Annotated in this window: 54 protein-coding genes and 1 other RNA gene (2 of these 55 cut by a window edge); 29 read left to right on the top strand and 26 right to left on the bottom strand. The window is 64.7% G+C overall.

The features are described 5' to 3' along the window. A protein-coding gene (locus tag ACJJV2_RS16690) for an alpha/beta hydrolase (RefSeq protein WP_404325657.1) crosses the window boundary here: on the bottom strand, window positions 1-886 show its 5' portion. Its footprint begins 107 nt before the window's first position; only the first 886 of its 993 coding nucleotides appear in the window; it begins with the start codon at window positions 884-886; its stop codon lies off the left edge, out of view. A 408-nt stretch (window positions 887-1,294) separates the two neighbouring features. On the opposite strand from ACJJV2_RS16690, the gene ACJJV2_RS16685 reads away from it, so the two are divergent. Continuing rightward, complete coding sequence (locus tag ACJJV2_RS16685) at window positions 1,295-3,475, top strand: malate synthase G (RefSeq protein ID WP_405282313.1); 2,181 nt, start codon at window positions 1,295-1,297, stop codon at window positions 3,473-3,475. Window positions 3,476-3,672: 197 nt separating this feature from the next. Continuing rightward, on the top strand, window positions 3,673-4,089 hold the full coding sequence (locus ACJJV2_RS16680) for a PaaI family thioesterase (RefSeq protein ID WP_043336979.1): 417 nt from the start codon (window positions 3,673-3,675) through the stop codon (window positions 4,087-4,089). A gap of 38 nt (window positions 4,090-4,127) precedes the next feature. On the opposite strand, the gene ACJJV2_RS16675 is transcribed toward ACJJV2_RS16680, so the two are convergent. Continuing rightward, the gene (locus ACJJV2_RS16675) at window positions 4,128-4,547 is read right to left on the bottom strand and encodes a DUF423 domain-containing protein (protein WP_043336980.1); all 420 of its coding nucleotides are present in this window, start codon (window positions 4,545-4,547) and stop codon (window positions 4,128-4,130) included. 99 nt (window positions 4,548-4,646) lie between these two features. Here ACJJV2_RS16675 and thiS point away from each other — a divergent pair, with 99 nt between their 5' ends. From thiS to ACJJV2_RS16655, 4 genes are all read left to right on the top strand, one after another. After that, window positions 4,647-4,847, top strand: a complete 201-nt coding sequence (gene thiS / locus ACJJV2_RS16670; protein ID WP_043336981.1) for a sulfur carrier protein ThiS — start codon at window positions 4,647-4,649, stop codon at window positions 4,845-4,847. A 79-nt stretch (window positions 4,848-4,926) separates the two neighbouring features. After that, window positions 4,927-5,760: a thiazole synthase gene (locus ACJJV2_RS16665; RefSeq protein ID WP_052384900.1), complete on the top strand. Its 834-nt coding sequence runs from the start codon at window positions 4,927-4,929 to the stop codon at window positions 5,758-5,760. Between the two features lie 60 nt (window positions 5,761-5,820). Further along, on the top strand, window positions 5,821-6,660 hold the full coding sequence (gene trmB / locus ACJJV2_RS16660; protein WP_405282312.1) for a tRNA (guanosine(46)-N7)-methyltransferase TrmB: 840 nt from the start codon (window positions 5,821-5,823) through the stop codon (window positions 6,658-6,660). A gap of 189 nt (window positions 6,661-6,849) precedes the next feature. Beyond that, window positions 6,850-7,767: a putative RNA methyltransferase gene (locus ACJJV2_RS16655; protein WP_405282311.1), complete on the top strand. Its 918-nt coding sequence runs from the start codon at window positions 6,850-6,852 to the stop codon at window positions 7,765-7,767. A 286-nt stretch (window positions 7,768-8,053) separates the two neighbouring features. On the opposite strand, the gene ACJJV2_RS16650 is transcribed toward ACJJV2_RS16655, so the two are convergent. Then, the gene (locus tag ACJJV2_RS16650; RefSeq protein WP_405282310.1) at window positions 8,054-8,983 is read right to left on the bottom strand and encodes an AEC family transporter; all 930 of its coding nucleotides are present in this window, start codon (window positions 8,981-8,983) and stop codon (window positions 8,054-8,056) included. A 267-nt stretch (window positions 8,984-9,250) separates the two neighbouring features. Between ACJJV2_RS16650 and ACJJV2_RS16645 the strand changes: the two genes are divergently transcribed. Together ACJJV2_RS16645 and ACJJV2_RS16640 are read left to right on the top strand one after the other, a co-directional pair. Further along, window positions 9,251-9,844 carry a hypothetical protein gene (locus ACJJV2_RS16645; RefSeq protein WP_317292477.1) on the top strand — a complete coding sequence of 198 codons (594 nt, stop codon included), beginning with the start codon at window positions 9,251-9,253 and terminating at the stop codon, window positions 9,842-9,844. A 64-nt stretch (window positions 9,845-9,908) separates the two neighbouring features. Then, window positions 9,909-10,655 (top strand): SCO family protein, encoded by a 747-nt coding sequence (locus ACJJV2_RS16640; protein WP_405282309.1) that lies wholly within the window; start codon window positions 9,909-9,911, stop codon window positions 10,653-10,655. A gap of 538 nt (window positions 10,656-11,193) precedes the next feature. Here ACJJV2_RS16640 and ACJJV2_RS16635 read toward each other — a convergent pair. Both ACJJV2_RS16635 and ACJJV2_RS16630 read right to left on the bottom strand, forming a co-directional pair. Further along, window positions 11,194-11,901: an FKBP-type peptidyl-prolyl cis-trans isomerase gene (locus ACJJV2_RS16635; protein ID WP_043333314.1), complete on the bottom strand. Its 708-nt coding sequence runs from the start codon at window positions 11,899-11,901 to the stop codon at window positions 11,194-11,196. A gap of 139 nt (window positions 11,902-12,040) precedes the next feature. Beyond that, window positions 12,041-12,646, bottom strand: a complete 606-nt coding sequence (locus ACJJV2_RS16630; RefSeq protein WP_405282308.1) for a TIGR02444 family protein — start codon at window positions 12,644-12,646, stop codon at window positions 12,041-12,043. Window positions 12,647-12,805: 159 nt separating this feature from the next. Between ACJJV2_RS16630 and ACJJV2_RS16625 the strand changes: the two genes are divergently transcribed. Further along, window positions 12,806-14,740 (top strand): ATP-binding cassette domain-containing protein, encoded by a 1,935-nt coding sequence (locus ACJJV2_RS16625; RefSeq protein WP_107335718.1) that lies wholly within the window; start codon window positions 12,806-12,808, stop codon window positions 14,738-14,740. A gap of 3 nt (window positions 14,741-14,743) precedes the next feature. Continuing rightward, window positions 14,744-15,508 carry a pseudouridine synthase gene (locus ACJJV2_RS16620; RefSeq protein WP_405282307.1) on the top strand — a complete coding sequence of 255 codons (765 nt, stop codon included), beginning with the start codon at window positions 14,744-14,746 and terminating at the stop codon, window positions 15,506-15,508. A gap of 121 nt (window positions 15,509-15,629) precedes the next feature. Here ACJJV2_RS16620 and ACJJV2_RS16615 read toward each other — a convergent pair whose 3' ends face one another. Further along, complete coding sequence (locus ACJJV2_RS16615) at window positions 15,630-16,862, bottom strand: patatin-like phospholipase family protein (protein ID WP_131431122.1); 1,233 nt, start codon at window positions 16,860-16,862, stop codon at window positions 15,630-15,632. A 128-nt stretch (window positions 16,863-16,990) separates the two neighbouring features. On the opposite strand from ACJJV2_RS16615, the gene ACJJV2_RS16610 reads away from it, so the two are divergent. Next, on the top strand, window positions 16,991-17,146 hold the full coding sequence (locus ACJJV2_RS16610) for a hypothetical protein (RefSeq protein ID WP_405282306.1): 156 nt from the start codon (window positions 16,991-16,993) through the stop codon (window positions 17,144-17,146). Window positions 17,147-17,204: 58 nt separating this feature from the next. On the opposite strand, the gene ACJJV2_RS16605 is transcribed toward ACJJV2_RS16610, so the two are convergent. After that, window positions 17,205-17,669: a YqaA family protein gene (locus ACJJV2_RS16605; RefSeq protein ID WP_405282305.1), complete on the bottom strand. Its 465-nt coding sequence runs from the start codon at window positions 17,667-17,669 to the stop codon at window positions 17,205-17,207. A gap of 110 nt (window positions 17,670-17,779) precedes the next feature. On the opposite strand from ACJJV2_RS16605, the gene thiD reads away from it, so the two are divergent. Both thiD and ACJJV2_RS16595 read left to right on the top strand, forming a co-directional pair. Further along, window positions 17,780-18,580: a bifunctional hydroxymethylpyrimidine kinase/phosphomethylpyrimidine kinase gene (thiD, locus tag ACJJV2_RS16600; RefSeq protein WP_192839067.1), complete on the top strand. Its 801-nt coding sequence runs from the start codon at window positions 17,780-17,782 to the stop codon at window positions 18,578-18,580. A 91-nt stretch (window positions 18,581-18,671) separates the two neighbouring features. Further along, entirely contained in the window at window positions 18,672-19,349 is a 678-nt protein-coding gene (locus tag ACJJV2_RS16595; RefSeq protein WP_405282304.1) for a chalcone isomerase family protein, read from the top strand. Between the two features lie 242 nt (window positions 19,350-19,591). Here ACJJV2_RS16595 and dctP read toward each other — a convergent pair whose 3' ends face one another. Continuing rightward, window positions 19,592-20,683: a TRAP transporter substrate-binding protein DctP gene (gene dctP, locus ACJJV2_RS16590; RefSeq protein ID WP_405282303.1), complete on the bottom strand. Its 1,092-nt coding sequence runs from the start codon at window positions 20,681-20,683 to the stop codon at window positions 19,592-19,594. 428 nt (window positions 20,684-21,111) lie between these two features. Here dctP and ACJJV2_RS16585 point away from each other — a divergent pair, with 428 nt between their 5' ends. The 3 genes from ACJJV2_RS16585 (at window position 21,112) to dtd (ending at window position 23,733) form a co-directional block, all read left to right on the top strand. Next, complete coding sequence (locus ACJJV2_RS16585; protein WP_159055814.1) at window positions 21,112-21,774, top strand: TRAP transporter small permease; 663 nt, start codon at window positions 21,112-21,114, stop codon at window positions 21,772-21,774. 78 nt (window positions 21,775-21,852) lie between these two features. Next, complete coding sequence (locus tag ACJJV2_RS16580; protein WP_054556427.1) at window positions 21,853-23,127, top strand: TRAP transporter large permease; 1,275 nt, start codon at window positions 21,853-21,855, stop codon at window positions 23,125-23,127. A 156-nt stretch (window positions 23,128-23,283) separates the two neighbouring features. Beyond that, window positions 23,284-23,733 (top strand): D-aminoacyl-tRNA deacylase, encoded by a 450-nt coding sequence (gene dtd, locus ACJJV2_RS16575; protein ID WP_131431125.1) that lies wholly within the window; start codon window positions 23,284-23,286, stop codon window positions 23,731-23,733. A 99-nt stretch (window positions 23,734-23,832) separates the two neighbouring features. On the opposite strand, the gene ACJJV2_RS16570 is transcribed toward dtd, so the two are convergent. From ACJJV2_RS16570 to ACJJV2_RS16545, 6 genes are all read right to left on the bottom strand, one after another. Further along, on the bottom strand, window positions 23,833-24,879 hold the full coding sequence (locus ACJJV2_RS16570; RefSeq protein WP_405282450.1) for a TRAP transporter substrate-binding protein: 1,047 nt from the start codon (window positions 24,877-24,879) through the stop codon (window positions 23,833-23,835). A gap of 251 nt (window positions 24,880-25,130) precedes the next feature. Then, window positions 25,131-26,537, bottom strand: coding sequence for a TRAP transporter large permease subunit (locus tag ACJJV2_RS16565; protein ID WP_054556429.1), 1,407 nt, complete (start codon window positions 26,535-26,537; stop codon window positions 25,131-25,133). Next, window positions 26,537-27,106, bottom strand: a complete 570-nt coding sequence (locus tag ACJJV2_RS16560; protein ID WP_405282302.1) for a TRAP transporter small permease subunit — start codon at window positions 27,104-27,106, stop codon at window positions 26,537-26,539. Before ACJJV2_RS16560 ends, ACJJV2_RS16565 begins: the two co-directional genes overlap by 1 nt. A 681-nt stretch (window positions 27,107-27,787) precedes the next feature. After that, window positions 27,788-28,618, bottom strand: a complete 831-nt coding sequence (locus ACJJV2_RS16555; protein ID WP_405282301.1) for an endonuclease/exonuclease/phosphatase family protein — start codon at window positions 28,616-28,618, stop codon at window positions 27,788-27,790. Continuing rightward, window positions 28,618-29,262 (bottom strand): thiol:disulfide interchange protein DsbA/DsbL, encoded by a 645-nt coding sequence (locus ACJJV2_RS16550; RefSeq protein WP_043333328.1) that lies wholly within the window; start codon window positions 29,260-29,262, stop codon window positions 28,618-28,620. The genes ACJJV2_RS16555 and ACJJV2_RS16550 overlap by 1 nt, the downstream gene beginning before the upstream one ends. A 277-nt stretch (window positions 29,263-29,539) precedes the next feature. After that, the gene (locus ACJJV2_RS16545; protein WP_405282300.1) at window positions 29,540-30,187 is read right to left on the bottom strand and encodes a c-type cytochrome; all 648 of its coding nucleotides are present in this window, start codon (window positions 30,185-30,187) and stop codon (window positions 29,540-29,542) included. A 409-nt stretch (window positions 30,188-30,596) separates the two neighbouring features. Between ACJJV2_RS16545 and yihA the strand changes: the two genes are divergently transcribed. Beyond that, complete coding sequence (yihA, locus tag ACJJV2_RS16540; protein ID WP_054556430.1) at window positions 30,597-31,286, top strand: ribosome biogenesis GTP-binding protein YihA/YsxC; 690 nt, start codon at window positions 30,597-30,599, stop codon at window positions 31,284-31,286. A 143-nt stretch (window positions 31,287-31,429) separates the two neighbouring features. On the opposite strand, the gene ACJJV2_RS16535 is transcribed toward yihA, so the two are convergent. The 8 genes from ACJJV2_RS16535 to argH form a co-directional block, all read right to left on the bottom strand. Further along, on the bottom strand, window positions 31,430-31,840 hold the full coding sequence (locus ACJJV2_RS16535) for a hypothetical protein (RefSeq protein WP_405282299.1): 411 nt from the start codon (window positions 31,838-31,840) through the stop codon (window positions 31,430-31,432). Window positions 31,841-32,108: 268 nt separating this feature from the next. After that, window positions 32,109-32,828: an HAD family hydrolase gene (locus tag ACJJV2_RS16530; RefSeq protein WP_192839074.1), complete on the bottom strand. Its 720-nt coding sequence runs from the start codon at window positions 32,826-32,828 to the stop codon at window positions 32,109-32,111. Then, a complete protein-coding gene (locus ACJJV2_RS16525; protein ID WP_405282298.1) occupies window positions 32,825-33,889 on the bottom strand; it encodes a tyrosine recombinase XerC in 1,065 nt (354 codons plus the stop codon). Before ACJJV2_RS16525 ends, ACJJV2_RS16530 begins: the two co-directional genes overlap by 4 nt. After that, on the bottom strand, window positions 33,886-34,677 hold the full coding sequence (locus ACJJV2_RS16520; protein WP_131431130.1) for a DUF484 family protein: 792 nt from the start codon (window positions 34,675-34,677) through the stop codon (window positions 33,886-33,888). Before ACJJV2_RS16520 ends, ACJJV2_RS16525 begins: the two co-directional genes overlap by 4 nt. Window positions 34,678-34,757: 80 nt before the next feature. Next, on the bottom strand, window positions 34,758-35,588 hold the full coding sequence (gene dapF / locus ACJJV2_RS16515) for a diaminopimelate epimerase (RefSeq protein ID WP_107335708.1): 831 nt from the start codon (window positions 35,586-35,588) through the stop codon (window positions 34,758-34,760). Next, entirely contained in the window at window positions 35,588-36,859 is a 1,272-nt protein-coding gene (gene lysA, locus ACJJV2_RS16510) for a diaminopimelate decarboxylase (RefSeq protein WP_405282297.1), read from the bottom strand. Before lysA ends, dapF begins: the two co-directional genes overlap by 1 nt. 60 nt (window positions 36,860-36,919) lie before the next feature. Next, entirely contained in the window at window positions 36,920-37,141 is a 222-nt protein-coding gene (locus tag ACJJV2_RS16505; protein WP_240548660.1) for a lipoprotein, read from the bottom strand. An 80-nt stretch (window positions 37,142-37,221) separates the two neighbouring features. After that, window positions 37,222-38,616 carry an argininosuccinate lyase gene (argH, locus tag ACJJV2_RS16500; RefSeq protein ID WP_043333338.1) on the bottom strand — a complete coding sequence of 465 codons (1,395 nt, stop codon included), beginning with the start codon at window positions 38,614-38,616 and terminating at the stop codon, window positions 37,222-37,224. A gap of 275 nt (window positions 38,617-38,891) precedes the next feature. Here argH and hemC point away from each other — a divergent pair, with 275 nt between their 5' ends. The 5 genes from hemC to ACJJV2_RS16475 all read left to right on the top strand — a co-directional run bounded on the left by hemC (window position 38,892) and on the right by ACJJV2_RS16475 (window position 44,630). Next, a complete protein-coding gene (hemC, locus tag ACJJV2_RS16495) occupies window positions 38,892-39,839 on the top strand; it encodes a hydroxymethylbilane synthase (RefSeq protein ID WP_043333340.1) in 948 nt (315 codons plus the stop codon). Window positions 39,840-39,849: 10 nt separating this feature from the next. Continuing rightward, a complete protein-coding gene (locus ACJJV2_RS16490; RefSeq protein ID WP_213114169.1) occupies window positions 39,850-40,734 on the top strand; it encodes a uroporphyrinogen-III synthase in 885 nt (294 codons plus the stop codon). Next, window positions 40,735-42,306, top strand: a complete 1,572-nt coding sequence (locus ACJJV2_RS16485) for a uroporphyrinogen-III C-methyltransferase (RefSeq protein ID WP_405282296.1) — start codon at window positions 40,735-40,737, stop codon at window positions 42,304-42,306. Beyond that, window positions 42,303-43,526, top strand: a complete 1,224-nt coding sequence (locus ACJJV2_RS16480) for a heme biosynthesis HemY N-terminal domain-containing protein (protein ID WP_043333341.1) — start codon at window positions 42,303-42,305, stop codon at window positions 43,524-43,526. The genes ACJJV2_RS16485 and ACJJV2_RS16480 overlap by 4 nt, the downstream gene beginning before the upstream one ends. Window positions 43,527-44,045: 519 nt before the next feature. Next, a complete protein-coding gene (locus ACJJV2_RS16475; protein WP_159055812.1) occupies window positions 44,046-44,630 on the top strand; it encodes a DUF2780 domain-containing protein in 585 nt (194 codons plus the stop codon). A 139-nt stretch (window positions 44,631-44,769) separates the two neighbouring features. Here the strand turns inward: ACJJV2_RS16475 and ACJJV2_RS16470 are convergent, their stop codons facing one another. Further along, window positions 44,770-47,154 (bottom strand): mechanosensitive ion channel domain-containing protein, encoded by a 2,385-nt coding sequence (locus ACJJV2_RS16470; protein ID WP_405282295.1) that lies wholly within the window; start codon window positions 47,152-47,154, stop codon window positions 44,770-44,772. A 595-nt stretch (window positions 47,155-47,749) separates the two neighbouring features. On the opposite strand from ACJJV2_RS16470, the gene ACJJV2_RS16465 reads away from it, so the two are divergent. The 4 genes from ACJJV2_RS16465 to ACJJV2_RS16450 all read left to right on the top strand — a co-directional run bounded on the left by ACJJV2_RS16465 (window position 47,750) and on the right by ACJJV2_RS16450 (window position 52,068). Further along, entirely contained in the window at window positions 47,750-48,715 is a 966-nt protein-coding gene (locus ACJJV2_RS16465) for an ABC transporter substrate-binding protein (RefSeq protein WP_234368067.1), read from the top strand. 134 nt (window positions 48,716-48,849) lie between these two features. Further along, on the top strand, window positions 48,850-49,860 hold the full coding sequence (locus tag ACJJV2_RS16460; protein ID WP_131432857.1) for an iron ABC transporter permease: 1,011 nt from the start codon (window positions 48,850-48,852) through the stop codon (window positions 49,858-49,860). A gap of 138 nt (window positions 49,861-49,998) precedes the next feature. Further along, window positions 49,999-51,057, top strand: coding sequence for a FecCD family ABC transporter permease (locus tag ACJJV2_RS16455; RefSeq protein ID WP_405282294.1), 1,059 nt, complete (start codon window positions 49,999-50,001; stop codon window positions 51,055-51,057). A 153-nt stretch (window positions 51,058-51,210) separates the two neighbouring features. Then, a complete protein-coding gene (locus ACJJV2_RS16450; RefSeq protein ID WP_405282448.1) occupies window positions 51,211-52,068 on the top strand; it encodes an ABC transporter ATP-binding protein in 858 nt (285 codons plus the stop codon). Between the two features lie 204 nt (window positions 52,069-52,272). Here ACJJV2_RS16450 and ssrA read toward each other — a convergent pair. Further along, window positions 52,273-52,627, bottom strand: a transfer-messenger RNA (tmRNA) gene (gene ssrA, locus ACJJV2_RS16445). 135 nt (window positions 52,628-52,762) lie between these two features. Further along, the gene (gene smpB, locus ACJJV2_RS16440; protein WP_043333345.1) at window positions 52,763-53,239 is read right to left on the bottom strand and encodes an SsrA-binding protein SmpB; all 477 of its coding nucleotides are present in this window, start codon (window positions 53,237-53,239) and stop codon (window positions 52,763-52,765) included. A 162-nt stretch (window positions 53,240-53,401) separates the two neighbouring features. On the opposite strand from smpB, the gene ACJJV2_RS16435 reads away from it, so the two are divergent. Further along, on the top strand, window positions 53,402-53,839 hold the full coding sequence (locus ACJJV2_RS16435) for a type II toxin-antitoxin system RatA family toxin (protein WP_043333347.1): 438 nt from the start codon (window positions 53,402-53,404) through the stop codon (window positions 53,837-53,839). A gap of 87 nt (window positions 53,840-53,926) precedes the next feature. Beyond that, window positions 53,927-54,238, top strand: a complete 312-nt coding sequence (locus ACJJV2_RS16430) for an RnfH family protein (RefSeq protein WP_043333350.1) — start codon at window positions 53,927-53,929, stop codon at window positions 54,236-54,238. A gap of 92 nt (window positions 54,239-54,330) precedes the next feature. Here the strand turns inward: ACJJV2_RS16430 and ACJJV2_RS16425 are convergent, their stop codons facing one another. Continuing rightward, the gene (locus ACJJV2_RS16425) at window positions 54,331-54,759 is read right to left on the bottom strand and encodes an outer membrane protein assembly factor BamE (protein ID WP_052384519.1); all 429 of its coding nucleotides are present in this window, start codon (window positions 54,757-54,759) and stop codon (window positions 54,331-54,333) included. A 78-nt stretch (window positions 54,760-54,837) separates the two neighbouring features. Between ACJJV2_RS16425 and fur the strand changes: the two genes are divergently transcribed. Continuing rightward, a protein-coding gene (gene fur / locus ACJJV2_RS16420) for a ferric iron uptake transcriptional regulator (protein WP_043333352.1) crosses the window boundary here: on the top strand, window positions 54,838-55,156 show its 5' portion. Its footprint extends 104 nt past the window's final position; only the first 319 of its 423 coding nucleotides appear in the window; it begins with the start codon at window positions 54,838-54,840; its stop codon lies off the right edge, out of view.

The raw sequence follows: 55,156 nt of genomic DNA, 5'->3' as shown, positions 1-55,156 counted from the left end.
TGACCAGGTGGTGCTGGGCCTCGGGATGGCGGTAGATGCGCGCATTGGGGAACTTGCTCGCCAACACGCCGAGATTCCACTGCCAATCGACGGTGGTGTCCTGCTCGCCCTGCAGGATCAGGGTCGGCAGTGAGCAGGGGGGGAGGGCGCGCAGACGGGGAATCCACTCCCGCATCGCCGTCACCCACTTCACCGCAAGGCGATCGGCCTGCAGCGGATCATTGGTGCTGAGAAACTCGTAGAAGGCCACATCATTGGTATTCGCGCGGTACTTGCGCGGAATGGAATCGATGAAGGGGCGCGCCATGCTGTGCAGCCAGCGTGACTGCGACCAGCCCCACGGCCGCACCAGCGGTGCGAGCAGGGCGATTCCCTGCCAGCGCGATTCATCGCCGCGCATCAGGGCATCGGTGGCCAGCACCGAGCCGCCGGTGCTCTGGCCGATGCCGAACCACGGGTGCGGCGCCAGGCTGTGCTCTTCCAGGTAATCCTGGAAGGCCTGCAGGCAGCCGACATAGTCGCCGAAGTCATCGATGGAGGCGGGCTCGCCGGATGACAGGCCATGGCCCGGCAGGTCCCACAAGGCAACCTGCCAGCCGTTGCGCAGCAGGTGCGCCAGCAGATGGCGATAGAGGGCGAGGTGATCGAAGTAGCCGTGGACCACGAAGACGGTGCCGCGCGGCTTGCGCGGTGTCCACAGCTGGGCCCACAGGCGAAAGCCCCCGGCCTCCAGGTGGCCGGCATGCACGGCGATGTCCTCGCTGCGCAGCGCATCGAGACCATAATGGCCCAGGTAACGCTCCAGTGGACTGGACGTCTGGCCCGGCAGCATGTCAGGCAGGCGGATAAAGGGGCCGTGGTCGAGCAGTTCACTGAAATCGGGCATGGTCATCTCCATAATGCTGCCATGCTAGCGGCTGGCGCGGCTGCGAGCTACACAAAGAACAGTGTTTCTTCACTGTTTTGCCCGCCTGTCGCCGAGCAACAACAGCGACGCGGAATCAACGCTGGGCGGGTAATCGGGCTCCATGAGCTTGTTCATTGGTCATAGCAGTCCTTTCGCCGGCCTCGCCATCGGGTATGGTGATGGGATTCGTCCCCGCCCGGCAGGTGACAGCGTTTTCCTGCCCGGCGTCTCGATGGCTCACGCTTGTCTGGCAGTCGCGCATCAGCAGTCGCGTCAGCAGTCGCGCCAGTGAGTGCCGTCTGGCGAAAATCCTTTTGAACACCACTGCTTGCAGTGTTGTCAGCCGTTGAGGGTTTCCAGCGATTCGTTTTCAGGGAGAGCAAACGCATGACCGACCGTATTCAACTTCAGCGCCTGGCCATCGACGCCAGTCTGCACCGCTTCATCGAGCAGGAAGCGCTGCCGGGCACAGGGATCGCGCCGGAGACCTTCTGGGCGGGTGTCGATTCACTGCTGCACGAACTGGCACCGCGCAACCGCGAACTGCTGGCGACCCGCGAGCAGCTGCAGAGCGAGATCGACGCCTGGCACCGCGAGCATCCGGGCAAGGTAGACCTCGAGGCCTACAAGGCGTTTCTGCACAGGATCGGCTATCTGCTGCCGGAGCCGAATACGGTCGAAGCCAGCACCGCCTTCGTGGATAGCGAGATCTGCCAGCAGGCCGGCCCGCAGCTGGTGGTGCCGGTGATGAATGCCCGCTACGCCCTGAATGCCGCCAACGCGCGCTGGGGCTCCCTCTATGATGCGCTCTACGGCACCGACGCGATCAGCGAGGAAGATGGCGCCGAGCGTGGCAAGGACTACAACCCGGCGCGCGGCGCCAAGGTCGTCGCCTATGCGCGCCAGGTGCTGGATACCATCGCGCCGCTGGCCGGTGGCAGTCACCACGACAGCGAAGGCTACACGATTCGTGATGGTCATCTGCTGGTGCGTGCCGGAGGACGTGACCTCAGCCTCAAGTCGCCGGAACGCTTCCTCGGTTATCGCGGCGATGAAAGCGCGCCGAGCGCGATCATCTTCGCCCACAACGGCCTGCACGCCGAGCTTGTGATCGATGCCGAGCACCCCATCGGCAAGACCGATCCCGCCAATGTCAGTGACCTGATCATGGAGGCCGCGCTCTCCACCATCATGGACTGCGAGGACTCGGTGGCCGCCGTCGATGCCGAAGACAAGGTGACGGTCTATCGCAACTGGCTGGGCCTGATGAAGGGCGACCTGACCGAGACGCTGGAGAAGAATGGCCGCAGCATGACGCGCAAGCTGAATGCTGACCGCGAATACACCGGTGCCGATGGCACCACGCGCGTGCTGCATGGTCGCTCGCTGATGCTGATTCGCAACGTCGGTCATCTGATGACCAACCCTGCCATCCTGCTCGAGGATGGCAGCGAAGCGCCGGAAGGCATCATGGATGCCATCTTCACCAGCCTGATCGCGCTGCACGACCTCAAGGGCGACAAGCAGGACCGCAGCGGCATCTGCAACTCGCGCACCGGCTCCGTCTACATCGTCAAGCCCAAGATGCATGGCCCCGAGGAAGTCGCCTTCGCCGATGAGCTGTTCGCGCGGGTCGAGCAGCTGCTGGGGCTGCCGGACTCCACGCTCAAGATGGGCATCATGGATGAGGAGCGCCGCACCACCGTCAACCTCAAGGCCTGCATCGCGGCCGCCAGCTCACGCGTGGCCTTCATCAACACCGGCTTCCTGGACCGCACCGGTGACGAGATGCACACCTCGATGGAAGCCGGCCCGATGCTGCGCAAGGGCGACATGAAGGGCGCCGCCTGGATTCAGGCCTACGAGAAATGGAACGTGGATGTCGGCCTGGAATGTGGCCTGCGGGGCCGCGCCCAGATCGGCAAGGGCATGTGGGCCATGCCCGACCTGATGGCCGCGATGCTCGAGCAGAAGATCGGCCACCCGCGCGCCGGTGCCAACACCGCCTGGGTGCCGTCACCGACCGCCGCGGTGCTGCATGCGCTGCACTATCACCAGGTCTCGGTGAAGGACGTGCAGCATGATCTGCTCAGCCGTCCGCGTGCCAGCCTCGATGACCTGCTGACCATTCCGCTGGAGCTCGACCCCCAGTGGAGTGCCGAGGAGATCCAGGCCGAGCTGGACAACAATGCCCAGGGGATTCTCGGCTATGTGGTGCGCTGGATCGATCACGGCACCGGCTGCTCCAAGGTACCGGACATCCACGATGTCGGCCTGATGGAAGACCGCGCCACGCTGCGTATCTCCAGCCAGCACATCGCCAACTGGCTGCATCACGGCATCGTCGACAGCGCCCAGGTGCAGGACACGCTGGAGCGCATGGCCGGCGTGGTGGACCGTCAGAATGCCGCGGACCCCAGCTATCAGGCGATGACGGATGACCTCGAGGGCTCCATCGCCTTCCAGGCCGCCTGCGAGCTGGTCTTCCAGGGGCGTGTGCAGCCGAGCGGCTACACCGAGCCGGTCCTGCATCGCCGTCGTCTCGAGAAAAAGCAGCAGGCGCGCTGATCGCAGGGCGGCTGACGGCAGGAAACACTGAACACGACAACGGCGACCCTGGGTCGCCGTTGTCGTCTGTCGCCGAGCAGGAATTGCCCGGCCACTATTTTGCCAGGCGCATGTTTCCCGAGACCGCATTTGCCGCTAGCCTTGCCCCAGAAACCGCGTAACCGCGCGATCGGACCCAGTGTGTCGAGGAGAATGTCATGCCCGTGATGAGCGCCGCCGCCATCGAGGATTTCCTCGATGAAGTCTTCCCCCAGCGTCTGGGTACCATCGAGGCCGTCGGCGATCGCTGGGCGACCATGGGGTTGGCCATCGAGGATGAGCACCTGCGTCCCGGCAGCTGTGTGTCCGGGCCGACGATGATGGCGCTGGCGGATGTCTGCCTGTATGTCGCGATTCTCGGCGAGATCGGCCCGGAGCCGATGGCCGTCACCAGTGACCTCAGCATCCACTTCCTGCGTCGCGCGCGCGGCGACCGCGACCTGATGGCCACCGCGCGTATCCGCAAGCTGGGTCGGCGGCTGGCCGTCGGCGAGATCGAGCTTTTCAGCCACGGTGACACCGACCCGGTCGCCATCGTGACCGCGACCTATACCTTGCCGGACAGCGATGACTGACCCCGGGGCGGTCGTGGGCAACGCCTTGGGCCAGTCCGCTACAGCTTGTTGATGTCCTTCTCTTCGCTGCCGCGCTGACGCCAGCCGGTGACGGCCAGGCTCAGCCAGCCGGCGATCAGCAGCAGGCCGCCGATGGGTGTGATGATGCCCAGCTGGGTACGCGCCGTGGTCGCCAGCGCATACAGCGACCCCGAGAACATCAGGATGCCGGCGGCCCACAGACCCAGCGTCAGCATCTGGCCGCGCAGCGGCTGCACCGAGCGCCAGGCGAGTACCCCGACCGCCGCCAGCACGTGCCACATCTGATAGCGGACGCCGGTCTCGAACACGCGCAGCATGTCCGCGCTCAGGGTGCCGCGCAGACCATGACTGGCGAAGGCTCCCAGCGCGACGGTGGACATGCCGGCCAATCCCATGGCCAGCCACCAGTGGCGGGAGTGGGAGTCGTTGTGACGCATAGACAATAATTCCTTGAGGGCAGGTGGCGCGGCACGATGTGCCTACGCCTGTCCACGTAAAGCCGCTACAATAGCGGCCTCTTTTCGCGGGAGGACAGCATGCAGATACAGCTCAACGGTGAAGACCACGTGGTGACGGACGACACGACGATTGCCGCCCTGGTCGAGAGTCTCGGTCTCCAGGGCCGCCGACTGGCAGTGGAACGCAATGAAGACATCGTGCCACGTAGCGCGCACGCCGACACCCGTCTGCATGCCGGTGACCGCATCGAGATCGTCCATGCCATCGGTGGTGGCTGATCCGTCCTGTTTCCAGGATTGACACTTTTCACTACTCGCTCGCGCTCAGCGCGTTCACGTCCAGCTCGATGAGGTCATCATGACAGACAGTTCTGCCCCGACATTGAACAACCCCGTCACCCAGGTCGCCGGCGACAGCCCGTTGATCGTCGCCGGCCGCGAGTTCTCCTCGCGCCTGCTGGTCGGTACCGGCAAGTACAAGGACATGGACGAGACACGCTCCGCCATCGAGACGTCCGGCGCGGAAGTGGTCACCTTTGCGGTCCGCCGTACCAATCTGGGTCAGAATGCTGACGAGCCGAACCTGCTCGACGTGCTGTCACCGGATCGCTATACCTTCCTGCCCAACACCGCCGGCTGCTACAACGCGCGTGACGCGGTGCGTACCTGCAAGCTGGCCCGTGAACTGCTGGATGGCCACAACCTGGTCAAGCTGGAAGTGCTGGGCGATCAGGACACGCTGTATCCCAATATTGTCGAGACGCTCAAGGCCGCTGAAGAGCTGGTCGCCGATGGCTTCGACGTGATGGTGTATACCTCCGACGACCCCATCGTCGCGCGCCAGCTCGAGGAAATCGGCTGCTGCGCCATCATGCCGCTGGGCTCGCTGATCGGCTCCGGCCTCGGCATTCTCAACCCGCACACCCTATCGCTGATCATCGAGCGCGCCAATGTGCCGGTGCTGGTCGATGCCGGTCTGGGTACGGCGTCAGAAGCCGCCTTCGCCATGGAGCTGGGCTGTGATGGCGTGCTGATGAACAGTGCCATCGCCCACGCGCGCCAGCCGCTGTTGATGGCAGATGCCATGCGTCAGGCCGTGATTTCCGGCCGTGGTGCCTTCCTGGCCGGCCGCATGCCGACTCGCCTGACGGCACGTGCTTCTTCACCGGGCGCTGGCCTGATCACCGGCTGAGCCCTGAAACATTCGAATCCGATGCTCGCGCATCGTTCATGCAAAGACCAAGACGACCCCATGACTGACGAGACTTCCAAGCCGCAGGACGACACGTCCACTTCTGCTCCCGCTGACGACGCGCAGCAAGAAAGTGTGCAGAACGAGAGCGCGCAGCCCGAGAGCGTGCAGACCGAAAGCGCGCCAGCGACCCCTTCCGTTGCCGATGAAGCCGTCGCCCGCAAGCGTGGCATCAAGAGCTACGTGATTCGTGGTGGCCGCATGACCCAGGCCCAGACCCGCGGGCTCGAAGAGGTCTTCCCGCGCCTTGGCCTGCGTCACGAGCAGGGCGAGCTGGATCTCGAAGCGCTGTTCGGGCGTCGGGCGCCGCTGGTGATCGAAGTCGGCTTCGGCATGGGCAAGTCACTGTGTGAACAGGCGCAGGCCAACCCGGACACCGACTTCATCGGCATCGAAGTGCACGCGCCGGGCGTCGGCAAGCTGCTGGATGATGTCGACAAGCTGGGCCTGACCAACCTGCGTGTCTATCGTCACGACGCCCTGGAAGTGCTGGCGGATTGCGTGCCGGCCGGTTGTGCCGACACCTTCCAGCTGTTCTTCCCGGACCCGTGGCCGAAGAAGAAGCACCACAAGCGTCGTATCGTTCAGCCGGCCTTCGTCGAGCTGGTGCGTCGTGTGCTCAAGCCGGGCGGCCACTTCCACATGGCCACCGACTGGGCCAACTACGCCGAAGCGATGGCGGAAGAGATGGCCGAAGCGCCGGGCTTTGCCAACACCGCTCCGGCGGAAACCGCGCCCTACGTGCCGCGTCCGGACTTCCGTCCGCTGACCAAGTTCGAACAGCGCGGCGAGCGTCTCGGCCACGACGTGTGGGACCTGATCTTCGTCAAGCAGGACTGATCAGCGCCTCGTGCGCAGTGGCGGCGTCTTCATGACGCTGCATCGCGGCCGCCTTCGGGTGGCCGCTTGCGTGTGAGGCCCATCGCCATGGCGCGGTTCTGCGTGCCAAGGCCATTTGCCTGCGTGGCGGTCTGTGCCGCTTGCTGTGTTTGCTGTCCCTTTCTTTTCCCGTCCCGAGAGTTGCTGACCATGACGACGCCTACCGCCGACTCGGCTGATCGCCCGACCATGACCCCGCTGACGGCCCTGACCTGTCCGCTGGATGCCCAGCCGCTGGTACGTGACGGCCAGAGCTGGTGCTGTGCCGACGGGCATCGCTTCGATATCGCACGCCAGGGGCATGTCAATCTGCTGCCGGTGCAGCGCAAGCGCAGTCTGGACCCCGGCGACAGCAAGGCGATGGTGAGCGCCCGCCAGCGCCTGTTCGCGCTGGGCGGCTATCAGCCGTTGGCGGCGGCCCTGGCTAGCCGTGTGCTGGCATTGGCGGCGGCCCAGACGTCTCAGGCGCCGCTGACCGTGCTGGATGCCGGCTGCGGCGAAGGCTTCTATCTGCGTCATTTGGCGTGCGCTGCCGGTGAGCAGAATCTCTCGCTGACGGCGGCGGGGCTGGATATCTCCAAGCACGCGGTGCTGGCCGCGGCGAAGCAGTCACGTGATGCCGCCTGGCTGGTGGGCACCAACGCCGCCCTGCCGCTGGAAGATGCGTGCGTGGATGTCGTCATCTGCGCCTTCGGCTTCCCTGTCTGGCAGGAATTCGCGCGTGTCCTCAAGCCCGGTGGCCACGTCGTGTTGCTGGAAGCGGGGGCCGAGCACCTGCTGGCGTTGCGCAAGATTCTCTACCGCGAGCTGAAGCCCGCGCGCGGTGAAGCCGGGCTGAGCGCTGCCGAGTCCGCTGGCTTTGCCATCAGCGGCGAGGTCGAGCATCTGCATGCGGGGCTGTCATTGACCAGCAATGAGCAGATTCGGGACCTGCTGACCATGACGCCGCATCTGTATCGCGCCGAGCGTGATGGCCTGGCGCGTGCGGAAGCCATGACGGCGTTGGAGGTCGAATTGCATGCGGAACTGAGGGTGTTCTCGCTCGAGGATGCAAAAGGTAAAGCTTAAATAGAAATTCTTCGCATTTGCCTTGCAAAAGCAAATGAGAATGATTATCTTGTCTGTGCGGTGTCCGGGCAGACATCGCAGGGCGCAAGCCCAGCCGTAGCGGCGGAGTCAGGCCCCCGCTACGGTGTTTCTCCTCATCAAGCTAGTCACGGTCTTGGGCATCCTCATCTGGGGATGCCCTTTTTCTTGTGCGCTGCGCACGCTGCGCGCTCTCACGTCGCGTTCGGATGTGCGGTCGACAGATCGACAGATCGACAGCTCGACAGGAGCTCAGGTCGACAAGAGCTCAGGTCGCCAGCCACAGGGGCAGGGTCAGCATCGCCAGCAGCGTCTGGGCGGTGATCAACGCCGCCATCAGCTCGGCATTGCCGCCCAGCTGGCGGGCCAGAATATAGGCGGAGGTCGCGGTGGGCAGCGCCGCGAACAGAATCGCCACATCGCGCGCCACTCCCTCAAGGCCGAACCACCGGCAGAGCAAGACCACCAGTGCCGGCATCGCCAGCAGCTTCAGCAGGCTTGCCAGCCACGCCACGCTGCCACTGCTCACCAGTACACGCGGACGCAGTGCCACGCCTACCGCGACCAGGCCGAGCGGCAAGGCGGAGCGCCCCAGCAGGCTGATGGCGTCGCCACTCCAGCCCGGCAAGCCGATGCCGCTCAGGTTGAGCGCCGTGCCGGCCAGACACGCCAGCACCAGCGGATTACGGGTCAGCGCCTTGAGCGAGCGCAGCAGGCCGCCTTCGCCCAGGGTGCCTGCCCCGATGAAGGCCATCACGCACAGCAGGTTGGCGGCAGGCACCATCAGCGCCAGCGCCACGGCCGCGACGGTCGCCCCGGCACTGCCATGCAGCGCTGCTGCCCCGGCCACGCCGACGTAGCTGTTGAAGCGGACGCTGCCCTGGAAGAGCGAGGTAAAGGAGGCGGCGTCGCCCATATGACGGCTCAGCCAGTCCGGCGCGTGACGCCAGCTCAGCCATAGCGCGGCGGCGAACAGCAGCATCGCGCCCAGCATCACGCTGGCCAGCGCCACGACCGGCACGCTGGCCATGTCGGCGCGTGCCAGCGTGGACACCAGCATCGCGGGGAACAGCACGTAATAGATCAGGCGTTCCAGTTCGCTCCAGAAGCCTTCGCCGGGGAAGCGCTTCCACCCGAGCAGCGCCCCCGCGAGGATCAACAGGAAGAGGGGGCCGAGCGCCTGCTGTACACTTGCCATGCTGACTCCTTGTCGGGGCTGAGTGCGAATGCCTTGAGGGCGATGTGGCGTGCGCGTGACATGATGTCTCGCCTGCTGCCGCGGTGAGGCGGGCTGGTAAGCTTGTCATGACTCGCTCAGCGCTGCACTTGGACTCAGGTCTTGTTCGCCGGTCACGCGCTGGCGTCATGTCGTGGCTGAGCGCAGACCATTCCCATCACGTCACTTTCTTTCCCATTCGGGGCGCCTTGCCTGTCGATGCGCTGCCGGACCGTTGCCGGAACTGCCATGTATCGCGTAGAAGAAGACAATGCCCGCCCGCGGCTGCTCAATCTGCTGATCATCGTCACGCTGATCACCATCGTGGTCTCGCTGTATTACCTGATCGACTATTACCTGGTACGCGACGGCAGCAACGGCAAGGTGACCTGGTTTGCGCCCAATCAGTCCTGTGAGCTCAATCATGCCCCCTGTACTGCCGAGCTGGGCCGCTTCGGGCGTATTACCCTGGCGCTGGAGGGCGATATCAGTCCGCTGACACCGCTGGGCATTCGCGTGATGACGGAAGGCGTCTCACCGGAGGGGGTCGAGGTGGACTTCATCGGCCGCCACATGGACATGGGCGTGAAGCGCAGCGTGCTGAACACCACCGATGCCCAGAGCCTCGAGCGCCAGCATTGGCAGGGGGAAGGGCAGCTGGGGTTCTGCAGCAGCGCGACCATGGCGTGGCGTGCGCAGGTGATCGTCACCACCGAGCGTGGCCGACTGGGCAGCTGGTTCGATTTCGATAGCCACCCGCAGGCCACCACGGCGGAGCAGCTCGAAAGCTCGGTCGACCAATTGTTTCGCAGTGATACCCGCCCGACGTATCAGGGCAGCTAGCCGCTGGCGCTGAGCCCGGCCGGCAGGGACGTCGTTTCAGGCATGAAGGCACCGGGAGGCAGGGATGGGCGCAGAGCGAAAGTCACAGGACGGGCAGGCAGGCACTCGCCGACAAGAGAGCCATCAGCTGGACAATAGTCGACAAGAAAGCCATCAGCTGGACAAGGGCGTCGCCAGACGCTGGTGGCTGCTGGGCGCCGTCGGTCTGGCGGCCGTGATCGGTGCCGGTGTTGCCTGGCAGCAGGCGCAGCAGGACCTGGCACCGGTCGCGGGCATGCAGGCCTGGGCCAGTCTGGGCGGCCCCATCCAGCTCGAATCACAGCAGGGTGACTTCACGCTCGCGGAGGTCACGATGGGCGAGGCCGCAGACGCGCAGGCCACGCCGGTCGTCGCGCTCTACTTCGGCTATACCCAATGCCCGGATGTCTGCCCGATGACGCTGGCGGCGCTGCGTCAGGTGATGTCTGAACTGCCACCCCGGGCGGCGGCGCGTGTGGTGCCGGTGATGGTGTCGCTGGACCCCGAGCGCGACACCCCTGCCCGGCTGGCCGAATACACCGGGCACTTCGGGCCGCGCTTTCAGGGCATCACCGGCAGTCAGGCGGCACTCGCCGATGTGGCGCGGCGCTATGGCGTCAGCTATCGGCGTGTCGAGGCACAGGACTCCGCGCTGGGTTACACCATCGATCATGGTGCCGCGCTCTATCTCGTCTCTGCCCAGGGGCGCATCTACGATCGCATTCCATTCACGCCGGGGCCGGCCGGTGTTCGCGCTGGCGTGACGCGCGTCCTGAGCGCGACCGCTGATTGAGCGCTGCGTGGCACCCGCTGAATGCGCCGCGTCTTGAGCCCTTTCTCAGAGGTGAAATACACATTGTCCACAAGTTGGCAAGCGCTCAAGGAAAATTTTGTGGATAATCATGACGCCTCGAACGCGCAACGCAGTGCCGTCAAGTGCTGATTTATAAAGGCTAATAAAAACAAACTGTTACGAGATATCGACTAAAAATATCAAGTCAGTGGTTGCTTTGCGTTCAACCAGCATCACTGCCGCGACAGGCACCAGAAAGGCCGGTTGTCAACCTGTGGTCAATAGCTTCCCCACAGATTTATCCACAGGCTGGCGGCGTCCGCACAGGGCCTTCTGGAGGGGAGAATCAGCGGACATCAGCCATTGCCGTAGTGATGGCATGCCCCGTTATCCTGTGCGCAGCATGCGCTTGGATGAGCTTGCCACTGGCCCTCATCCGGCCTTGCCAGAAACGCAAAGAGCCGCCCGATGGGCGGCTCTTTCGTTGCTACCGGCAGCAGTGCTTGCCGGTTACCAGCAGGGGAGGCTCACGCCGCCATTACTGCTTGGCGTCGGCCTTGGTCACGTCGAGCAGCTCGACCTTGAAGGTCAGCGTCTCGTTCGGGCCGATCGGGCCGCCGGTGCCAGCCTTGCCGTAGGCAAGCTCAGCCGGGACGTAGAGCATCCAGGTGTCGCCGACGCTCATTTCCTGCAGTGCTTCCTGCCAGCCCTTGATGACCTGGTTGACCTTGAAGCTGACCGGCTCGCCACGCTGGTAGGAGCTGTCGAAGACGGTGCCGTCCAGCAGCTTGCCTTCGTAGTTCACCTTGACGGTGTCTTCAGCGGACGGGGTCGCGCCGTCACCGGATTCCAGCACCTTGTACTGCAGGCCGGAATCCAGTGTCTTCACGCCGTCCTTCTTGGCGTTGTCGGCGAGGAACTTGTCACCCTCTGCCTTGTTGTCGGTCGCTTCCTGCTCGACCATCTTCTTCTGCTCTTCCATCTTCTTCTGCTGGAAGCGGGAAAGCGAATCCGCGATTTCCTGGTCGCTCATCTTCATGTCGCCCTTGGCGTAGACATCACGCACGGCTTGAGTGAAGGCGTCGAGATCCAGATCGGTGATGTCCTGGGAGAGGCTCTTGCCCAGAGTTGCACCGATGCCATAGCTGAGCTGTGCCTGCTCGTCTGCGAGGCTGTCATCGGCGGCAAAGCTGAACGGGGTGACCAGGAGGGCGCCGAGCGCGACGGCACTGACCAGCTGTTTCATGAAAACTCCTTCAGGATGGAATGGGCCTGAGACGGGCCCGAAACACGCAATTGGCACCGAGGCGGCATGGCCTGCCTCGGGCACTAGTGTTACTCCGACTCTACCAGCCGCGTACAAGTTCCGCATCTCGCTGGCGTTGTCAGGCGCCGGCGGGCACGCGGGCCAGTGCCAGGCGGCGCAGGGCACGTGCCGACGGGTGGTCCCCCACGGCGAGCGTCGTCTTGCCGCTCAGCAGGGCCAGCGATTGCTGAAAGGCCTGCAGCGGGTCCGCGACATGCGCGAAGGGCGCCCGCAGGCCGGTCGCGCCTTCGGCTGACGACGGCGCAGGGCTCAGCTCTTCCAGCTGGGCGAGGGTCTCCTGCTCGGCGGAAAGCTCGCAGGCCTTGAGCTGCTGATAGAGGCGTTCCAGGCGTTGCACCGCGGCCGGGTCCTGGGTGGCGGGCAGCGTCGTCAGCTCCTGCTTCAGCTGGCGGCGGCGCTCGCGCAACATGCCGGTCATCCAGCCCTGCCAGTCGCGCACGTCTTCAAGCAAACGAGTGGGCGAGGCGGCGAGGGCGATGCCGTGGGCGGACAGCCAGTGAATCCACAGCAGCTCGCAGACATCGAGGCCCGCCTCGTCCTGCAGCAGCAGGCAGGTACTCATCATGTCCGGCGTCGGCTGAGGGTTGCCCGCAGAGCCGACCTCGCCGGGCAGGGCATACAGAGACAGCGCGTAGTCCCACAATCCGATAGAATATGCGCCCATCAAGTCGGCCTCTTCGTGTATCACGGATGATGTCTCTTCATGTGTCACCGATGATGTCTCTTCACGAGTCGCGCCCAGCAGCTTGCTGAGTCGTAGCGCTCGTGTCGGTGGCGGTGAACGGGAGCCCGACGTCCCCCGTATTTTCTGATCGAGGTTGTCATGATTGCACTGCGCCAGCTCGCCCTGCAACGCGGCGGAGCACCGCTGATCGACGAAGCGGACCTGACGCTGCATGCCGGTCACAAGGCCGGTATCGTCGGCCCCAATGGCGCCGGCAAGTCGAGCCTGTTCGGCCTGATCCTCGGCGAGTTGACGCCCGACAGCGGCACGGTATCGCTGGCCGGTGGCGTGCGTGTCGCGCACATGGCGCAGGAAATCGATGCGCTGGAGCGTCCGATCGTCGACTACGTCATGGACGGGGACCACGCGCTGCGCGAGACCGAGCGCGCCCTGGCAGCCGCCGAAGAGAGCGGCGAGCACCAGCGTCAGGCCGAGCTGCACGCCCACTTCGACACCCTCGATGGCTACACCGCGCGGGCACGTGCCGAGCAGCTGCTGGTCGGCCTCGGCTTCAGCCAGGCGCAGCTCAGTCAGCCGCTGGCGGCCTTCTCGGGTGGCTGGCGCATGCGTGCCAATCTGGCGCGCACCCTGTTCACGCCGTCTGACCTGCTGCTGCTGGATGAGCCGACCAACCACCTGGATCTCGATGCGTTGCTGTGGCTGGAGCAATGGCTGGCGCGTTATCCCGGCGCGCTGCTGCTGATCTCCCACGACCGCGACTTCCTCGATGCGGTGTGTGATCACATCATCCACTTCGATCGCCGCAAGCTGGTGGTCTACAAGGGCAACTACAGCCGCTTCGAGCGCACGCGTTCCGAGCGTCTGGTGCGTGAGCAGGTCGAGCACGAGAAGACCATGGCGCGGCGCGCCGAGATCGAGGATTTCGTGCGCCGCTTCAAGGCCAAGGCCACCAAGGCGCGTCAGGCCCAGAGTCGCATGAAGATGCTGGAGCGCATGGAAGAGACGGCGGCGGTCAAGGCCGATTCCCCGTTCCACTTCACCATCCCGTGCTCCGACAAGATCTCGCATCCGCTGCTGGGGCTGGACCGCGCGGTGATCGGCTATCCCGGTCAGCCGCCGCAGCTCTCCGGGGTGCGCTTCTCGCTGCTGCCGGGACAGCGCATCGGTCTGCTCGGCCCCAACGGCGCCGGCAAGTCGACGCTGATCAAGGCGCTCACCGGCGAGCTTGCGCTGGTCGAGGGCCAGCGGACCGCCGGCGAGCATCTGGCCATCGGCTACTTCGCCCAGCATCAGGTGGACGGGCTCGACCTGTCCTCGACGCCCTTCAATCATGTGCTGCGCCTGTCACCGTCGGCGGGTGAGCTGGAGATCCGCACCTTCCTCGGCAGCTTCGGCTTCCACGGCGATGAGGTCTACGCCACGGTGGAGTCGTTCTCCGGTGGCGAGAAGGCGCGTCTGGCGCTGTCGCTGATCGCGTGGCAGAAGCCCAATCTACTGCTGCTGGATGAGCCGACCAACCACCTGGACCTCGACATGCGCGAGGCGCTCACCGATGCACTGGCGACCTTCGAGGGCACCGTGATTCTGGTCTCCCACGACCGCCACCTGCTGCGTGCCTGCGTCGATGAATTCTGGTGCATCGCCGATGGTCGCGTGACGCCCTTCGATGGTGACCTGGATGACTACCGTGCCTGGCTCAAGGCGCGGGTCGAGGGCGAGCGGCGGGAAGCGCGCGCCCAGAAGGATGCCGATGCGGGAACTGACAGCACGCGCACGCCGGACCGCAAGGAGGCGCGCCGTCAGGCGGCTGAACTGCGCGAGAAGCTGCGTCCGCTCAAGAAGGTCAGCGACAAGGCCGAGCAGAAGATGAGCAAGGCGCAGGGCGAGCTGGACAAGATCGAGGAAGCGCTGGGCGATGCCACGCTCTACGAGGCGGACCGCAAGGCGGAGCTGACCAAATTGCTGGCCAGCCAAGGCGAGATCAAGAGTCGCCTCGATGAGGCCGAAGCCGAATGGTTCGAGGCTCAGGAAGCGCTGGAAGAGATGGAAGCCCAGCTCAAGGCGGCGGACTAGGTCATGCGGCTGGACCGCTGGCTGACACGTCAGCCACAGCTCAACCGTCGTCATGCGCTCTCGGCGCTGGCGGCGGGGCGCGTGCGGGTCAACGGCGCGACGATCAGCGACCCGCTGCATGAGGTCGGCCCCTTCGATGACATCCACCTGTCAGCGCCTGACGCGACCGTCTGCCTGCAGATCGCGCGGTGTCCGCGTCATATCCTGCTCAACAAGCCCGCCGGGGTCGTGACGGCCTGTCATGACCCCGAACACCCCACCGTGATCGATGTGCTGCGTGACACGCTGAATGCACGCGGCGAGGACAGCGGCTGGCTGGCCGAGATCCACCATGTCGGGCGTCTCGACCGTGCGACGACTGGTGCCCTGCTGCTGACCAACGACGGCGATGTCTCGGCGCGCATCAGCGATGCCGGGCTCGAGGGCCCCGCCAAGCTTTATCGCATGGGGCTGGAGCGGCCCCTGACGGAGGCCGAACAGGAAAGCGCCATCGCACAGGTTCGCCAGGGGGTGCTGCTCGAACATGATCCGCGCCCGACACTGCCGGCAAAGCTTGCGTTTCTCACCGCGAACCAGGCACGCCTGACGCTGCACGAGGGACGCCATCACCACGTCAAGCGACTGTGGCGTAGCTTGGGCAATCGCGTGGTGTGGCTGCACCGTGAGTCGGTGGCGGGCTTGAGTCTCGAGGGGCTGGCGCCGGGGGAGTGGCGCGAGCTTACCCGCGAGGAGTGTTCACGGCTGGGGGCCGCGCAGCCTCGCGGGTGAGGCCACCCGGCGGGTGGCGTCTTGCCGACACCGGGTTATCCACACCCGCCTGGTGCGCCGCCAGCGCGTGACGGCTGCGATGGGGTGTGGATAGATCGTTCTGAATCGTCGTCAGCGCTGCTCAGCTGCCGGTCGCCTGACTGGGCAGGTCCTCTGCCGTGATGCTCGCCTGGTCATCGTCGACGGGGCTGGCATCAGGCGTCGACAGGCTGACCAGCTCGCCCTCGGCGTTGCGCGTGAAGTTGCGCACGATGACCCCGATATCCTCCGGCAGCGGCGCAAACTGGCTGCAGCGGCTCAGCACTTCCTGCATGTCCTGATAGCCACTGTCGCGACGCGAGTCGATGGTCGCGCGCGAGAAGTCGATATCCTTCAGTGAGGTCTCGCCCGGGCGCGCCGAGGCCAGCAGACGCACCACGTTGATCGAGGGCTGCTGGGTCATGGCGAGGATGCGCTGGATCTTCGGCGACTGGCGCAGCTCCTCCGGCAGATGGTCGGCGAGATTCTCGATTCCCATGCGCAGCGCCTGATTCTCTTCCAGCAGATTGAGGTGCTCGCCGGCACGGCTGGAATACTGGATGTCCTTCTCGCGCAGCTGCGCCTCCTGCAATGTCTCCGGCACCTTGCCATCGGCACTCCACAGGTCGATCACGTAGCAGTTGACCACCGTCTCGCCATGCGGACGCTCCGACAGCACCCAGCTGACGGGCGTATTGGAGTACAGGCCGCCATCCCAATAGGCTTCGCCATCGACCCACACCGGCGGGAAGGCCGGTGGCAGGGCGCCGCTGGCCAGAATATGGCGGTGGTCCAGCGCTTCATGCGAGGAGTCGAAGTAGCGCAGTGCGCCGCTGCCGATATTCACTGCCCCGACCGACAGGCGAACGTTCTCCGGATGGCGGGCATCGAGGCGCTCGAAGTCCACCAGCCGGTTGAGCGTGTCGCCCAGCGGCTCGGTGTCGTAGAGGCTGGGCGGCTCGCCGAAGAAGCTCTGCCAGATCGGTACCGTCCACAGTGGGCGCGGGCGGAAGAAGCCCGGAATGCCCCACAGCATGGCAGAGGTGCGCGCGACACTGCGCTCCCACGGATGAAAGGCGGGGCCCATGCTGGCAGCGGGTTGGGCGATGCCATACCAGAATGACTCGAGGGCCTTGAGGCGCTCGCCCTCCGGATTGCCGGCGATCAGGGCACCATTGATGGCGCCGACCGAGGTGCCGACCACCCAGTCGGGCTGGATGCCGGCTTCGGCCAGCGCCTCGAAGATGCCGATCTGGTAGGCGCCGAGCGCGCCACCGCCTTGCAGCACCAGAATATTGAGCGCATCGGCGCAGAAGTCGCAGGATGTATCACGCATGAAACCTTCTCCTCTCTAGCAGTGCAGCACTCCGCCGAGGAATGCCCGAGGTCAGGGGGACCGTCGCGAGCGTGACGCCATGTGATGGGGGAGGCGTGGGCTCGTGGAGGCGGCGAAAGGGTGACGAGGTGCATATCAAGGGCAATGAAGCACCTGATCAAGGCAATGAGGCACTGGTGAAAAGCAATCGAAGTGCTTTTATTGTGCAGCGCAGCATGGCGCTTGTCAGCATAGCACGCATCCTCGCCTTGCGTGTCTGCGATCTCATTCAAGCGACTGACTGAGGCGGCAGGGACCAAGACGAGGGTGAGGTCAGGAACAGGAGCAGCAGCCGTGCGGCGGTCATTGGCACCAGGGCGTCAGCCACAGGTCGGCTGCCAGCAGCAACAGCGCATAGCGTCCGCCCTTGGCGATCACGATCAGGACGATGCTTTTCCACCACGCCAGCCGGAAGACCCCCGCCAGCACCGTCAGCGGGTCGCCAATCAGCGGGGCCCAGCTCAGCAGCAGGCTCCAGGCGCCGAAGCGGCGATACCACAGGGTGCCGCGCGCCAATGCGCGCCGCGAGACCGGAAACCATCGCCGTGTGCGCAGACGGCGGGCGCCACGCCCCAGGGCGACGTTGATCAGGCTGCCGAGCGTGTTGCCCAGCGTCGCCGCGATCCATAGCGCCCAGGGCGCGTGCCCCAGGCACCACAGCCCCGCGAAGGCCGCCTCCGATCCGCCGGGCAGCAGGGTGGCGCTGGCCAGCGAGATCACGGCGAGCGAGGTCAATGCCGGCAATGACAGTAGGGCCACTTCATTCATATCACTTTCTTCTGTTTTTCACGGTGGCAGGGCGCTGGGGGTGGCTTTCTTCCCTCCTCAGCTCGGGTATGCTGTTGGCACGTCAAAGCCATATTTCGGGAGCTTCCTGCATGCATATTCCGTGCGTCCTGACGATAGCGGGCTCAGACCCCTCCGGGGGAGCCGGCATTCAGGCGGACCTCAAGACATTCTCTGCGCTGGGCGCCTACGGGGCCAGCGTGATCACGGCGCTGACGGCGCAGAATACCTGCGGCGTGCGCAGCGTGGAGGCGGTCTCGCGGGAATTCATCGCCGCACAGCTGGACGCCGTGCTGGATGATCTCGATATCCGCGCCGCCAAGATCGGCATGGTGGCCGATCCGCTGGTGGTGGAAATGCTCGCCGACCGCCTTCAGCAGCGTCGCCCGCGCTGGGTCGTGCTCGACCCGGTGCTGGTCGCGAAGAGTGGTGATGCGCTGGTCAATGATGCTGCCATCCAATCGGTGGCCGAGCACCTGGTGCCGCTGGCCGACATCATCACGCCCAACCTGCATGAAGCTGCGGTGCTGCTGGGCGAGCGGCGCCTGATCGGGCGCTCCGACATGCCCGAGGTCGCCCGCGAGCTGCGTGCTAGAGGCGCGAAGGCGGTGTTGATCAAGGGCGGTGCGCTTGAGGGGCAGGCCTGCGATGACCTGCTGGTCAGCGATGCCGGCGAGCAATGGCTGTGCGCACCGCGTATCGAGACCGACAACCTGCACGGCACCGGCTGCTCGATGTCTTCCGCCATCACGGCGCGACTGGCGAACGGTCTGCCGTTGCCGCAGGCGGTGGTCGAGGCGCGCGAATGGCTGCTGGGCGCGCTGCGCGCCTCCGACCAGCTCAGCGTCGGCAAGGGCCGTGGGCCGGTGCATCATTTCCACGCCCTGTGGTAAGCCAGCGAGAGCCGGCCTGTGAAACCCGGTCTGCAGGAGTGATGAACCCCGCAAGCTCCCCTTGATCACTGCCAGCCAACGAGTAGATGCCATGCCTATATCGCCGCTGTATCGCTTGTCCGTGTCAGCTGTCCGTGGCGCCGCTTGCAGCCTGAACGCCGCCTGTCATGCCGTCAGCCTGCCGGTGGCGAGTGCGCCGCGCTGGCTGGCCGCGGGCGTGATGGGGGCGCTGCTTGCCACCACCAGCCCGGCGGCGCTCGCCGTCGAGATCAAGGGGGTGACCTTCGCGGATCAGGTGACCACGCAGTCCAGCCAGCCGCTGACGCTGATCGGCAGTGGGCTCTTCACCTACCTGCTGTGGGACGCCTATGTCGGCGCCTATTATCAGGATGCGCGTCGCCCGCGCCCGGCGCCGCTCAAGGATGTCTCGCGCCGTCTGGTGCTGGAGTACTTCCATGCCATCGATGCCGAGGACTTCGCCAAGGCGACCACCAAGGGCGTGCGCAAGAACCTGTCAGCGGCGGATTTCGCGGCGATCGAGCCTGAATTGACGCGCTTCAATCGTGCCTATCAGGACGTCGTGCCAGGGGATCGCTATGCGCTGCAATGGCTGCCCGCCGGTGGGGGCAGAGGCACGCTGTCGCTGGTGCTGAACGGGCAGGTCATCTTCGAAAGCGATTCACTGGCGCTGGCCAATGGCCTGTTCGCGATCTGGCTTGGCGACGAGCCGGCCCAGCAGGATTTCCGTACCCAGCTGCTGGGGCAGTAGCGCGCACTCTCCATCTGGCCCCTCTCTAGCCTATCTGGCCCATCTGTCGCGGTATCGCTCTCGCCTTGCGCCTCTATCGCGCCCCTATCGAGACACCACGAAAAACGCCCCTGCCGGGAGTCCCGGCAGAGGCGTTTTTTCATGCTCGTCTTTCTCTCTTTCTAACATTCTAACTTTCTAACTTTGCATCACTCTTTCGATCCTTGCTATCTACCTGGCGGGGCTGACGCGCTTGCCTGGGCTTACTTGCCTTCGGCAGCCTTGATGTCGGCCTGCAGGGTGTCGAGGATCTTGCTACCGCGCTCACCGGATTGCTCACGATAGACTTCCCAGCCCTTCTCGCCGACCGGGCGGAAGGCTTCGCGCTGCTCATCGGCCAGCGTGATGATCTCGATGTCGCTGTCTTCCTTGATCTTCTCCAGACGGTCGGCGTTGTACTCCTCCTGCTTCTCGAAGATGTACGGACGCATCTCGTTGGTGACCTTGTCGAGCATCTGCTGCTGCTCGTCATCCAGTCCGGAATAGAAGTCACTGGAGGCCACCAGCGTGGTGATGAACTGCGCCTGCTTGGCCTGGATCATGTAGTCCTGAACTTCGTAGAAGCTCATTTCCTGGATGGCGAACACCGGGTTCACCTGGCCGTCGATCTGGCCCAGCTGCAGGCCGGAGTAGACCTCGGAATAGGGCATCGGCGTCGGGTTGGCACCGTAGCCGCGATAGCTCTCGACCAGAATCGGCGAGGTCATGGTGCGGATCTTGAAGCCTTCCATGTCCTCGGGTGTCTTGATGTCACGGTTGCCGGTCCACACCATCCAGCCTTCCGGAATCACGCCCAGCAGCTGGAGATTCTGCTCGGTGTAGGCCTCGGACAGCATGTCGATGGCCTTGGAGTTGCCGAGTACCTCTTCATTGACGGCATTGTCGTCGGAGAACAGGAAGTGCAGCGTGAAGACGCCCGACTCCGGAATCACCGAGGCCAGGTGACCCGGTGAGGCAAAGGTCAGCTGGATGGCATCGCTCTGCACCAGTTCGGTGAGCTGTGAGGAGGTACCCAGTGCACCGTAGGGGTAGATCTCGACATCGATGTCACCACCGGAAGCCTCTTCGATGCGCTTCTTGAATTCCTGGGCGTAGGCATCCTGCACGCTGCCGGAGACCTCCTCCAGCGCGAAACGCCAGGTGTCCGCCTGCACGCCCGCGGAGGCCAGCGCCGCCATGCCCAGCCCGGACGCGAGGGCGCCTCCCTTGATGAACGCGGCGAGACGAGAAAGGGGAACAGGAGTCCTGGACGTCTCGCGATTCTGCTCGGGTGACGGGTTCCATTGCATCGTCATCTTGTTCTCCTTGTGTGATTTCCATCAGCGTCGGGCGGCTCTGGGCATACCCGGCGTGCAACTTGCATCATTTAGATAATATTGCCATTCTTAATATAATAAAAAAATTACCAAATTGGATAGTATGATTAGAATTTATTATGAATAAGCTGAGCCTGTGCGCATGAGGCTCTGGTACTCGAGCTCTGGTGCTTGAGGATCTGCTCGTCGCTCGCCAGACCGACATGCGCGCGTTGGCCGCATACTGATTTCAAGCGCCGCTAATAAAGCTAGAACAAGAGTAGCCAAAGTGAAAACCACGGCGGCGCCGCGGAAAATTTCAATGGATCGTACTGGCAAATGCAGGCTGTCTGGCGCAAACCACTGCGCTCATGACGTCTGGTAGAAAGCCTATCTGGCAGGATGCCACATCAACAGGAAGCCGCTTCATGAACTCGCCCCCCTCCAAGTCTCCCTCCGCTGACGAGACCCGCCCCGCCCCGGCCGAGACGAATGGCGCTCAGGACCCCCTCGCACATCTGCCTGCGCCGCTGCGCCGTCTGGCCGCCTGGTTCGAACGTGGTGACCAGGGCCTGGCGCATGTCGAGCGCTGGTTGATCGCCCTGTGCGTGCTGGGCATGGCGACGGCCAGCATCGCCAACGTCATCGGGCGCAACGTCTTCAACTACAGCCTGCCGTTCACCGAAGAGCTGATGCAGATCCTGCAGCTGTGGCTGACCTTCCTCGGCATCAGTTACGGCGCGCGCGCCGGGCGTCATATCCGCGTGACGGCGCTGCTGGACTTCATGCCGCCGTGGTTGCGCAAGGTGCTGCTGATCGCTGGACAGGTCATCACCTGTGCCTTGCTGGCCTACCTCGCCTGGCTGGCGGTGGATTACCTGCAGAGCCTGGCCAAGTCCGGGCGTGTCACGCCGTCGCTGCGCTGGTCGCTGGCGGCGCTCTATGCCGTGGTCCCGCTGGGACTGGCGCTCGGGGCTCTCCAGTACCTGATGGCGATCCTGCGCAACCTGCTGGCGCAGGGCGCCTGGTTGTCATGGCGTACGGCGGAGATGGACGAGAACGAGGAAGTCGACGGCAGCGGCGCGCTCTAGCCACTGCGTCTGGAATGTCTTCTCGATGCCTCGATAGACGATTGATCACACTTCATTGACCCAGGGACGGAAGCTGCGATGTGGATTCTGCTCGTGATGGTGGGGCTGCTGTTGCTTGGGGTACCCATGATGGTGCCATTGAGTGTCGGCACCTTTTTCTTGTTGTTCAGCGATTTTCCCTTCCTCAAGCCGGAGCTGGTGATCCAGCAGATGATCGGTGGCCTGCAGCCGGTGGTACTGACGGCGGTGCCGATGTTCATTCTGGCGGCCGATATCATGCTCAAGGGCTCCACTGCCCAGCGCCTGCTGGATCTGGTCGAGCGCTTCGTCGGCCACTGGCGCGGTGGCCTGCCGGTGACCACCGCGCTGGGTTGCACCCTGTTCGGCGCGGTGTCCGGCTCCACCCAGGCCACGGTGGTGGCGATGGGGCGCCCGCTGCGCCCGCGGCTGCTGGAAGCCGGTTACAGTGACAAGTTCACCATCGCGTTGATCATCAATGCCTCCGATATCGCGCTGCTGATTCCGCCCTCCATCGGCATGATCATCTACGGCGTGGCGACCGGTACCTCGGTGGGTGACCTGTTCATCGCCGGTATCGGCCCGGGGCTGATGATCCTGGTGCTGTTCTCGCTCTACTGCATGTGGAAGTCGTGGAAGCTGGGCATCGCCCCGCAGCCCAAGGCGGACTGGCCCGCACGCCTCAAGGCCTTGAAGCGCGCCAGCCTGCCGGCGGGCTTCCCGGTGATCATCATCGGCGGCATCTACTCGGGCATGTTCTCGCCGACGGAGGCCGCCACGGTCTCGGTGATCTACGCGCTGATTCTCGAGATGCTGATCTATCGCGGCGTGACCCTGAAGGACCTGCCCAGTGTGGCCTTCTCCACGGGGCTGATCACCGCGGTGGTGTTCATCCTGGTGGCGGCGGGTGCGGGCTTCTCGTGGATGATCTCCTTCGCCAAGATTCCGGATGCCATCCTCGGCGGCTACATCCCCTACCTGTCGGAGCATGCGCTGGCGCTCTTGGCAGTGATCGCGGCGGCCTACTTCGTCGGCTGCATGTTCGTGGACCCCATCGTGGTGATCCTGATTCTGGCGCCGGTGTTTGCGCCGGCAGTCGATGCCGCCGGACTGGACCCGGTGCTGGTCGGCACCCTGGTCACCCTGCAGGCGGCGATAGGTTCGGCGACCCCGCCCTTCGGCTGCGACATCTTCACGGCGGTGGCGGTGTTCCGAAAACCGTACATGGAGGTCATCCGGGGGACGCCGCCCTTCATTGCCCTGCTGTTGCTGGCGACGGTGCTGCTGATGCTGTTCCCGCAGATCGCGCTGTTCCTGCCCAGCCTCGCCAACTAGCAGCTCGTCAACTAGAAGCTCGCCAACTAGCAGCTCGCCCACTCAAGTAGCACCTGTCGCGCCCCGCAGGCTCAGTCTGCGGGGCGTTCGCGTCTGGTATGCTCCCGAACACGAAATGTCATGAATCATCACCCATCTCTTGAAGGAGCAAGCGGCATGCGAGCATTGATCCAGCGCGTCACACGGGCGGAAGTCGTGGTCGAGGACGAGAGCGTCGGCGCCATCGAGGGCGGTCTGCTGGTACTGGTGGGCGTCGAGAAGGGCGATGATGAGGCGCGTGCCGACAAGCTGCTGCACAAGCTGCTGCATTACCGGGTCTTCGCTGACGAGAACGACAAGATGAACCTCAACGTCCAGCAGGCGGGCGGCAGTCTGCTGCTGGTCTCGCAGTTCACGCTGGCGGCGGATACCGGCAGCGGCATGCGCCCCAGCTTCTCCTCGGCGGCGCCACCGGCGGAGGGCGAGCGGCTGTTCACCTATCTGGTCGACAAGGCGCGTGAGCGCGGGCGAGAACTCGGGGTGGGAATCGAGACCGGACGCTTCGGTGCCAACATGCAGGTCTCGCTGCTCAATGACGGGCCGGTGACCTTCCTGCTCGAGAGCTGATCGCGCAGGCCCAAAAAAGCCGCCCCCGAGGGGGCGGCTGCAAGCATTGGATGACGGGGCTGCGCCGTCTCGCGGGAGCGCGGCGCAGGTAACGCAGTCTTACTGCACGCCTTCCGGGTTGCGTGCGTTCAGGTAGGCCTGCTCAGAGACCTCATGCCACTTCTCGACCTTGCCTTCGAAGGTGGTGTAGGACTCGTAGATGCGGCCGGCCAGATCGTTGGAGTCGCCGAGTTTCTTGACCACTTCGCCGGACAGCTCACGTGCCTTGTCGAGCACGTCCTGTGGGTAGCGGCGCAGCTCGACCTTGTGCTCGTTGAGCAGCGTCTCGAGGGCGTCGTTGTTGCGCGCGGTGTACTCGTCGAGCATGTCCTGGTTCACGTCACGTACCGCGGAACGCAGGATGGCCTGCAGGTCCTTGGGCAGCTCGGCCATGGCGTCGTCATTGACGATGGCCTCGAAGGTGACGGTCGGCTCGTGCCAGCCCGGATAGTAGTAATACTTGGCAGCCTGATAGAGACCGAAGGCCAGGTCGTTGTACGGACCGATCCACTCGGTGGCATCGATGGCCCCGGACTGCAGCGAGGTGAAGATCTCGCCGCCGGGCATGCTGACCGTCGCCACGCCCATCTGCTGCATGACATCGCCACCCAGACCCGGGATACGCATCTTCAGGCCATCGAGGTCGGCGACCGAGTTGATCTCCTTGTTGAACCAGCCGCCCATCTGCACGCCCGAGGCGCCGCCCGCCATGACTTCGACGCCGAACTTGTCGTAGACCTCGTTCCACAGCTCCAGACCGCCGCCGTAATGCAGCCAGGCGTTCATTTCCTGCGCGGTCATGCCGAAGGGCACGGCGGCGAAGAACTGGGCTTCCGGCGCCTTGCCTTTCCAGTAGTAGGAAGCCGAGTGACCGATCTGCGCGGTACCGGAAGATACGGAGTCGAGGACCTCGAAGCCCGGGACCAGCTGGCCTGCGCCATAGACCTTGATCTTGAGACGGCCGTCGGACATCTCATCGACCAGACGTGCGAGGCGTTCCGGCCCCTGGCCCACCCCCGGGAAGTTCTTCGGCCACGAGGTGACCATCTTCCAGCTGAAGGTATCGGCGGCATTGGCGACGGCCGGCAGGGTACCCATGGCGGTCATGGTGCCGACGGCGATGCCGAAGGCGAGTTTGTTGAGTTGCATGGCATGCTCCTTGAAGTGCCCGATTGTTGTTGTGCACCGGTCATGAACTGGTGCTGGGCAAGAGGTGGGCCGCGAACGGCTCCCGTGCATCTGCATGAGCCGACTGGCGGCTCTCCCATCAGCTGGCGGGGCAGGCCCCGCCAATTCAGTTGCTGCTCTGTCTTTGTTCTGTCCGTGCTCTGTCCTTGTGCTGTCTCGTCAGTCGTGGCCTAGAACTGGGCCGGCAGCCAGGTCGCCAGCCCCGGGAAGGCGGCCAAGGCGCCCAGCATGCACAGCTGGATCAGGATGAACGGCACGACACCCTTGTAGATCTGGCTGGTGCTGACTTCCTTGGGCGCCACGCCGCGCAGGTAGAACAGCGCGAACCCGAAGGGCGGCGTCAGGAAGGAGGTCTGCAGGTTGATGGCGATCATGATGCCCAGCCAGATCGGGTCGAGGCCCATGGCCAGCAGCACCGGACCGACGATCGGCACCACCACGAAGGTGATCTCGATGAAGTCGAGGATGAAGCCGAGCAGGAAGATCACCAGCATCACCACCAGGGTGGCACCGATGACGCCGCCGGGCATGTTCTCGAAGATCTCGGTGACGACCTCTTCGCCGCCGAAGCCGCGGAACACCAGCGAGAACAGCGCGGCACCGATCAGGATCAGGAACACCATCGAGGTGACGTTGGTGGTGGAGCGCACCACTTCCGTCAGGGTCTTCAGGCTCAGCTTGCGATTGGCGAGGGCCAGCATCAGGGCGCCGAAGGCACCCACGGCAGAGGCTTCGGTCGGGGTCGCGAGACCGCCGAGAATCGAGCCGAGCACACAGACGATCAGCACGATCGGCGGCACCAGGCCCTTCATCAGCAGCCAGAAGATGCTGCCGGTATGCCCCAGCTCTTCCATCAGCGCATCACGATCGACGGCCGGCGCCTTCTCCGGCTTCAGCCAGGCGACCATGGCGATGTAGACGATATAGGCGAGCACCAGGATCAGGCCCGGAATCAGCGCGCCGATGAACAGGTCACCCACCGAGACGGTCTTCGGGCTCCAGATGCCCATCGACAGTTGCGCCTGCTGATAGGCGGAAGACAGCACGTCGCCCAGCAGGACCAGCGCGATGGACGGCGGGATGATCTGCCCCAGGGTGCCGGTGGCACAGATGGCACCGGTGGCCAGTGACGGGTCATAACCGCGCTTGAGCATGGTCGGCAGTGACAGCAGGCCCATGGTGACGACGGTCGCGCCGACGATACCGGTGGAGGCGGCCAGCAGCATGCCGACGATGGTCACGGATATCCCCAGCCCGCCACGCAGCGAGCCGAACATCAGCGCCATGGCGTCGAGCAGCGTCTCGGCGACCTTGGACTTCTCCAGCAGCACGCCCATCAACACGAACAATGGTACGGCCAGCAGGGTCTGGTTGGTCATGGTGCCGTAGAGGCGATTGGGCATCGCGGACAGGAAGCTGGCATCGAATACGCCCTGGGTAATGCCCAGCGCATCCAGCCCCATGCCGAGTCCGGCGAAGGCAAGCGCGGTACCGGCCAGTGACAGCGCCACCGGATAGCCCAGCATCAAGACGATACAGATACACACGAACAGCAGCAGTGGCATGATCTCGAGCATTACACCAGCTCCTCATCGTGGTCAGGGGTGTCATCGCTCGCATGCGGAGAGGGCAGGCGGCCCATCAGGAACAGCAGATGGCGGCCGGCTTCCGCCACGCCTTGCAGCATCATCAGGATGGCGATGGCCGGAATCAGGGTCTTGAGCAGGTAGACGCCCGGCAGGCCGCCGGATTCGGGCGAGGCTTCCTTGATGCCCCAGGAATCGCCCACGTAACCGAGGCTGGAGAGCAGGATGAAGGTCATCACCGGGAACAGCAGGAACAGGGTGCCGCCGAGATCGACCCACGACTTCCCGCGGTGCGACATGCGCTGATAGAAGATATCCACCCGCACATGGCCGTCGTGCTTGAGCGTGTAGCTGGCGGCGAGCAGGAAGACGGCCGCGTGCATGTACATCACGGATTCCTGCATGGGGATGCTGTTGATGTTGAAGGCGTAGCGCAGCATCACGATGGTGAATTCGACCAGCATCATGATGACGACCAGCCAGGACACGCAGCGTCCCAGCCCCTCGGTCATGCGGTCGAGCCCTGTGAGCCAGCCGGGAGTAGAGGCAGTGGCAGACATGGAATCCCCTTGGCCTGCGGGTAGCAGGTGATGATTGTTGGTGTTGTTGTTGCTTTGCCGACAGCGTCTGCTGTGTCTTTGCCAAGCGCTTGTGTTGCAAGCAGTTGTGTTGCAAGCAGTTGTGTTGCAAGCGATTGCTGGCAAGGTCGCCAATTCAGATGTTGCTCATGTTGTGGTCAGTCGCGGTGTCCAGCAAGCCGTGATGGCGTCGCTTTGAACAACGCTATTCCACGCTTCGTCCCTGTAAGTGATGTCGCTCGGATGCGGTATGCCATCAGTCATCGCTAAGTCAACGATTAATCCACGTCATTGGCAGACAAAGAGTAGCGAGCGGCGCCGCAACAACAAATGGATCATTGGTCTGACAGGCGGTTTTTGTCTTTGCTTACAGTGAGATAGGCGAAGAAATACCGGCAGGCAGGCAAGGAAACGGGCAAGTAAGGGCGCGGCAGATCGCGTTATGCGCATCAAGCAGCCCGCAAGCGATGCGCCGCAGACGCGGCGGCAGGGGTGAGCACCAATGCGCAGACAGCTACCGGCAAGCCGTAGCTGAGGGAAGCCTGGGTCTGGAAAGTCAGTCGGGAAAGCCAGGCGGGAAAGCCAGGCAGTAGAGGGGCGATATCCGGGGGATCGATATCCGAGGGGAAGGCGTCAGAGATGCCTATGCAAGAGAGACAGGCGTCAGGCGAGCCCGATCGCCTTGCGGCATGCGGCTGGCAGATGGACTTCTACCGCAAGCGGCAGATGGTCGGAGAACAGGTGCGACAGCGTGGTCGGGTGGCTCAAGCGCAGCGTCGAGGAGACCAGGATATGGTCGAGTCCACGGCGTGGCTGCCAGGCCGGGTAGCTGTTGATGGCCTTGCTGGGGCGGGAGTCGAGTGCCTCGCTGAACGCCTTGTGCTGACGAAGCTGGGCCAGCGTGCAATTGAGGTCGCCCATCACGATGACATGCTTGAGGGGCGCGATCAGCTCGCCGAGGTATTGCAGCTGACGATGCTGGATACGGGCACCGAGTGCCAGGTGGGTCACGAAGACATGCAGGGCGTGTTCGCCCTCGCCGAAGCGGGCATGAATGGCCCCGCGTCCCGGCAGCGTGCCGGGCAGGCTGTGCTCTTCGAGATGGCTGATCGGCAGGCGCGACAGCAGGCCGTTGCTGTGCTGAGCCAGGCGGCCCAGGTTGCGATTGAGCTGCTGATAGCGATGCGGGAATTCGGCCGTCTCGGCCAGTGAATCGACCTGATTGACGTTGCCGGAGCGGAAACTGCCACCGTCGACTTCCTGCAGCCCGACGATATCGTAGGGCGTGATGGCGGCGGCGATCAGCTCCAGACGCTTGCGGCGCATCGGGTGTGGCAGCACATGCTGCCAACCGCGGGTGACGTAGTGATGCCACGCCGCGGTATGGATACCGACCTGCATGTTGAAGGTCAGCAGACGCAGGGGAGGTGCCGTCTCGTCGAGTCCGGCACTTCCCGCGGCGCTGGCGGCCACTGGGTCAGCAGCCGCTGCCATCAAGCGGCGTCCTTGCTGCCGGCTTTCTCTTCACGCACCTGCTCGACCAGCTCGTCGGTGATCTTGAGCATGTTCTGCAGTGAGCCTGCCGTGCTCGGCGAGATGACATAGCGGCCATCCACGATCAGTGCCGGTACGCCCATGATCTTGTAGGCGCGCATCTGGGCGTGGGCCTGATTGACCTGGCTCTTCACGCCGAAGGAGGTCAGCGACTTCTTGGCGTCTTCTTCGCTGACGCCGTAGTCGCTGTAGAACTTGGCGATATCATCCGGGTCGGTCAGGCGCTGGTGGTCCTGATGGATGGCATCGAAGAAGGCCTTGTGGGTCTCGTCGAGGATGCCCAGGTCCTTGGCGGCATAGAAGGCATAGGCGTGCTTGACCCAGTCCTGCCCCATGGTGGCCGGCAGACGGTTGAAGGTCACGTCACTCGGCAGCTCGTCGACCCACGGCTCGAGACTGGATTCCAGCTTGTAGCAGTGCGGGCAGCCATACCAGAACGCTTCGACCACTTCGACATTGCCCGCCGGCGCGTCGGTCTTCACCGGCTCGTCGAGTACCTGGTAGTCCTTGCCAGCTTCAGCGGCGAACACGCTTGCTGACAGGCCAAGGCCCGCCACCAGAGTCAGTAGGGGTTTCCACTTCATGGAACATCTCCATCGGATTGAGGCATGCCCGGGCATGATACCCGGCAACATTAGTGATGCATCGAGTATGCGTGTCAGCCACCACTGCTGTCGAGACTGCCGGGCGGGACACGGCGGATCACTGTCTGGCCAGCCTAGCGTGACAAGGTTGACCGTTGGATGAACGCCGTTCGATCACGCGCCGTACAAGGCGTCGCTCGAACACGCCCCGTGAACGGCGTGCTGGTGGCGGTCGTCATCAAGTCAGTCATACGCGATACCCGGCTGAACGGATGCCTCAGCGCAGGCCGTGGAGATATTCGGCCACCTGCTGCATGTCGCTGTCACTCATGCGCGCGGCGATGCTGCTCATGATGGCGTTCGGGTCGTTGTCGCGGCTGCCGTCGCGGAAGGCCTTGAGCGCCGTCACGGTATAGGCGGGGAATTGTCCGGCCAGCGCCGGGTAGCCTGCCGAGTCGATGCCTTCACCACGCGGACCATGACAGGCTGTGCAGGCCGCGATGCCGCGCTCGAGCGAGCCGGCCCGATACAGCACCTCGCCTGCACGGGCCGCCTCTGGCTCGGCCTGGCCGCGATTGGCGGGCTGCGCGGCGTAATGGGCCGCGATATCGGCGATATCCTGATCGCTCAGGTTGTCGGCGATACCGGCCATCTGCGGCACCGAGCGGCGGCCATCCCGGATGTCGGCCGTCTGCTTGCGCAGGTAGTGGGCCTGCTGGCCAGCAAGATGGGGGAAGGCCGGCGTCGGCGAGATGCCCTGGGCACCATGACAGGCAGCACAGACGGCAGCCTTGGCCTTGCCTGCCGCGGCATCGCCGACCAGCGACTCGGCGGCGGCCCCCGTCGGCAAGGTGGCGGCCAACATAGTGGCAGCAAGTGCCAGCAGCAGGCGCAAGGGGCGCACGGGGGTCTGCCTTGGTCTCATCAGCTCATCCATTTCACTGGTCCCTGTTTCACGAAGAGGCCCGTTCGGGGCTTGTATCATCCGGCGTGGATGGTGGCCTCTGTCATTTCCCCGGTGCCCGCGCCGTACTGCGCGCGGTGAGAAGTGCACCCCACTCTCGCAGCCCGTGAGAGCAGGGTGGTACACTAGGCCTCATGATCGCCATGCTGACCTTGCAGGCAGTATAGCGAATCCCCTCAGGGCGCGTGAGCGTGCCTGTCGCCAGTCGTGTCATCGCAGTAATCCAGAGCATCTTCCCGCTGTCGTCGGCAAGTTGCAGCGCCGATGGCAGGGCATGCGGCACTCTTTTCGTTACACCGGTCGTTTCTTCTGCTCTCTCGTGATGTCGCGCGGGCGAGACGTCCGCCTTCAACAGGTATTCAGAACTCCCATGGCCGAATCAGCTCCTTCGACCCCCAAGCTCCATTATCGTCAGGCGCGCTTCCTGATCAGTGCCGCGACTCTGGCCCAGTGCCCGACGGACGTGGGTGCCGAAGTGGCCTTCGCGGGTCGCTCCAATGCCGGCAAGTCCAGCGCCATCAATGCGCTGACTTCGCAGAAGGCGTTGGCCCGTACCTCCAAGACCCCCGGCCGCACCCAGCTGATCAACTATTTCACCATCGGTGAAACGGGCCGCCATCTGGTCGACCTGCCCGGCTATGGCTATGCCAAGGTGCCGGACAAGGTGAAGCGCGAGTGGCAGTCCCATCTGTCCAACTACCTGCGCAACCGCCAGTCGCTGCGGGGCCTGGTGCTGCTGATGGATGTGCGCCATCCGCTGTCCGAATTCGACCAGATGATGCTGGGTTGGGCCGATGAGGCCAAGATGCCGGTGCATATCCTGCTGACCAAGGCGGACAAGCTGAAGCGCGGCCCTGCTGCAGCAAGCCTGCAGAAAGTGCGTCACGCGCTCAAGGAGTGGGAAGACCTGGTCACCGTGCAGCTGTTCTCGTCGCTGAAGTACTCTGGTGTCGAGCAGGTGCATGCCAAGCTCGACGAGTGGCTGGCGGACCCGTCGGTGATGGACGGCGTGGAAGAGATGGCAGGCGATGAGGCACCGCAGGACCCCTTCGACGACTGACTGAAGGTGTAAGACGATTTGGGGCGAAGCCTCGAACCACGCGACCTTGCATGACGAAACGGCCACCCCTCGGGGTGGCCGTTTGCGTTACAACAGGCACGCTGTCACTCACATCTGCGCTTTTGCGCTTCCCCAAGGGCCAATCACATGAACAGGCTGCGCGGCGCGCTGCTGATGGGGTCAAGGCGGGTCAAAGAGCTCGTCTCCCTGGGCGCCGAGAGAATATGCGGGACCTTTGCCGCGGGCTCGACGACTTCCGGCATCGTCACGGTCTCGCTGGGGACGAGCAGGCTGCGCATGGCCTCCTGTGGTGAGGCCGCCGGCGCTTCCTGCACACCGGATTGCAGCGTCGCGAGGCTGGCACGCCCACTGTAGACCGCCACGATGACCAGTAACGCGGATGCCAGCACGATGGCGACGCCTTTCAGTAGGGCGCGGCTGGTCTGACGCGAGGGCGTCATGATCGGCGCGCGCTGCTCGCCTTCACCATGCAGGGGCGGCCTCTGGGGAGAGGAAGGTGACACACGGTAGCGCGGGAGTGAGTGGGTGCTCATGCTGGCCTCTCCTGTTGAGGTCGAGGTGGCAGGCATCTCCCAGCGCAGACTCAGGAACCCCAGGCAGGGTTCAATATCGACGACGCCGAGAAACTTGTACATGAAATATGGTAGAGGCGTCATTTTCGTACAAGTTTTAATTCACTCAGCTATTGGGCACACCAGGCGCATCAGGCGCGCCACACCTTGAGCCTCAGCCGTCGGTTGCTCAGTCATTCCGACACTCAGTCATTCCGCCACTTGCACCGTCACTCACTCATTCCGTCACTCAGTCATTCAGGCGTGCAATCAGCGCCGGCAGTTCGCGGACATGCGAGATGACATGTACGCCTGCCGGGACGGGGCCCGGCGCGCCCTGGCCCTTGACGTCGATCCAGGCGGCCTGCATGCCCAGGCGCGCGGCAGGCAAGGCATCTTCCTTCCATGAGTCACCGACATGCAGGGTGGTGGAGGGGCGGCTGCCCAGGCGCGCCATGGCGGCGAGGAAGGGGCGCGCATCCGGCTTGGGCGCCAGCCATTCGCCGGCGGCGATGCTGAACTCGAAATGATGATCCAGCGCGAGGCGAGCCAGGTCGACATTGCCATTGGTAATGGCACCAAGGCGGTAATCGCGGGCGAGGGAGTCGAGCAGCTCGCTGGCTTCCGGGAAGGGCGTCAATTCGTGGCGCAGCGCCAGGAAGCGCTCGATGGCGGCGCGCGACCAGTGGCCCGCCTGCTCATCATCATGGCCGGCATCGCGCAGCATGGCGTGCATGGCCTCGCGGCGCAGCCAGGTGAAATCACCGCGGCGCAGCGGATGCTCCAGCCCCAGCGCCATGCGGCGACGAGTGTATTCCTCGAGGGGGAAATCGTTGGCATGCCCGATCTCGCCATCCAGCCAGGCGTAATGCTCGGCCTCGGCGCGCTCCATCACCGCGCGATTGGCCCACAGGGTGTCATCGAGATCGAAGGTCAAGGCCGTCAGGCGAGGCGCATTGGCAGGCGTCACGGGGTGTCATCCTTGAGTGGGGCATCAATAGGGGAGGTGGCGTCGGTGTCTGACGTTGCCGTCGCTGATCCGCGCTGGCGGCGGGCGCGAGGGTGCGCCTGATCATAGGCGCTGGCCAGTTGCTGCCAGTCGAGGCGCGTGTAGACCTGGGTGGTCGAGAGGTGAGCGTGCCCCAGCAGTTCCTGCACGGCGCGCAGGTCGCCGCTGGATTCGAGCAGATGACTGGCGAAGGAGTGGCGCAGGCGGTGCGGGTGCAGATGCTCGGGCAGGCCGCGTTCTTTCGCCTGCGTCACCAGCCTGAGCTGCACGCCACGCTGACCGAGGCGACGCCCCTGCTGGCCGACGAACAATGCCGGCTCGTTCCGAGCGGCGAGCTGGCCACGCACCATCAGCCAGGCATCCAGCGCCTGGCGGGCGCGTGAGCCGATCGGCAGCTGGCGGGGCTTGTCGCCCTTGCCGCGTACGCGCAGGCGGCGGGTTTCCAGCATGTCGAGGTCGAGGCTGACCAGCTCCGAGAGACGCAAGCCTGCGCCGTAGAGCAGTTCCAGCATTGCCTGATCGCGGATCGCCAGCGGCGTGCCGTCATGTGGGCAGTCGAGAAAGCGCGCCAGGCTGTCGATATCCACTGGGCGTGGCAGGTGGTCCGGCAGGCGTGGTGTCTGGACCAGCCCCGCCGGGTTGTGTGGCAGCACCTCCTGCTCGACCAGCCAGCCACAGAAGCGACTGATCGCCGCGCGCCGCCGCGCCAATGAGCGCGGCGCGAGGCCACGACTGCGCTCGGCACCCAGAAAACGCCTGAGCGTCGGCACGTCCAGCGCCTGCCAATCCTGCGGCAGGGGCGGCGCATCCTTTGCCCCAGCGGCGCTGCTGTCCGCCGCTGGACGCAGCATGAAGGTGGTCAACGCCTGCAGATCGCGCGCGTAGGCGCTGACGGTCGCGTGGCTGCTGTCGAGGGCAAGCTCGGCCAGAAATTCCCGACAGGTCGCGGACAGCCCCTGCTCGGCGGCAACACGCTCGGCGCTGTTCGCTGAGGCGCCGCGGACCGACTCGAGGCGACTCATCGGCTGGCCTGGTCGTCACGGCTCGAGGAGCGCAGTGGCGCCTGGCCCGGGACATCGCGGCCCAGGCAGCGGGCCAGCACGTCGCCGAGGTATTCGGGAAACAGGGTGTCGAGTCCGGCACGGAACTGCTCGGCATCGGCACTCGCCACCACCAGATAGCCCAGGCACTCGCCACGGGTCAGGCGCACGATGACGGCGGAGCCGCGCGTGGCATCGGCCTGGCTGGCATCGACGAGGTCTGCGCAGTCGGCGCCGAGTGGCCACTGATGGTCGGGCAGCAGGGCTTCCCAGCGCGTGCGCGGCATGGCCAGGCAGCGGCTGGCGCGCCCCTCGAGCAGACGCTCGAACTGCTCGCCGCGCGCATCGTCGAGTGCCTGGCGCGGTGGCTGTGCCGAGGCACCGGCGTCGCGCTGCCACAGACAGACGGCCGCGATGTCGAACAGCTCGCTGAGACGCGTGGCCAGCGTTTCGGCCAGCGCATCATCGGACTCGGCATCGAGCAGATCCAGCACCAGCTGACGCAGACGCTGATAGCGACTCTCGTTGTCGCGCGCGGCGGTCAACAACTCCTCGAGGCGCTCTTCTGCCTGATCGGTACGCCCGCGCAGGTCATGTACCAGCCGCTCCAGCAACGAGATGCTGCCGCCGCGCGCTTCCGGGTGTGGCACCCGCATGCGTTGCAGCAACCCTTCACGCCCCTCGAAGAAATCGGGATGCGTGGCCAGCCATTCGGCGACCCGATCCGGGTCCAGCGTGCGCGGGCGACGTGACACGGGTGACTCGGCCATGTGGGACTCCTTGCGGACGGTTGGCAGCGGGACGCCGTCGGCCATGTTTCCGGCAGCGTCCCTCGGCTGGGGCTGGCGATCTACAGGATGATGCGGCCTTCGAAGACGGTCTCGGCGGGGCCGGTCATGAATACCGGCTGGCCGTCGCCACCCCATTCGATGCTCAGGGTACCGCCGGGCAGCGTGACATTGACCGGGCTTGCCAGCAGGCCACGGCGAATGCCGGACGCGACCGCCGCACAGGCGCCGGTGCCACAGGCCAGCGTCTCGCCGACGCCGCGCTCGAAGACACGCAGGCGCGCTTCATGCGGCGAGACGACCTCGAGGAAGCCGGCATTGACGCGCTTGGCGAAGCGCGGATGCGCCTCGATCCGCGGACCCAGCGTCAGCACCGGGGCCTGTTCGACACTGTCGACCAGCAGCACCGCGTGGGGGTTGCCCATCGAGACGACGCCGATTTCCAGCGTCTCGCCGTCGACGTCCAGGGTGTGCACCGGCAGGTCGGCCTCGGCCTCGAAGGGCAGCGCGGCGGGGGCGAAGCGCGGCGCGCCCATGTCGACGCGCACACGGCCATCCTCGGCGACGACCAGGGTCAGCGGGCCGCCGGCCGTCTCGACGCGAATCTCGCGCTTGGTGGTCAGGCGCTGTTCACGCACGAAGCGCGCGAAGCAGCGCGCCCCGTTGCCGCAGTTCTCGACTTCACTGCCATCGGCATTGTAGATGCGATAGCGGAAGTCCATGTCCGGGTCGCGGGGCGGCTCGACCACCAGCAGCTGGTCGAAGCCGATGCCGAAGTTGCGGTCCGCCAGACGGCGGATATCGGCATCGCGCAGGCGGCTGCGCTGCGAGATCAGGTCAATGACCATGAAGTCATTGCCCAGTCCGTGCATCTTGGTGAAGTTCACCAGCATCAGGCATCACCTTCCGGCAGCAGTTGCTCACCGGTCCACAGTTCTTCGAGGCGCTCGCGACGACGCACCAGGTGCATCTCGGGGCCATCGACCATCACCTCGGCAGGACGGCAGCGGCTGTTGTAGCTCGAGGCCATCACGAAGCCGTAGGCACCGGAAGAGCGCACGGCGAGCAGGTCGCCCGGCGCGATGGCCAGTTCGCGGTCCTTGCCGAGGAAGTCACCGGTCTCGCAGACCGGACCGACCACATCGTAGCTGGCGGACTTGCGCGTCTCGCGCGTGTCGACGGTGACGATGTTCTGCCACGCCTGGTACAGCGACGGACGGATCAGGTCATTCATGCCGGCATCGATGATGGCGAAGTTCTTCTCTTCACTGGGCTTGAGGTACTCGACACGGGTCAGCAGCACGCCGGCGTTGGCGGCGATGGAGCGGCCCGGTTCGAACAGCAGCGTCATCTCGCTGCCGTGCTCATAGCGGGCCAGACGCTCCAGCAGGGCGCTGGCGTAGGCGAAGGGCTCCGGCGGAGTCTCGTTCTGGTAGGGCACGCCGAGGCCGCCGCCGAGATCGAGGTGCTCGATGACGATACCGCGTTCCCGCAGGCGATCCAGCAGCACCAGCAGGCGTTCGAGGGAATCGAGGAAGGGCGCCAGCTCGGTCAGCTGGGAGCCGATATGGCAGTCGGCACCGACCACCTGCACGTGCTCCATGGCGTTGGCGATCTCGTAGACCTCCAGCGCCTGTTCGACCGGAATGCCGAACTTGTTGGCCTTGAGGCCAGTGGAGATGTACGGGTGAGTGCCGGCATCGACGTCGGGATTGATGCGCAGCGACACAGGTGCGACGCGTCCGAGACGGCCGGCGACGGCGTTGAGGCGCTCAAGCTCCGGCAGCGACTCGACGTTGAAGCACTTGATGCCCAGCTCCAGCGCACGCTCCATCTCGCCGGCCTGCTTGGCGACGCCGGAGAACACCACCTTGGCGGGGTCGCCGCCGGCCTTGATGACGCGCTCCAGCTCACCGGCGGAGACGATGTCGAAGCCGGCGCCCAGACGTGCCAGCACATTGAGCACCGCCAGGTTGGAATTGGCCTTCACGGCATAGCAGATGAGATGCGGGTGGTCGCCCAGCGCATCCTGATAGGCCTTGAAGTGGCGCTCGAGCGTGGCACGGCTGTAGACGTAGCACGGCGTGCCGAACTGCTCGGCCAGCGTGGCGAGCGAGACGTCTTCGGCGTGCAGCACGCCATCCTGATAAACGAAGTGATCCATGATCCGGCCTGCAAGATGTCGCGCCGGCGGGCATCACCCGCCGGAGATGAATAAGGGGGCTCAGGCGTCGCTGCCGGAAGTCTCGGCAGCGGCGGTGCTCTCTGTCTCGGAGGCGTCAGCTGCCGGCGCGGGAGCTTCGGCACGCTGACCACCGGCATCGGCGTCCGCCGGAAGATAAAGCGGGCCTTTCTGGCCGCAGCCGGCCAGCAGGCCAGCACCCAGCAGCAGCGCCGCGAGGGTGCGAAGGGTATGACGGGCGGACTGGCTCATCAGATGACGCATCGGGCGGCCTCCTGGCAGCAAGCGATAGAGCGATGCGGGCCCGGTTGCCATGGGTGGCGACCAGGCCCGAAAGAGGATGATCAGGCGCGCGAGGCCAGGGCGTCACGCGCACGCTGCACGGCAGCGCGAACCTGGTTCGGCGCGGTGCCACCGATGTGATTGCGCGCCGCGACGGAGCCTTCCAGCGTCAGCACGTCGAAGACGTCCTGCTCGATGGTGTCGGAGAACTGCTGGAGCTCTGCTAGGGTCATCTCGGACAGGTCGCGCTGCTGCTCGATGCCGAAGGCGACGGACTTGCCGACGATCTCGTGGGCATCACGGAAGGCGACACCCTTGCGCACCAGGTAGTCGGCCAGGTCGGTCGCGGTGGCGAAGCCCTTGCTGGCCGAGGCGTACATGTTGTCGGACTTGGCGCGGATCGCCGGAATCATGTCGGCGAAGGCACGCAGGCTGCCGCGCACGGTATCGATGGTATCGAACAGCGGCTCCTTGTCTTCCTGATTGTCCTTGTTGTACGCCAGCGGCTGGGACTTCATCAGGGTCAGCAGGCTCATCAGGTGGCCATAGACACGGCCGGTCTTGCCGCGCACCAGCTCCGGCACGTCCGGGTTCTTCTTCTGCGGCATGATGGAGGAGCCGGTGCAGAAGCGGTCCGGCAGGTCGATGAAGTCGAACTGGGCGCTGGTCCACAGCACCAGCTCTTCGCTCATGCGTGACAGGTGCATCATCAGCAGGCTGGCGAAGCTGGTGAATTCGATGGCGAAGTCACGATCGCTGACCGAATCGAGGCTGTTCTCGGTCGGACGGTCGAAGCCGAGCAGCTCGCTGGTGACGTGACGGTCGATGGGGAAGGTGGTGCCGGCCAGCGCCGCGGCGCCCAGCGGCAGCACGTTCATGCGCACGCGGCAGTCACGCAGGCGGTCCTGGTCGCGGGCGACCATTTCCTGCCAGGCCAGCAGGTGGTGGCCGAAGGTGACCGGCTGGGCGCTCTGCAGGTGAGTGAAGCCCGGCATGATGGTGTCGGCTTCCTGCTCGGCCAGCCCCAGCATGCCTTCGCGCAGACGCGTCAGTTCGGCGTCGATGGCGTCGATCTCGTCACGCAGATAGAGGCGGATGTCGGTGGCGACCTGGTCGTTGCGTGAACGGCCGGTGTGCAGCTTCTTGCCGGTGATGCCGATCTTGGCGGTCAGGCGTGCCTCGATGTTCATGTGCACGTCTTCCAGTGCCACGGACCACTCGAATTCGCCCCGCGCGATCTCTTCACTGATTTCCTTCAGTCCCGCGATGATGACGTCGCGTTCTTCTTCGCTCAGCACGCCGACACCGGCCAGCATGGTGGCGTGGGCGATGGAGCCCTGGATGTCGTGCTGCGCCATGCGCTGATCAAAATCGACGGAGGCGGTGAAACGTGCCACGAAGGCATCGGTCGGCTCGCTGAAGCGGCCGCCCCAGGACTGATTGGTAGATTCGCTCATCGGGATCTCGAATTGTGGTGACGTGTCCAGAGTTCGGCGTCCGGTGCACGGTCGCGCAGCCGGTATCGTTGACCTTGGAGTGTACCAGACTCCTGCGCGTGGGCGAGGGGCCGCGGCCAGTCCGGCGGATCGCAGGAAAGCGTGCCACGGATTTTCCCCCTGAGGTGACTGGCTTTATGATAAGTGTCATCAGAGGGCAGCGCTGTTCGTCAGTCAGGTTTGCTCAACAAATTCGAATCAGATGGCGTGCATTGCGCGCCAGCAAGGAGAATGCCGTGCCCCGCCGTGAGATTCTGCGTATCGCGACCCGCAAGAGCCTGCTCGCCCTGTGGCAGGCCGAACACGTCAAGGCGCGACTCGAGGCCCTGCATCCTGGCTTGAGCGTCGAGCTGGTGCCGATGTCGACGCGTGGTGACAAGATTCTCGATACCCCGCTGGCCAAGATCGGCGGCAAGGGGCTGTTCGTGAAGGAGCTGGAAGAGGCGATGCTCGATGGTCGCGCCGATATCGCCGTGCACTCCATGAAGGATGTGCCGATGCACTTCCCGGAGTCGCTGGGTCTGGCGGTGATTCTCGAGCGTCACGCCCCGACCGACGCCTTCGTGTCCAACACCTGTGCCAACTTCGATGCCCTGCCGCAGGGCGCGCGCCTGGGCACCTCCAGCCTGCGTCGTGGCCTGCAGGCCAAGGCGGCACGCCCGGACCTGGAAGTGCTGAGTCTGCGTGGCAATGTCCAGACGCGTCTCGGCAAGCTGGATGCGGGTGAGTTCGATGCCATCATTCTCGCCACCTCCGGTCTGCAGCGCCTCGAGCTGGATGCGCGCATCACCGCCGAGATGGACGCCGAGACCTGCCTGCCAGCCTGTGGCCAGGGCGCGCTCGGCATCGAGTGCAACCTGCAGGACGAGGAAATTCTTGCGCTGCTCGAGCCGCTGGCCCATGAAGACTCCAGCCGTTGCGTGCTGGCCGAGCGCGCCATGAACACGCATCTTGAAGGTGGCTGTCAGGTGCCGATCGGCGGCTATGCCGTGCTCGAGGAAGGTGGCAGCCAGCTGTGGCTGCGCGCGCTGGTCGGCAACCCCGACGGGACGGTCATCCTGCGCGCCGAAGCGCGTGGTCCGTCCGATGCGCCGGAGGCGCTGGGCGTCGCCGTTGCCGAAGACCTGCTCTCCCAGGGTGCCGGCGAGATTCTGGCGGCGGTCTACGGCGACGCTCGTGGCTGAGGTGTCAGCGATGGCAAAGGCGTCGCGTCTTGAGGTGTTGACGACGCGGCCGGGCTCGCGCGGAGCGGTTCTCGATGCGATGCTGAGCGAGGCGGGCTGCGAGGTGGAATGCCTCAAGCTGATGGCGCTCGAGGCCTTGCCGCTGGAACCCGCCGCGCGTCAGGCGATCATCGATGTCGATCTGTATCGCGGCGTGATCGTGATCTCGCCCCAGGCCGCCGGCTATCTGGCCGATTGGCTGGAGGAGTGGTGGCCACAGCTGCCTGAAGGCGTCAGCTTCTATGCCGTCGGCGCGGCCACGGCCGAAGTGCTGCATTCGCGGCTGGGCGTGCCGGTGCGTGTTCCGCCGCGCGCCACACGCGGTGAGCATGCCGAGCGCGATGCGCCGGTCGGCACCACCAGCGAAGCCTTGCTGTCGCTGCCGTCGCTCAGGGCGCTTGCGGGTCAGCGCTGGTTGCTGGTGGCCGGTGAAGGCGGGCGTCCGCTGCTGGAAGAGACGCTGGTGGCACGGGGGGCTCAGGTCACGCGTCTGGCACTTTATCGACGCCTTCCGTTGGCTTTGTCGCCGCAACAGGCTGGCCGTCTGGCGGCGGGCGCGTATGATGCAATGGTGGTGACCAGCAATGAACTGCTCGAGACGGTGATGGCATCGGTGACGCCGCAGGCCTTGCACCAACCGCTAATCGTGTCGAGCCACCGTTTGGCTACACTGGCACACGCTCATGGTTTCGAGCGCGTGACGGTCGCCGAGGACGCTTCACCCGGGGCCCTGACGCAGGCAGTACTTCGCGCCTGCGCCCCCATCAGCAAGACTCGCCATGCAGTGACCGGCGCCACTGCGCCTGGTCCGCGTGAGGCCATCGATTCCCAAGAATCCGGAAAAGGGCAAGCGTAGATGAGCAACCGAGAACACGATCAGGAAGATAACGGCTCTGCCGGCATGACGCCCGGCAAGTCGGGCGACAAGGATGCTGCCGCTCGCGCATCAGATGCTTCTTCCGCTTCCGGCGTTTCCGCCGATGACACTGCCTCTGGCCGCCCTGGCGCCGAGGCCTCCCGTTCGTCCTCTTCCTCGTCATCCGACACGGCTGATGCCCCGCGCGAGCGCCGCTCGCGAGGTGGGCGCAATCGTCGTGGGCGTGGCAAGGGGCAGGGCAGCTCCTCCTCTTCAACCTCATCCTCCACTGCCAGTGAGTCCACGCCCGTGAGCCAGACTTCAGACGACAACGCATCGACGCCTTCCGGCGCAAAATCGCCGCTTCCGGAGCGTAGCGAACCCGCCAAGGAGGCGTCTGCCGCCAAGCCGAGTGCTGGCAAGGCCTCTTCCAGCAAGGCGACTCCCGGCAAGCCCTCCACGCCGGCTGGCAAGACGGCCGGCGCGGGTGGTGCAGGCCTGGGTGGCACGACGGCACCCGGCACGCCGCCGCCCGGCGAGCCGCAGGGCAAGAAGAGCAAGGCCGGCAGCATCGCGCTGATTCTCGTCATCTTGCTGGCCATCGTGGTCGCGGTGCTGGCGTGGTTCGGCTGGCAGCGTCTGAATGCGCTGCCGGATGCCCAGGGCCTCGACAAGCAGGTCAGCGAGAGCGTGACCCAGCAGGTCGGCCAGGTTTCCAGCAAGGTCGATGGCCTGTCGAGCACGCTCGAGAAGAACGAATCCCGCGTCAGCGAGCTCGACAAGCGTCTGTCCAGCGAAAGCCAGGACACCGAGCAGGCCCTCAACAAGGTGCTCGAGGAGCTCAGCAAGTCCCAGCAGACCGACGCGCGTGACTGGCACTATGCGGAAGCCGAGTACCTGCTGCGCCTCGCCAACCAGCGTCTGCAGCTGGAGCGTGACGTGAACGGTGCCGATGCGCTGCTCGAGAACGCCGATGCGCGTATCGCGGCGGCCAACAACCCGGCGCTGCTGCCGGTGCGCAAGGCCATCCAGTCCGAACTGGCCAGCCTGGACAGCGTGCCGCGCGTCGACCGCAGCGGTATCTATCTGGCGCTGCTCGCCGAGCAGGAACAGCTGGCGCGTCTGCCGCTCAAGCAGGACGTGGCCGAGATCGCCGCCAAGGTCGAGAACGACGAAGCGCCGACAGGCGGTTGGCAGCAGCAGCTGGCCCGCTTCGGCAACGAGCTGAAGGATCTGGTCACCGTGCGTCGTCATGACGAGGCACTGGAAGCCCTGATCACGCCGGAGCAGGAATCCTACCTGCGTCAGAACGTGCGTCTGGTGCTGGAGCAGGCGCAGCTGGCGCTGCTCAAGGAGGAGCCGAAGCTCTACCAGGCCGCCATCGACAAGGCCATCACGCTGGTCAATGGCTACTACGACACCAAGACCGATGGCGTGCAGAATGCCGTCGCCAAGCTGGAAGAGCTCAAGAGCAAGACCATCCGTCCGGAGCTGCCTGACATCTCCGCCTCTCTGAGCAAGCTGCGTGAGCTGATCGAGCGTCGCGCCCAGCAAGGGGGTGGCAACGCATGAGAGTCCTGATACTGCTGATCATCATCGGGCTGGCCATCGGTGCCCTGTTCGGGCAACTGATGCAGGCCTTCCCGGGCTACTGGCTGATTCGCGTCGGCGATACCTCGGTCCAGACCTCCTTCTGGTTCGGCTTGATCCTGCTGTTCGCGGGCTTCGTGGTGCTGCACTTCGGTCTGCGCCTGCTGTCGCGCTTCGCGCATCCGTTCTCCCGCCTCAAGGTGTGGAACAGCCGTACCCGTCACCGCAATGCCACGCGCAAGACCGTACGGGGTCTGGTGGCGCTGGCCGAAGGCCGCTGGAAGCGGGCCGAGAAGTCGCTGACTCACTCGGCGGAAGATTCCAGCACGCCGCTGGTCAACTACCTGTCCGCCGCCCTGGCCGCGCACTATCAGGGACGTTTCGAGCAGGCGGACACGCTGCTCAAGCGGGCGCACGAGTCCACCCAGGGCTCCGAGAGTGCCGTGGGTCTGGTGCAGGCACAGCTGATGCTGGACCGCCAGCAGCATGAGCAGGCGCTGGCGACCCTGACGCGTCTCGACAAGCAGCTGGGCGAGCACCCGCAGGTGCTCAAGCTGCTCAAGCAGGCCTATCTGGCGGTCAATGACTGGGATGGTCTGCGTCGTCTGATGCCGCGTCTCGACAAGCAGGACCTCATCTCCCCCGAGGAGAAGAAGGAGCTGGAACAGCGTGCCTATGTGGCGCTGATCCAGCAGGCCGCGCGCAATCCGGAAGACATCGAGCGCGTGCGTAACCTGTGGGCCGACATGCCGGACCATCTGCGCACCGACGTGAATCTGGTCGCGCTCTACGCCGAGGCGCTGATCGCCGGTGGCCAGGAAGGTCTGGCCGAACGTCTGCTGCGTCACTCCCTCAAGGAGTGCTGGGATTCGCGTCTGGTGCTGCGTTACGGCCTGCTGGACGTGGATGCACCGCGTCAGCTGGTGTATGCCGAGAAGTGGCTGCAGGAGCGTCCGAATGATCCGGACCTGCTGCTGTCGCTGGGCCGTCTGGCACTGCGCAACGCCAGCTGGGGCAAGGCTCAGGAGTACTTCGAGGCTAGCCAGCGCCAGCGTCCGAGCGGTACGGTGTGTGCTGAACTCGCGCGTCTGTTCGCCAACCTGGGGGAGCACAACAAGAGTCAGCTCTACTACCGTCAGAGCGTCGAGCTGCTGGATCGCTCACTGCCGGCCCTGCCGCAGCCGAGCAAGGACAACGCCTGAGGGGCGGCCGCCGAGTGTCAGTCAACCGTCGAGCGCCAGCCGTCTAGTGCCAACCAGGGCATGACAGGCGTCATGAGAGCTGGCGGACAAGACACTCGGCGGCTTGCACGATGTTTCCTTGTTTGATGAAAGGTATTGCCCAATTGCACCGGTCGCGCTGTCGGCCGGTGATGCAGGTTTCTCTCCGGGGTATCCACGTTCACACGCTGTGTGACGGGATGCCCTTCTTTTTGCCCGTATGACGGGCGCTGAGGGCATTCTCGCCCAGGCTTTCGCCCTGTCAGCACGCTGCCGTGAGATGTCGGCGGGTGCATGCTGGCGTGGGCATGACCGGTGCCGGATTTCTCGTTGCTGATCCGGCAACGATGCGTCCGGGTCTGCACGGCCAGAGCGTGATCGTGTGGCGCTGGCTGGAAGCGATTCCTCCGTGCGATGATTCTGCGTGTCGGATGCGCCCATGCACGTGGTGCATCTTCGGGCCGAGTCCGGTCCGTTTCCCCAAGCGATGATGGAGTCTGCATGTTGCATAAGTCCCTGGCCCTGATGGGCGCCTCTGTACTGGCCGTGTCACTGGCCGGTTGTGCCGCTACCGGTAACAGCTCTTCCAGCAACGCCGCCAGCTCCTCCAGCTCGTCCAGTTCCATGATGAGCCTCGCCAGCAGCATGCTGAGCAGCCAGACAGGCCAGTCCCTGCCGGCGGCCGACCTGATGTCCAGCCTGACCTCCCAGCTGGGTGTGTCCTCCACTCAGGCGCTGGGTGGCTCTGCTGCCATGCTGGCGCTGGCCCAGTCCCAGCTTGGCACCAGCGCGACCTCCGAGCTGTCCACTGACGTGCCGCAGCTGTCCAGCCTGACCAGCAGCAGCTCGCTGTCCACGCTCTCCAGCCTGGCGAGCCTGAGCGGCAACGACAATGCCACGGCATTGGCCAGCACCGTCGGCAATGTCGATGACAGCGCGTCTCTGGACAGCGCCTTCTCCGCGCTGGGCATGGACAGCAGCATGGTCTCCCAGTTCGCGCCGGTGCTGCTCAGCTACATGGGCGGCGAAGGCGTCAGCTCGACGCTGCTGAGCTCGCTGTCCAGCATGTGGGGCACCGGCTCCTGAGCCAGCCGCTTGCATGAGGTGTGAGGCAGTGTTTTATGCCCGCACATGAAAACGCCCCCGAGCCAGTGGCTCGGGGGCGTTTTCGTTTCAGGACGGCTGCCTGCGCAGGCAGCCGTGTCGGGATAGTGCAGGCGCTTGATCAGTCGCCGTCGGCATCCGGTTGGGTGGTCTGACGGATGCGCTGTTCCTCGGCATCCACGACTTCGCCGTCTTCGGTGGCATGACGCGTCAGCGGATTCTCCTCGCGACGCTTGGCGACCTTGGCGGCTGCCTCGCGCTGCTCGGGGGTCTTCGGCTGACCGGCGGCCGAGCCATCGATCACGAACGGCGCCTGCATGGTGCGCACGTTGGCCGGCGGAGCGCCACCGTCCTTGTCCTGACCGAAGTACATGGTCAAGTGCGGGAACGGGATCTCGATGCCAGCGGCGTCGAAGTGCTGCTTCACGAGTTTGTTGTACTCGCGGCCGATGGCCCACTGGTTGCCCGGGCTGGTCTTGATCATCACGCGGATGTTGACCGAGCTGTCGGCCAGGGCCGAGACGCCGGCGATGGTGACCGGCTCGAGAATCTCCGGACCATAGCTGCCTGCCTCGAGCTCATCGAAGGCCGCACGCAGGTGCACGATGGCGTGGTCGACATTCTCGCGATAGGAGATGCCGTATTCGCCGACATGGTAGGCGAAGTCACGCATGTAGTTGGAGACGGTATCCACCGACGAGAACGGCACGATATGGAAGGTGCCGGACAGGTCACGGATACCCACCGAGCGGATGGTCAGGCGTTCCGCGGTACCGGTCACGCCACCGGCAGAGACCACATCGCCGGTGTTGATGGCGTTCTCCAGCTGGATGAACACCCCGGTGATGATGTCCTGCACCATCTTCTGGGCGCCGAAGCCGATCGCCAGACCCAGTACCCCGGCACCGGCCAGCAGCGGCGCGATGTCGATGCCGATCTCGGACAGCACGATCATCGCGGTGAAGACGATCATCGCGATGGCAATGGCATTGCGGAACAGCGCCAGCAGAGTCTCCACCCGCGAGGACGGCTTGCCCTTGCCGGTGTCCGGATTGAGCTTGTGCTCGATCAGGCTGGCTATGCCGACCCAGACCGCGATGGCGAAGGCGAGAATGAACAGCACATGGAAGATGCGCGACAGCAGCAGGGCACCGGCATCGGTTGCCAGCCACTCGCCGAGCGCCACGATGTGCCAAGCATTCAGCACCATGCCGACCACCACGATCAGGATGATGGCGCGCATGATGCGCAGCGCGGTGGGGATGTAGGAGTTGAGGCGCTTCTCGAGCAGCGGCAGCTGACCACGCAGCTTGTCGGAGATCTGGATGCGCTTGCCGATCAGCTGCGTCACCACGCGCGACAGCAGAGCACCGCCGCCAATGGCGAGCAGCGTCTTGAGCGTCGCCCCCATCATGAACGGCAGCGCCTCTTCAGGCGTCGTCTGCGAGATGATGAACAGGGTGGCGAAGTAGGCCAGCGCGATCAGGTGCCAGGTGCGCGCCAGCATGCGCAGGCACACGGCGATGAGCGCGTTGTGCGCCTCGCGGGCTTGAGTGAGCAGGCGGTCACGCAGAATGATGCGATTGCGCGAGATCACCACGATGGCCCAGACGAGGGTAATGGCCATGATCAGCAGATTGACGAAGCTGCCAACGGCCGGTGCCAGGTTGTTGTTGATCATCGGCACCACGACCAGGATGCCGTAGCCGATGAAGCCGGCCAGCATGGCCAGAGAGCGGTTCCAGTAGCGCGCCACCTCATCCGGCATCGGCAACAGACGCAGCCCCTTGTAACCGGACGAGAACAGCATGCGCATCAGAGCCTTGAACAGCTCGATGACCAGATAGGCGTTCAGGAACATCGACTCGCGCTGACCGATCACGCCCTGTTCGCCATAGGCGAAGATAGCGAGCAGATAGCCGCCGAGGAAAGCGAGACCGATGACCGCGATGTCCACCACCGCCGCGACCAGCACTGCCAGCAGGGTGCGCAGCAGCGGGCTGCGGTGCTGGCCATCCAGTGACCACTGGCTGACGCGCGAGAACAGCGGCTTGGCGAGTCTGCGCAGCACGAGGAACAGTGCGATGGTCGAGATGACGACCAGCCCGAGGCTGATGGCCTCGCTGGTGAAGCGACTCCAGTCGATCTCGTCGGCGTCCTCGTTGGCCAGACCATCGAGGGTGCCCAGCATGCGGTCCAGCGTGGCGGAAAGATCCGCGACCAGGTCCTGGCTGATGGCCGCCAGCTGGCGCGACAATGACGGCGAGTCCTCGCTCAGGGTGACGTCTTCTCCCGCCACCTCGACGGCTTGTTCACTCGCCTTGCTGTCCAGCTGTCGCAGGCCTTCGATCAGGGCCTCGCGCTGACTGGGGTCTTCCAGCAGTGTGGCCAGGCTGTCATAGGAGGATGTCGCGCCATCGCCGCTGCCGCCCTCGGCCGGGGCGGCATGGGACAGGCTGCTGAACCCGAGGCTCAACACCATCAACAGCATCATCAGGGCGGACATCAGCCAGGCAGGTCGCCATGAGTCCGGTTGGCGCGAGGCAGCAAGGGTGGGAGGGGAGTGCGGGGGTGTCGGAATCGCCACAGATGGCTTCTCCATGTCGGTGAGTGTGTGAGGCGTCGGGGTAGAGAGTGAGAGCAGGCTCCGCAGGTGCATCAGAGGCTCGCAAGCGTCCCATCAATAACGCGAGGATCTGTCAGGTAGATGTTGAAGGGGCGTCACGCGCGTCCTGCGCGCACGCCGAGCGAGAGCCCATCCCTCAGTTATCGGGGCACTTGGTGCTATCCCAACCCCTGCGGGGACTCCGCCAGAGACATTCTTGCGCACAGCCTGCGGCAGGCGCCGCCAACCTTCAAGGTCTTCAGGCGCTGCTCGGGGGAGAAGCGTGACCTGCTGCCACGCAGGATGTTGCAATGTCGCGTTGCATGAACTGGTGTGGTGAGTCACAGGATGAGTCGGTATTGTTGCGATTGATTATTATTCGTTGTTCAGGTGTGATAGTCATGCGCACAGGGGCCGCCTTGCGGTATCGTCCTGCGCAGGATCACGCCTGCCTTCGCTTGAGTGCGAGATCATTTCCTTCATTTCGGAGTACTGCATGACCGTCTCGTCGACTGCTTTTACTGCTCGTGGCATGACCCGGCCTGCATGGTTCAAACAGGGCCTGATGGCGACCTTGGCGGTAGCGCTGATGGGGGCTTCCCTGTCTGCCGAGGCACGCAGTGTCGAGACGGCCTACGGTGAGCTGGACATCGAGGGCACGCCGCAGCGTGTCGTCACCCTGTACGAAGGCGCGCTGGATGTGGCCGTCGCCAGTCAGGTGACGCCGCTGGGCACCGTGACCACGCGTGGCGGTGATGGCGTGGCGAGCTATATCCAGTCGCAGGTGCCGGACATCAAGATCATCGGCACGCCGCGTGAATTCAATCTCGAGGCGATCGTCGCGCTCAAGCCGGACCTGATCCTGGCGCCGCCGGGCCTCGACAAGACCCAGTACCAGCTGATGTCGCGTCTGGCGCCGACCGTCGTGCCGAGCGCTTCGGCGCTGAGCCAGCAGGGCTGGAAGGAGCAGAGTCGTGTCTATGCCGAGGCGCTGGGCGAGACGGCCGAAGCGGAACTCGAGACACGTCTGGCTGCCATCGACGCGCACGCCGCGCGTCTGAAGGCCGAGATGACCACCCCGGAAACCGCCAGCCTGGTGCGTCGCATGCCGGGTGGCCTGATGGCGATGTCCGACCAGCTGTTCGCGACCGGCCTGATGGCGGCCAGCGGCTATGAGCTGGTCGGTGGTGATCTGGTCAAGCCGGGTCGCCCGCATTCCGATCCGCTCAGCGACGAGAACATGGCACGCATCGATGCGCAGACCATCTTCCTCGCCACCATGGACGATTCCTCTGATGCCGCGGTCGACGCCCTGGCGGCAGAACCGGCCTTCCAGCGTCTCGAGACAGCGGATCGCGACAGCCTGGTCGGCGTGAATGGCCAGCTGTGGACCAGCGCCAGTGGCCCGTTGGCCGCGGAAGCCCTGCTGAAGGATATCGACCGGGCGCGCGATGATGGCTAGTCGCAGTCATGTCGGTGCACGACGTTTGACCCCTGCGCAGGCAGGGGACCTCCCGCAACAGCGACGCGGGAGGTGCTATGCAGGCTGAAGAGACCTCTCCACAGGTCCGCAGGCCACGCGCACATGCCGCCCGGATGACCCACAAGGTCTCCGGGCGTCTTGCGTTGCGTCAGGTGATGCCGCTGGCCTGCCTGAGCGCCCTGCTGACCTGTCTGGCCAGCCTGCTGTGGGGGGCTGGCGATGTCGGCCCCTGGCAGGCGCTGCAGGTGCTGGCCGGACAGGGCAGTGATCAGGCGCGCTTCGTGGTGCTTGAGCTGCGCGCGCCGCGTACCCTGATCGGCATGGTGGTCGGCATGATGCTCGCCTGTGGCGGCGCCCTGATGCAGGTGGTGGCACGCAACCCGCTGGCGGAGCCGGGCTTGCTGGGCGTGAGTGCCGGGGCCTCCTTTGCCGTGGCCGTGGCCTTGTTGCTGGGGATGGAAGCGACCGGCATGCACGTGATGGTGGCGCAGAGCGGTGCGCTGCTGGGCTGCCTGTTCGTGATGAGCACCGTGCGGATGAGCGGCGCACGTCAGGACCCGGTGCGCCTGGTGCTGGCCGGTGCGGCGCTGTCGAGCCTGCTGGTGGCGCTGACGTCTCTGGCCTTGCTGATCGATCAGCGCGCGGCCGACGAGATCCGCTTCTGGGTGATCGGCAGTCTGGCCGGGCGCTCGCTGGAGGCGCTTTACAGCAGCCTGCCCAGTATCCTGCTCGCGGTGCTGTTGACGCTGTGGCTGGCGCGGCCGCTCTCCGCGATGGTGCTGGGTGAGCAGGTCGCCAGTGGCCTGGGCCACCATCCCAAGCGCGTGCGCAAGGTCGCGATCCTGGTGGTGGCGCTGCTGGTCGGTGCCGCGACGGCACTGGCAGGACCGGTGGCCTTCGTCGGCCTCGCCGTGCCCTATGTGGCGCGTGCGCTGTGCGGCGCCGATGTGCGGCGCACGCTGTGGCTGTGCCTGCCGCTGGGCGTGACCATGCTGCTGAGCGCCGATGTGGTGTCGCGGCTGGTCGTGCCGCCCTCGGAGCTGCCGCTGGGGGTACTGACGACCCTGATGGGCGCGCCCGTGCTGATTGCCGTGGTGCGTGCTCGCCGTCTGCCCACCCTGTAGTAGTTGGTGCCTCTGGCGCTTGCGGCGTGAACGATGATGGAGGCCAGGCTGGCGCGCATGCCGGCGCCATCGCCTCATTGCTTGAATCGACCGGCCCTGTCAGGCGTTGTCCTGACAGGGCCTTGTTTGGAATCGATGATGTCTAGACCTTCACCGCTTGATCCCCTCCGCTCGGCCCCTACCGGAACGCTCTGGTGGCGACATGGCAAGCTGTCCCTGCTGCTGTTGCGTGCGCCATTGCTGGCGGCCGGCATACTGCTGCTGGCGCTGCTGATGGCCAGTGTCGCCTCGCTGATGCTGGGCAGCGCCGGCCTTGGGCCGTGGGATGCCTTCAAGGCGGCCTTCGGGCACGGCGAGTTCGCTACCGTCTTCGTGGTGCAGGAACTGCGTCTGCCGCGCCTGCTGGCCGGCATCGCCACGGGCGCTGCCTTCTCGCTGGCGGGCTGTCTGATGCAGACCCTGGCCGGCAACCGTCTGGCGACGCCGGGTATCATCGGCATCGACAATGGCGCGACCGCCTTCGCGGTGGCCTCCGTGGTCGGGATGGGCATCTCGCTGGCGCCGCCGGTGATGGCGCTGAGCGGCGCCGTGATCGCCACTGCGCTGGCCTTCGGGCTCTCCGGCGGCATCGGCACGCGCGGCTATCGCTTCCTGGTCGCCGGTATCGGGGTCGGGGCGCTGTTCGGTGCCGGAACGCAGCTGATGCTGGCAAGAGTCTCCATCGATGCCGCCAACAGCGCCTACCCGTGGACGGTCGGCAGCCTCAATGCGCGTGACGCCGATTCGCTCACCTGGCTCGGACTGGCCCTGCTGATCGGCGTGCCGATCGCGCTCTGGCTGGGACGCGGGCTGAATACGCTGCGCTTCACCGACCGCGTGGCGACCGGGCTGGGACAGCCGGTCTCGCGTGTACGCCTGATCACGCTGTGGCTGTCGGTCGTGCTGACGGCGGCGGCCGTCGCGGTGGCCGGGCCGGTAGGCATGGTAGCGCTGGTGGGCCCCGAGATCGCACGCTACCTGTCACGCCACAAGGGCGTGCCGCTGCTGGCCTCGGCGCTGTCCGGCGCGCTGGTGATGGTGCTGTCAGACCTCGCCGGTCGCACCCTGCTGTCGCCGCTGGAAATCCCGGTAGGTATCGTGATGGCCGTGGTCGGCAGCCCTTATCTGCTGTGGATACTGCTGCGCAGCCCGCGCTAGCCGTTGCCACTATTTTCCTGCTGAGCGGCCCGGGGCCAGCCCTTGCCGCTCAGCGTCGCATGACATGTTTCAGCGGCTGATGATGTTCCAGCGGCCGATGATGTTTCAGGAGAGTGCGCCATGAGCGCTGAGACGATGCTTGATCCGCGAGCGATGAATTCCCCGGCCGATCGCCACGCCGCGGCCACCACCGGCACCCTGCGAGCGAACGAGCTGTCGCTGGGCTACGGCGCGCGCCAGCGCCATGTCACCGTGATCGATTCGCTGACCCTGGGGCTGCCCGACGGCAAGGTGACGGCGATCGTCGGGCCCAACGGCTGTGGCAAGTCGACACTGCTGGCAGGGCTGGCTCGCCTGCAGTTGCCTGAGTCAGGCGCGGTGCTGCTGGAAGGCAAGGACATTCACGCCTATAAGCGGCGCGAAGTGGCCCAGCGCATCGCGCTGCTGCCTCAGGAGACGCATTCGCCCGAGGGGGTGACGGTACATGAGCTGGTGCGTTTCGGTCGTCAGCCCTATCAGGGCGCGCTGAGTCAGTGGTCAGAGGAAGATCAGCGGCTGGTGGCCGAGGCGATGGCCGCCGCCGACATCGAGAGCCTGGCAGACCGTGAGCTGGCCTCGATGTCCGGCGGGCAGCGCCAGCGCGCCTGGATCGCCATGGCGCTGGCACAGCAGACACCCTTGCTGCTGCTGGATGAGCCGACCTCGGCGCTGGATCTCGGTCACCAGATCGAGGTCTTCGAGCTGATCCAGCGTCTGGCCCATGAAGAGGGCAAGACCATCGTGATGGTGGTGCATGATCTGGCCAGTGCCTGCCGCTATGCCGACCACATCGTGGCCATGCACGCAGGTCGCGTGATCGCCGAGGGTGCGCCCGCCGAGGTGGTGACGCCGGAGCTGGTGCGCAAGCTCTATGGGGTCGAGTGCCGCCTGATCCCCGACCCCGACACTGGCACGCCGCTGCTGATCGGCGTGCGCCGCACCAGCGAGCGCCTGAGCGGCAGCGCGACCTGAGGCCAGGGCAATGGCCATGACGGGCGCTGTGGCGCCTGCGTGGCCGCTACCGGGCCTTGCGCAGGCCTGAGAGAGGGGCTTGAGAGGGCAGCTTGATAGGGCGACTTGAGAGAGTGCTCTGCCTCTGACAGGAAAGCCCCAGCCAGAACTGATCGCCCACAAACAGAAAGGCCTCCCCGAAGGGAGGCCTTTCTGTCACGGATATGGTGGAGGCGACGGGAGTCGAACCCGTGTCCGCCGGCACTCCGCCTTCGGCTCTACATGCTTAGTTTCATTATTTGATTTAACACGACTGCCGCCAATGAACAGGCTACAGCAATGCGATTCTCTGAGTTTTAATCTCGACCTTAGAGACGTCGGCCAAGACGATCCTGTTTATACGGGCTCGTTCTCAATCCACCTTGAACAGGCGCAACGGTATCATGAGCAGCTTATGCAGCTAGAGCGTAGTTGTCGTCGTTTGCGACTATATATTTGCAACGTTTTATTTACGAGATACGTTACGATCTCGGCATGCACCTCAGGGTTTGCCACCAGCGTCGAATGCCAGAACGCCCCCATAACAGTGTTACCACTTTACTGCGTTGCTACGTCTTCATCATAACAGGTGGGGACTGTGCTACGCCAGTTCAAGCGTTCAGGAAAATTTCTGACCTGACAGTAGCTTGCTGGCGTGAGCTCCCTCACGCTGCCCTCAGCGGTCGCGCAGGATACGGGCCTTCTGACGGTTCCAGTCACGGTCTTTCTCGGTGGCGCGCTTGTCGTGCAGCTTCTTGCCTTCCACCAGCGCGATCTCGCACTTCACGATCGCATTCTTCCAGTACAGCTTGACCGGCACACAGGTGTGGCCCTTGTCCTGGGTGCGCGAGAAGATGCGTGCGATCTGCTTCTTGTGCAACAGCAGCTTGCGCGTGCGCTGCGGGTCCGCCACCGCGTGGGTGTTGGCGGTTTCCAGCGGGTGGATGTGGCAGCCCAGCAGCCAGGCTTCGGCATTCTTGATCACGATATAGGTATCGGTCAGCTGGCCCTTGCCTGCGCGCAGCGCCTTCACTTCCCAGCCTGCCAGTACCAGACCCGCTTCGAAGGTTTCCTCGATGTGGTACTCGTGGCGTGCCTTCTTGTTCTGGGCGATCAGATTGCCGCCCTGTTCGGGTTTCTTTTTCTTGCCCATGTTGCCTCATTTGTCGTGTGCGCCTGCCGTCATCCAGTGTGGATATGGCACATCCTTCTGGATGGGGGGAGGCGTGTTACCATTCAAGGCCAGACGGCACTTCATGCGCCGGCCCATTGTTCATGATACGCATGCTGCGTATCCAAGTCAGCGGAGAGCTAGATGCCTACGGTCAACCGGTCTGCCCTGGTGCGGCATTCGGCCCGGGCAATGTTCGATCTGGTCAATGATTTCGAGCGTTATCCCGAATTCCTGTCCGGCTGCAGCAACGCGGAATTGCTGGAACGTGATGAGGACCATCTCAAGGGCAGGCTCACCCTGTCCAAGGCAGGCATGCAGCAGAGCTTCGTCACGCGCAATGACCTGTATGCCCCCGAGCGGATAGAGCTGAATCTGGTCGATGGCCCCTTCAAGCGTCTGCAGGGGACCTGGCTGTTCACGCCACTGGGCGAAGATGCCTGCAAGGTCTCGCTCGAGATGGACTTCGAGTTCAGCAACCGCCTGCTGGGCATGGCGTTCGGCAAGCTGTTCAGTCAGGTCGCCGCTCAGATGGTCGAGGCCTTCACGCGCCGCGCTGACCAGATCTACACCCAGCGCTGACACCTGGCCGTTGGCCAGGGTGAAACGCCGCGCAGGTGATATATCGCACAGGTGGTATATAAAGGCGGCGAGAGCAAAGGAGCAGACATGACAGACAGAATCACGGTCGAGGTGGCCTATGCGCTGCCCGACAAGCAGAAGATCGTCTCGCTGGCGGTCGCCCCCGGCACCACGGCGCGCGAGGCCGTGCGCATGGCACGTCTGGAGCAGCACTTTCCGACGATTGCCGCCGAGGTGTTTCTCGAGGCGGACCTGGGCATCTTCGGCAAGGCACTGCGCAAGCCCGATGAGCATGTGCTGGACGCCGGGGACCGGGTCGAGGTCTATCGCGCCTTGATCACCGACCCCAAGCTTGCGCGCAAGCGGCGCGCCGACAAGGCCGCTCGCGCCGCTCAGTAAGACGAGATACAGGCGAGAATCAAAAACAGCGGGGCACCTTGAAAGGTGCCCCGCTGTTGTTCTGGCTTGTCACTGAGTGAAGAGGACAGTGATCAGCGCTCTTCAGGCAGGTCGGCTGCGCCTGCCTTGGGTTCAGCACGGTTAGGCTGTGCCGCGCGAGGGTCGATGTCCAGGTCCGGCACGATGACGGTTTCCTGGTCGATGTCGCCGCTCTTGTCGATGTTGGAGAGTGAATCGCCTGCGAAGGTCAACGTCACGCGCTTGTTGATGATTTCGCCATCCGCTTTCTTGAGGCGATAGACGTAGTCCCAGCTATCCTCACTGAAGGGGGCGGTCAGCAGCGGTGAGCCCATCACGTAGATGACCTGCTCGCGGCTCATGCCCGGCTTCAATTGCTCGACCATTTCCGGCTTGATCAGGTTGCCCTGAGGAAGGTCGCGCTTGTAGACGCTGAAGTAGCTGCACCCGGTGAGCAGCGACAGGGCGCTGCAAAAGGCGACTGTTTTGATCAAGTTTTGCATTTGCCCTGAAGATTCCCTATCGTTTTGCCTTGGCCGATCATACCTGATACATCAAGCGACTGCGAAGAGTACCCCAGCATGGCCGATCAGAACCATGAACTGCGCAAGGCGGGACTCAAGGTAACCCTACCGCGAGTCAAGATCCTGCAGATCCTCGAGAAATCGACGGATCGACACCTGAGTGCCGAGGACGTGTACAAGGCGTTGCTTGAGGCTGGCGAAGATGTCGGTCTGGCGACGGTTTATCGTGTGCTCACCCAGTTTGAAACAGCGGGACTGGTGATGCGTCACAACTTCGATGGCGGTCACGCCGTCTTCGAACTGTCCCAGGAAGAACACCATGACCACATGGTATGTCTGGACAGCGGCGAGATCATAGAGTTCTGTGATCCCGAGA

The sequence above is a fragment of the Cobetia sp. Ld8 genome (assembly GCF_045066615.1).
GTDB lineage: Bacteria > Pseudomonadota > Gammaproteobacteria > Pseudomonadales > Halomonadaceae > Cobetia > Cobetia amphilecti.
The sequence above is the reverse complement of the archived record's forward strand: the minus strand, read 5'-3'. Positions and strand labels throughout refer to the sequence as shown.

Bases quoted from the DNA above. Each gene is read 5' to 3' on its own strand.
- ACJJV2_RS16685 (WP_405282313.1), top strand. From the start codon at position 1,295: ATGACCGACCGTATTCAACTTCAGCGCCTGGCCATCGACGCCAGTCTG.
- ACJJV2_RS16680 (WP_043336979.1), top strand. From the start codon at position 3,673: ATGCCCGTGATGAGCGCCGCCGCCATCGAGGATTTCCTCGATGAAGTC.
- ACJJV2_RS16675 (WP_043336980.1), bottom strand. From the start codon at position 4,547: ATGCGTCACAACGACTCCCACTCCCGCCACTGGTGGCTGGCCATGGGA.
- thiS (WP_043336981.1), top strand. From the start codon at position 4,647: ATGCAGATACAGCTCAACGGTGAAGACCACGTGGTGACGGACGACACG.
- ACJJV2_RS16665 (WP_052384900.1), top strand. From the start codon at position 4,927: ATGACAGACAGTTCTGCCCCGACATTGAACAACCCCGTCACCCAGGTC.
- trmB (WP_405282312.1), top strand. From the start codon at position 5,821: ATGACTGACGAGACTTCCAAGCCGCAGGACGACACGTCCACTTCTGCT.
- ACJJV2_RS16655 (WP_405282311.1), top strand. From the start codon at position 6,850: ATGACGACGCCTACCGCCGACTCGGCTGATCGCCCGACCATGACCCCG.
- ACJJV2_RS16650 (WP_405282310.1), bottom strand. From the start codon at position 8,983: ATGGCAAGTGTACAGCAGGCGCTCGGCCCCCTCTTCCTGTTGATCCTC.
- ACJJV2_RS16645 (WP_317292477.1), top strand. From the start codon at position 9,251: ATGTATCGCGTAGAAGAAGACAATGCCCGCCCGCGGCTGCTCAATCTG.
- ACJJV2_RS16640 (WP_405282309.1), top strand. From the start codon at position 9,909: ATGGGCGCAGAGCGAAAGTCACAGGACGGGCAGGCAGGCACTCGCCGA.
- ACJJV2_RS16635 (WP_043333314.1), bottom strand. From the start codon at position 11,901: ATGAAACAGCTGGTCAGTGCCGTCGCGCTCGGCGCCCTCCTGGTCACC.
- ACJJV2_RS16630 (WP_405282308.1), bottom strand. From the start codon at position 12,646: ATGGGCGCATATTCTATCGGATTGTGGGACTACGCGCTGTCTCTGTAT.
- ACJJV2_RS16625 (WP_107335718.1), top strand. From the start codon at position 12,806: ATGATTGCACTGCGCCAGCTCGCCCTGCAACGCGGCGGAGCACCGCTG.
- ACJJV2_RS16620 (WP_405282307.1), top strand. From the start codon at position 14,744: ATGCGGCTGGACCGCTGGCTGACACGTCAGCCACAGCTCAACCGTCGT.
- ACJJV2_RS16615 (WP_131431122.1), bottom strand. From the start codon at position 16,862: ATGCGTGATACATCCTGCGACTTCTGCGCCGATGCGCTCAATATTCTG.
- ACJJV2_RS16605 (WP_405282305.1), bottom strand. From the start codon at position 17,669: ATGAATGAAGTGGCCCTACTGTCATTGCCGGCATTGACCTCGCTCGCC.
- thiD (WP_192839067.1), top strand. From the start codon at position 17,780: ATGCATATTCCGTGCGTCCTGACGATAGCGGGCTCAGACCCCTCCGGG.
- ACJJV2_RS16595 (WP_405282304.1), top strand. From the start codon at position 18,672: ATGCCTATATCGCCGCTGTATCGCTTGTCCGTGTCAGCTGTCCGTGGC.
- dctP (WP_405282303.1), bottom strand. From the start codon at position 20,683: ATGACGATGCAATGGAACCCGTCACCCGAGCAGAATCGCGAGACGTCC.
- ACJJV2_RS16585 (WP_159055814.1), top strand. From the start codon at position 21,112: ATGAACTCGCCCCCCTCCAAGTCTCCCTCCGCTGACGAGACCCGCCCC.
- ACJJV2_RS16580 (WP_054556427.1), top strand. From the start codon at position 21,853: ATGTGGATTCTGCTCGTGATGGTGGGGCTGCTGTTGCTTGGGGTACCC.
- dtd (WP_131431125.1), top strand. From the start codon at position 23,284: ATGCGAGCATTGATCCAGCGCGTCACACGGGCGGAAGTCGTGGTCGAG.
- ACJJV2_RS16570 (WP_405282450.1), bottom strand. From the start codon at position 24,879: ATGACCGCCATGGGTACCCTGCCGGCCGTCGCCAATGCCGCCGATACC.
- ACJJV2_RS16565 (WP_054556429.1), bottom strand. From the start codon at position 26,537: ATGCTCGAGATCATGCCACTGCTGCTGTTCGTGTGTATCTGTATCGTC.
- ACJJV2_RS16560 (WP_405282302.1), bottom strand. From the start codon at position 27,106: ATGTCTGCCACTGCCTCTACTCCCGGCTGGCTCACAGGGCTCGACCGC.
- ACJJV2_RS16555 (WP_405282301.1), bottom strand. From the start codon at position 28,618: ATGGCAGCGGCTGCTGACCCAGTGGCCGCCAGCGCCGCGGGAAGTGCC.
- ACJJV2_RS16550 (WP_043333328.1), bottom strand. From the start codon at position 29,262: ATGAAGTGGAAACCCCTACTGACTCTGGTGGCGGGCCTTGGCCTGTCA.
- ACJJV2_RS16545 (WP_405282300.1), bottom strand. From the start codon at position 30,187: ATGAGACCAAGGCAGACCCCCGTGCGCCCCTTGCGCCTGCTGCTGGCA.
- yihA (WP_054556430.1), top strand. From the start codon at position 30,597: ATGGCCGAATCAGCTCCTTCGACCCCCAAGCTCCATTATCGTCAGGCG.
- ACJJV2_RS16535 (WP_405282299.1), bottom strand. From the start codon at position 31,840: ATGAGCACCCACTCACTCCCGCGCTACCGTGTGTCACCTTCCTCTCCC.
- ACJJV2_RS16525 (WP_405282298.1), bottom strand. From the start codon at position 33,889: ATGAGTCGCCTCGAGTCGGTCCGCGGCGCCTCAGCGAACAGCGCCGAG.
- ACJJV2_RS16520 (WP_131431130.1), bottom strand. From the start codon at position 34,677: ATGGCCGAGTCACCCGTGTCACGTCGCCCGCGCACGCTGGACCCGGAT.
- dapF (WP_107335708.1), bottom strand. From the start codon at position 35,588: ATGCTGGTGAACTTCACCAAGATGCACGGACTGGGCAATGACTTCATG.
- lysA (WP_405282297.1), bottom strand. From the start codon at position 36,859: ATGGATCACTTCGTTTATCAGGATGGCGTGCTGCACGCCGAAGACGTC.
- ACJJV2_RS16505 (WP_240548660.1), bottom strand. From the start codon at position 37,141: ATGCGTCATCTGATGAGCCAGTCCGCCCGTCATACCCTTCGCACCCTC.
- argH (WP_043333338.1), bottom strand. From the start codon at position 38,616: ATGAGCGAATCTACCAATCAGTCCTGGGGCGGCCGCTTCAGCGAGCCG.
- ACJJV2_RS16490 (WP_213114169.1), top strand. From the start codon at position 39,850: ATGGCAAAGGCGTCGCGTCTTGAGGTGTTGACGACGCGGCCGGGCTCG.
- ACJJV2_RS16485 (WP_405282296.1), top strand. From the start codon at position 40,735: ATGAGCAACCGAGAACACGATCAGGAAGATAACGGCTCTGCCGGCATG.
- ACJJV2_RS16480 (WP_043333341.1), top strand. From the start codon at position 42,303: ATGAGAGTCCTGATACTGCTGATCATCATCGGGCTGGCCATCGGTGCC.
- ACJJV2_RS16475 (WP_159055812.1), top strand. From the start codon at position 44,046: ATGTTGCATAAGTCCCTGGCCCTGATGGGCGCCTCTGTACTGGCCGTG.
- ACJJV2_RS16470 (WP_405282295.1), bottom strand. From the start codon at position 47,154: ATGTCCGCCCTGATGATGCTGTTGATGGTGTTGAGCCTCGGGTTCAGC.
- ACJJV2_RS16465 (WP_234368067.1), top strand. From the start codon at position 47,750: ATGACCGTCTCGTCGACTGCTTTTACTGCTCGTGGCATGACCCGGCCT.
- ACJJV2_RS16460 (WP_131432857.1), top strand. From the start codon at position 48,850: ATGACCCACAAGGTCTCCGGGCGTCTTGCGTTGCGTCAGGTGATGCCG.
- ACJJV2_RS16455 (WP_405282294.1), top strand. From the start codon at position 49,999: ATGTCTAGACCTTCACCGCTTGATCCCCTCCGCTCGGCCCCTACCGGA.
- ACJJV2_RS16450 (WP_405282448.1), top strand. From the start codon at position 51,211: ATGAATTCCCCGGCCGATCGCCACGCCGCGGCCACCACCGGCACCCTG.
- smpB (WP_043333345.1), bottom strand. From the start codon at position 53,239: ATGGGCAAGAAAAAGAAACCCGAACAGGGCGGCAATCTGATCGCCCAG.
- ACJJV2_RS16435 (WP_043333347.1), top strand. From the start codon at position 53,402: ATGCCTACGGTCAACCGGTCTGCCCTGGTGCGGCATTCGGCCCGGGCA.
- ACJJV2_RS16430 (WP_043333350.1), top strand. From the start codon at position 53,927: ATGACAGACAGAATCACGGTCGAGGTGGCCTATGCGCTGCCCGACAAG.
- ACJJV2_RS16425 (WP_052384519.1), bottom strand. From the start codon at position 54,759: ATGCAAAACTTGATCAAAACAGTCGCCTTTTGCAGCGCCCTGTCGCTG.